This window comes from Mesorhizobium sp. M4B.F.Ca.ET.143.01.1.1 (genome assembly GCF_004792275.1).
GTDB classification, from domain to species: domain Bacteria; phylum Pseudomonadota; class Alphaproteobacteria; order Rhizobiales; family Rhizobiaceae; genus Mesorhizobium; species Mesorhizobium abyssinicae.
The window spans coordinates 57,672-115,342 of the sequence record NZ_SRSR01000001.1 but is presented as its reverse complement, the minus strand read 5'-3'; the positions used below and the strand labels follow the sequence as shown (position 1 = coordinate 115,342).

Genomic DNA, 57,671 nt, shown 5'->3' with positions numbered 1-57,671 from the left:
AGACGCTGGAGATCGGCCCGGCCGACTGGGACCGCGTCCTCGACGTCAATCTGCGCGGCGTCCTCTACCTCAGCCAGGCCTTCATCCCGCACATGCGCGACAATGGCGGCGGTTCGATCATCTGCATGTCGTCGGTTTCCGCGCAACGCGGCGGGGGCATCTTTGGCGGCCCGCACTATTCCGCCGCCAAGGCTGGCGTGCTCGGGCTGGCCAAGGCGATGGCGCGCGAGTTCGGCCCTGACGGCATCCGCGTCAATTGCCTGACCCCCGGCCTGATCCAGACCGACATCACCGGCGACAAGCTGACCGATAGTATGCGCGCCGACATCGTCAAGGGAATCCCGCTGAGCAGGCTTGGCGACGCGCGCGACGTGGCGGGGGCCTATCTGTTCCTGGCATCGGACCTAGCCAGCTACATCACCGGCGCGGTGATCGATGTGAATGGCGGGATGCTGATCCATGGTTGATGCGGCATCTGAAACCGAGATGCCTCGAGCCGGCAGCAATGTGGGCCTTGCTGAACGTGCCTATCGCATCCGCCGGCATGCCGTGCGCATGGGGGAAGTCCAGGGCCAGGGCTATGTCGGGCAGGCGTTGGGAGTGGCCGACGTGCTTGCCGTCGCCTACTTCCATGCCTTGCGCTACCGACCGGAGGACACTCTGTGGGAGGAACGCGACCGTTTCCTGCTGTCCATCGGCCATTATGCGATAGCGCTTTACGCGGCATTGATTGAAGCGGGCGTGCTGCCTGAAGAAGAGCTCGCAACCTACGGCACCGATGACAGCCGCATGCCGATGTCTGGCATGGCGGCGTACACGCCCGGCATGGAAATCACCGGCGGATCACTCGGCCACGGCCTCGGCATTGCGGTTGGCATGTGCCTGGGGCTGAAACGCAAGCGGAGCGACAGCCTCGTCTACAATCTCTTGTCCGACGGTGAGCTCGGAGAGGGCTCGACTTGGGAGGCGGCAATGTCGGCGGCCCACCATAGGCTCGACAATCTCATCGCCATCGTCGATTTCAACAACCAGCAGGCCGACGGTCCGTCGACGGCCATGCTGTCCTCCGAGCCGGTGACCGACAAATTCGAGGCGTTCGGCTGGCATGCGCAGCGCGTGGACGGCAACGATATCGACGCGGTGCGCGAAGCATTCGACTGCGCTCGCTCACTCAAGGAGCCGCGACCCCGTATGATCATCTGCGACACACGCATGGCGAAGGGCGTGCCTTTCCTGGAATCCCGCGACGTAACGCATTTCATTCGCGTCGAGCCGCATGAATGGGCGCTGGCGCTCGAAGCTCTGGAACAGGGACGTCCGCTGTGAGGTTGTCAAAATTCGAGCCGCGCTTCGCCGTGAACGAAAGAGAGCGCAAGACCACATCCGCGATGATCGCCTCGATCGCGCCGGATGGCGTTTTGACGCGCAACGCCCCATTCGGTCATACATTGGCCCGCCTGGCGCGTAGCAGATCGGAGATTGTCGGGCTGACGGCCGACCTCGGTAAATACACCGATCTCCATGTTTTCGCGCAGGAGCATCCGGACCGCTTTTATCAGATGGGCATGGCGGAGCAGGTGCTGATGAGTGCGGCTGCCGGCCTGGCGCGGGAAGGCTTCAAGCCCTTCGCGACGACCTATGCCGTCTTCGCCTCGCGTCGCGCCTATGATTTCATTTGCATGGCGATCGCCGAGGAGAATCTCGACGTCAAGATCGTCTGCGCGCTGCCGGGCTTGACCACGGGATATGGCCCCAGCCACCAGGCGACGGAGGACATCGCCATCTTTCGCGGCATGCCGAACCTGACCATCATAGATCCATGCGACGCACTCGACATCGAGCAGGCCACCGAAGCTATCGCGGACCATAAGGGACCCGTCTATATGCGGTTGCTGCGCGGCAAGGTTCCGGTCGTGCTCGACGATTACGACTACAGGTTCCAGATCGGAAAGGCGCGGCTGCTGCGCGAAGGCGAGGACGTGCTCTTCATTTCCAGCGGTCTGATGACTATGCGTGTCCTGGAGGCGGCAAAGGCGATGGAGGCAGACCGGATCGGCTGTGCGGTCCTGCACGTACCGACAATCAAGCCGCTCGATGCCGAGGCAATACTGTCCGTCGCGCGCAAGCCCGGGAGGTTGGTCGTCGTTGCTGAAAACCACACGATCATCGGTGGGCTCGGCGAAGGCGTTGCGGCTCTCCTCATGCGCGAAGGCGTGCACCCGGTCTTCCGGCAGATAGGCTTGCCGGACGAATTCCTCGATGCCGGTGCACTGCCGACCCTTCACGATCGATATGGGATATCAACGGCAGAGATCGTGGGGCGTGTCCGGGTGTGGTTGCAATAAATCCACCGCTTGACGGCCATAACCGCGTCTCGCGTCGGCGACTGTGGCGGATCAAGCCTTCTCCCGACGCACCGAGCGTGCTGAAACTGCGATGGCGATGAACGCCAGCAGGATGATTAGGAAGCTGCCGGTCAACGACCCGACATGGGCGATCAGGCCGAGCAAACCCGGCCCCAGCAGCAATCCGGCATATCCCATCGTTGTCACGATAGACATTGCGCGAGCGGCCGATGTGCCTCCCGCGCGTCCAGCGGCTGCAAAAAGGGTCGGCACGACGTTGGCAAGGCCAAGACCGCACACCGCGAGCGCAACCAGAACAACGGGAAGATTGCCGCCCATCAGGATCAGTACGAGCACTGAACCCGCGCAGATCATTGTGCAATAGCTCAACATCGTCATCTGACCGATGCTGTTTGCGATGAAGTCACCAAACAGGCGGCCTGTTGCCATCATGGTTGCAAATGCCGCGAAGCCATAGGCGCCTGTGCTTTCTGCGCCGCCGGATCGCGTCACGATGTATATGGCGCTCCAATCCATCATCCCGCCCTCGGCGAGCATCCCCAGGAATGCGAGGCCGCCAAGCAGGTAGAGATGGTTCGTCAAAGCGCTGTCGAACTTGCCGTCCGTCGCCTCTGTCGCGTCCGCAGGGCCGTCTAACCGGGCTGCATTGTTCCACCCCGTGCAAGCGACAAGTGCGACTGCCGCCACACCGGCCCCCGTGACGCCAAGGCATACGCTCAAAGCGCCACCGTGGGACAGTATTTGACCGACCACAAACGCGCCGGCCAAGCTCCCGAAACTGAACACGGCATGAAACGACGACATCACCTGCCGGCGCATGCGACGCTCCAATGCCGAGGCATCGATATTCATCGAAACGTCGAGCGTTCCAAACCCGGCCCCCGCAAGGAACACAATCGCCGCCAGCGGCCAGGCGTCCCCGACATAGGGCAGGGCCGTCAGGGTTGCCCCAAACGTGATCGATCCCACCAGGCTTAGTACGCTGCTCGGGACAATCGCTATCAAGCGGGCGATATTGGTCATCATCAAAATGGCGCCGAGAGCAAAGCAGATCAGGACTAGCCCGAGTTGCCCTTTGTCCAGATTCATTTGAATGCTGAGGACCGGAAGGGAGGAGGCCCAGGCCCCGATCCCGATGCCGCCGCCGAGGAAGAACAGACTGCAAAAGAAGCGGCTGCGTCGGATGCCTTGGGAAATCGTCGAGACATCGTTCACTATCGTAGGCCTCTGGTCTGCATGTCATCATCACCGGCGTGCTGGCCAGCGAGCGCGTGAGGCTGGTCCTCGGGGCGGAGCCGCGTTCCTACTTGCCCTGTTGGATAAAGTTCGCGGTCCTCTCGCCGATCATGATGCACACAGCATTGGGGTTGCCGGATATCAGCGTTGGCATGACCGAAGCATCCGCCACGCGGAGTCCTTCGATACCGTGGACGCGAAGCTCGGAATCAACGACGGCCATGCCGTCCTTGCCCATCCGGCAGGTGCCGGCGGGATGCAGCGCCGGATGCGCGACCTCCTGGCAGAACTTTCTCACCTGGAGTGGCGTCGCTGTGCCCGCGGACGGGATCTGCCTTGAGGCAATGTAGCGGCGGATGGCGGGCTGCTCCATGATCTCGAACGCGCCCATCGTGCCTTCAGCCACGGCATCGAGATCGTAGGTGTCGGAAAAATATCGCGGTGCAACGCGTGGATTATCGTAGGGATCGGCGCTTCTCAGCGTCACTTCCCCTCGAGACCGCGGCCTGATCTGCCCAAGATTGATGGTGCAGCCATTCCCACCCGGGACGGCGTCGACGCCTTCCTCGATGCCGGCTCCCACGACCATGAAGTATTGCACATCCGGGATGGCCTCGCTTGTATTGCCCCACCAGAACGCTCCCCCTTCGATGAGGTTCGACGAAGCGGGACCATCCCTGAACAGGAGGTAGTTCAGACCGGCAGCGGCCTTCCAGTGCGGCTTCTTGTATTTGTCGTAGCTGTGGGGTCCGTTCAACTGATAGACGAGAGATATCTCGATATGGTCCTGGAGGTTCTGCCCGACGCCCGGCAGGTCAGCAACAACAGGAATGCCATGTTCGCGCAGAGCGCCGGCGGGCCCAATTCCCGACAACATCAGCAATTTCGGCGAGGCAATCGCACCCGCCGACAGGATCACTTCGCGACTGGCCATAACCACCCATTTGCGGCCTTTTGCTACGTACTCCACACCGACGGCACGCCCCTTCTCGACGATTATTCGCGTGACAGTGGAACCTGTTCGAATCTGTAAGTTGGATCTGTGCCGGGCGGGCTTGATGAAGGCCGTTGCGGCGCTGCTTCGCCGATTATTTTTGGCGGTGATCTGGTAAAGACCGCAGCCGGCCTGGTCGCCCGAATTGAAGTCCGGATTATAGGGCAGCCCGGCCTGCTGACACGCCTGCAGCCAGGCACGTGTGAGGGGGTGGATGTGGTCGATGTCGGAAACGCCTAGCGGTCCGCCCACCGCGTGAGCCTGATTGCAGAAACGGTTGTTGTCTTCGGAACGCAGAAAGAAGGGCAGTACATCGGCGTAGTTCCAGCCATCCGCACCGAGCGCTTCCCACCGCGCATAGTCGGACGGAGCGCCGCGGATATAGATCATCGCGTTGACTGAACTGCCGCCGCCCAGCACCCGGGCCTGCACCATGGTCGGCTGCTCGCTTCGCGATTGGCTTGAGGTCGGTTCCCAGGCAATTCGTTTCAGGAGCGATCCTTGAGCAGTCTTGTAGTAGGCACCCGGTATATGGATGTAAGGATTGAAGTCGCGCGGCCCCTCCTCCAACAGGAAGACCGAGGCATCGGGATTTTCCGAAAGCCGCGAGGCAATCACGCAGCCAGTCGAGCCGCCGCCAATGACGATGTAGTCACATTTGGTTTGCATCACTTCTTCCTGCGGACGTATGCCCCAGAGAGCCGAGCCATGCGATGTCATCGGTCATATCCTAAAAAGCGGCCCCGGTTTCAGGGCCAGGGCGCCGCCGTCAATGTTCGATTCACTGCGGCGAACCTCGACAATGCCGAGGCATCGGCCGCTAGTAGGCAAACATCGGGCATCGCTGACAAGTTCGCAGGATGGCGAACTTAGACGCAACATGACGCGCCGGGAGAGGCGTCGCTCCTTGGCTCAGGCATGGACGCCCGGCAGGTTTGGCCGTCCGGGGCGATGGTTGGAAAGCAGATGGCGCCAGTGCCAGTATCGCGGGTATGAAGGCCTTCGCAGGGCGACGCATAATGGGCGTCAGGTCACGACAAGAATCGTCACAACGCGCACTTCTTCCAACTGCCGCATTGTGGTCTGGTATGGCGAAAGTCACCCTCAGGATGGACCAAAACCGTGCCCAACCAAACGAGAGATCTTTCGTTTGCCGATGACTTCATCTTGGCCAAACTCGTGGAGGATGTCCGCGACTATGCCGTTGAAGACGCGGTCGTTGTGAACATCAGCCCCAGCGCCATGATCACCGGGGACGAGCATCCGGCAATCGTGCCCGCCTGGAAGTCGACATGGCTGAAGGGCGGACAAATCAAGTCCGCGGACCGAGCGGCTATCCTCAAAGTGCGAAAAGCTACCAATCTTGGCGGCTGCATGTTTCGCGGTTGGGACTGGCTCGGCAATCGCATCAAGAGCTTTCCGCGCGATACGCCGCTGTTCATTTCGTCGCAGGATGAGATCGGTACGGTGTCGACCGACCCGCTGGTCTTCACCAATGAACGTGCCGCCCCAGGATCGCCGCAGACGTTTACCCTCAAGCTGAACCTGTGGTGGTCGCCGGGCGATACGGACTGCTTCATCCACAACGAGCACCCTTTCCTGGAAACGCATACCCAGATCCACGGCAGCGGACGCATGCAGAAGTTTCGACTGCGCGACGAAGCCACGATTTACGAAGACGTGGTTATGCCTGTCGGATATTCGCACGACCCATTTTGCCGGGTTACCGGCAAGAACCAGTGGACCTACCCCTGGCATCGCTACTACGCGGATACCGACTCGGTCTGGCTGGCCATAGAACTTCATCCCTGACAGCTGACAAAGGCCGTGCTTACTCACCAGCCTTCCAATTCCGTCGCGACCCTGGATCAGCCATGTCTCCGTCGGCCATTCCAGGCTGGATCCTGCATAGGGGCCGACCGCCACTGCGTTGGATCGTGCCCAGGCTGGTGGCAGGCTCTCGGGCTTAAGCGTGGATATGATCAGAGCGGCGCACCGCTTGGCACGCAACTGTAAGTGAAAGGAAGCACTGATGAAACTCGACAGCTTACTCGTTGAGGGCACGGACAATGGCGACGCGACAGTCAAGGGCGATCTGGTGCGGTTGCGTGCCAACGGAAAGACCGATTGGTTCTTCGCACCAGGGGGCAAAAGCCGGATGGCAAATGTCACGCGACTGGTGGGCGAGGTCGAAGACAAGCATTTTGCATTGTCTGCAAAGGTATCCGTCGAATTCGCCTCCCCCTTTGACGGTGGCGCCCTCTTCATCGAGTGCGACGGCGACAACTGGGCGAAGATCGCCTTCGAGTTCTCTGCCGCGCGCAAGCCGACCATCCTCAGCGTGGTTACGCGCACGACGTCCGACGATTCTGACGGTCCAGCCTATCCCGGCGACCATGTGTGGTTGCGCATCTACAGCGATGGGGAAGCAATCGCCCTCCATTTTTCGGCCGACGGCAAATATTGGAACTTCCTGCGCTGGTTCACCCTGCCTGGCATTGCAAGGCGACCCGTCCATATCGGCATGGGGGTTCAATCGCCCACGGGCGAGGGGACGACCGCTGTCTTCTCGGACATCAAACTTTCCGTCGGCAAGATCGATGATCTGCGCAACGGACAATAGTCGAGCCGGCACTCATTGACGATGCCCGGCCGTCATCTGCAACGGCCCGGTTCCTACTTCGATCGGTTCTCGAATAGTGCGCGTCATCATCGCGGCGGCGGTTGCTTGTCGGCTGGTTGATAACACCAGCGGACCCGCACAGCCGGCCGCCGCGACTTCCTGTAGGAGCAAGTGCGGGCGCGGGGCTTCGTTCATATCCTGGCGCGAACGGCATCGCGTCGGCGACATCGCGGGCGGTGGCCCGGACCGTGACGTCGTCTCGTTTTCCCTCGCCTGCTTCCAGTTTGGCATTCTGGTGCAGAGCCCCGCAAAGCGGATCCAGGCCAACGGAAGCCGGCAATCGTCCGCGTTCACGCCTTGCAATGAACAAAAGACCGGCGATCCGCCTCGATAGCCGACCATCCGAGGCCTTCAACAACCTGGCTGCGAAAATGTCGTTCGAGCCCGCTGCGCAAAACGCTCTTGACAAGCGAGGCGCTTCACGGGATGTTCATTCAGTAATAGTGACTTTCACTGAATGAAATAAGGATTGGCAATGACGACTGTGCTTCAAAAGGACGAGATCAAGGGGATCATCCCCCCGCTCGTTTCGACCTTCAAACCCGATGGTGATCTGGACCTTGACCTGTTCAAGGGCGAACTGAAGTTCATGGAGAGCGCGGGCATCAGGCTCGCCGTGGTCGGCGGCAGCACCGGTTCAGGGGACGAACTCTCCGCCGAAGAACTCGGCATCCTGGTGGAGACCGCAACAACCTGTAGCAAGCTGCGCGTCATCGCCGGGATAATCACGACCACCACTCGCGACGCGATAAAGCGTGGTCAAATCGCCAAGCAGAACGGCGCCTGCGCTCTCATGCTTGGACCGCCCATCTACAATACCCCGTCCGGGGATGGGCTGGACAAGTTCATCCAGGATGTCGGGGCGGCGACCTCGCTTCCCATCATCTACTACAATCATTTCTTCAACCCGCCGGCCGTCATGCAGCGCATTGCCAAGCTGCCCGAGGTCATCTGTGTGAAGGAAGTGGCGCTGGAGCCCGTGACGGAGCTGGTCCAGACCGTCGGAGACCGGGTTGTCATCGCCGCTGGTGCCGACAGCGTGAATATTGCGAGCTTCCTGTTCGGGGCAAAGGCCTCGATTTCCGGCATCAACAGCGTCATCCCGAAGCAATATGTGGAGATCCATGCCGCGCATGCAGCGGGCGACTACGCGCTCGGCCGCAGACTCACGGACAAGATCGCACCGCTCGCCCGCGAAATGACCAAGGGCGTGAATTTCCCCGCCCGCATCAAGTTCGCGATCAATGCCCTGGGCCGCAAGGTGGGTGAACCGCGCCTGCCGAATGGCAACCTGGCCAAGGAGGATCAGGACAACATCATCAAGGCGCTCAAGCATGCCGGACTGCTTGCCTGAGCCGGGATCGGCTGGGGCTGCCCGTCCGGTGGTCGATTAAACCAGCAAACAAAACAATCAAAACAGAGGGAATGTGGACATGAACAAGGACATCAATCGCCCCAACGCTGATCCGACGCTTATCGGGCGCCGCGATCTATTGAAAACAGGCTTGATGATGGGCACGGGCATGGTGCTTGCGGGGGTTGGGCTTCGCCCGGCCCTTGCCGATGAACCGAAACGGGGAGGGACGCTCCGGGTCGGCCTTGGAGCAGCCGGCGCGAAGTCGTCGCTCAACCCTTTCATCTCGACCGGCGATATGGATTTCGCGGTCGCCCAGTCGATCTTCGATCGGCTCACCGACTTCGACAAGGACGGCAATCTCTACAACAAGCTGGCCGATGACTTCACCCACAACAGTGAAGGCAACATCTGGAAGATCAAGCTCAAGAAAGGTGTGGTGTGGCACGACGGCGCGCCCTTCACCGCCAAGGACGTAGCCTACACCATCCAGTACATCCTCAATTCCGACAACAAAGCCGATGCCTACCCCAACCTGGCTCCGCTCCTGGAGTCAAAAGGCGTGCGCGCATTGGATGCCAGCACCGTCGAAATCGAGCTGAAGCAGCCGTATGCCCTGCTGCCGCAAGTGCTGGGCAGCAAAGTGATGTTCCTCATCAAGGACGGGACGACCGACTTCGACAAGCCGATCGGCACCGGACCCTTCAAGTTCGTGTCATGGTCCCGCGGCCAGCGAGTGACACTTGCACGCAGCGACAATTATCGCACGGCAGGGCAACCCTATCTGGATGGGGTCGAGTTCATCGCGATAAACGACCCGACCGCCCGCATGAATGCGCTGGTGGCCGGCCAGGTCGACGCTGTGGCCCAGCTTGACGGGAGCCTGGCGCGGCTCATCGAAGCCAATCCCGCGCTTGTGCTCCTGCGCTCCAAGAGCGGCGCCACCACCGATCAGTTCATGATGACAAACCTGAAGCCATTTACCGACGTGAAGGTCCGGCAGGCCTTCAGGCTGATGATCGATCGCCAGCAACTGCTCGACAACGCGCTGTCCGGCTATGGCAGGATCGGCAACGATCTGCACTGCATCACGGATCCGGACTATGCGTCCGAAATCCCGCAACGCACATATGATCCGGATCAGGCAAAATCGCTGCTCAAGCAGGCGGGCTACGACAACAGCCAGTCAATCACGCTCTACACTTCAGATGCCGCTCCAGGCATGCAGGCGTCTGCCACCCTCATCGCCAATCAGGCGAAGAAAATTGGCGTGAACATCGAGCTCATGGTTGTCCCGCCCGATAGCTACTATTCCGGCCCGAACTTCAAGAAGACCCAGATGGGAAGTTCGGACTGGGGCCAGCACACCCTCGAATCCCAATTCGGCCAGGGCTATGCGCGCGGCGCTTACTGGAACGAACCGGATTGGACCAGCGACGCGTTCGACAAGTGGGTCAGCAAGGCAAGAACCACATTCGACGCCCCCAAACGCCGCGAATATTACGTTGAGGCGCAGAAGGTGCTCTGGAACGAAGGGGCCTACATCATCTGGGGCTTCCGCGATCTCCTCGACGCCTCCAGCGCCAAGGTCAAGAACATCGTTCCTTCGACCCAGAGAAACCTCGGCTACTATCAATTCGAAGGTGTCTATCTCGCGTAAGCAGCAAGGCCGCCGTGGCGCCGATCGGGCCACGGCGGCTTCCTCTCATATGAAGAGTGATAGCCCTTGAACAAGCCATTGCTTCAGCTTCTGCTGACAAGAATAGTCCTGGCTTTCGTCACGCTATTTGCTGTCTCGGTCGTTGTCTTCACCGCGACTCAATATCTGCCGGGAGATCCCGCCCGCGCGGCACTCGGCGCCAAGGCCGACCCCTCCGCTGTCGAGGCGCTCAGGCGCGAGTTCGGCATGGATCGGCCTGCGGTCGTGCAATATTTCAGCTGGATCGAAGGCGCCCTCACTGGCGACTTTGGACGATCAATCCCATCGGGCCGGCCGGTCTGGGAAGCGATCGGGCCTAGAGCCGTCAACACCATGGTGCTGACGGTCACCTCGCTGCTCCTGCTGATACCGCTATCGTTCGTCCTCGGCATTGTCGCGGCGATCTACAAAGACAGGTTGGCGGATCACCTGATATCCGTTCCGACCATCGTCACGGTTGCCTTGCCTGAGTTCGTCATTGGCACAGTGTTGATCGTGCTTTTCGCGGTCTATTTGCGCTGGTTGCCGCCGGTCTCGCTGATCAACGACAGCCTGCCTCTTTCGTCCCAATCCAGCCTCTTCATCTTGCCGGTGCTGACGCTGCTTGGAACGACACTGGCGCAGGTGGTGCGCATGGTTCGGGCAGTGGCCCTCGAAGTGCTGAGCGCCGAGTACATCTACATGGTGCGGCTACGCGGGATTAGTCCAGCGCGGGTGTTGATATGGCACGTCCTTCCCAACACCATCACGCCGACCATTCAGACGATCGCGTTGAACGCGGCCTGGCTGGCAGGTGGGGTCGTGGTCACAGAATCCGTCTTCCAACTGCCTGGAATCGGCAGCGCGCTTTCAGATGCGGTGATCAACCGTGACATGCCGACAGTGCTCGCCATCACGCTGATTATCACCGCCACCTACGTGCTGATCAACTTGGTGTCGGAAGCGCTTATCCTTCTCCTGAACCCAAGGCTGCGCGTAGCGAGCGGCAAGAACTGAGCCGGGGAGATCGGTCCATGTCCACCTCTGTCCTGCGCCTTACGCTGGCGAAGCCCGCCGCCCGCATCGCCCTGGTCCTGGTCCTGATTATCGTCGCCCTTGCAACGCTTGGACCCTATTTCAGCCCCTACGCTTTTGATGAAATTGTCGGCGCTCCGTTCGCGCCCATAACTCAAGAGCATTGGCTCGGAACCGATTTCCTCGGTCGCGACACTTTCAGCCGTTTCCTCTATGGCGGCAGGACGGTTCTGGTTGTCGCGCTGAGCGCGACGGTCGCGGCCTATATCGTGGCCGTGCCCCTCGGCATCTATTCCGGGCTGCGGCGAGGGCCTCTCGATGTCGTGCTGATCGCAATATCCGATGTCATCTACGCCTTGCCGCCGGCCATCTTCCTCCTGGTGCTTCTCGCCTCGACCGGCCCCAGCCTCCCAACAGTCATAGTCGGCATCGTCATCCTGCATTCTCCCCGCATCTTCCGCATCGTGCGTTTGATCACGATGGATATTTCCAAGAACGAGTACGTGGAGGCGGCTTTCGCCCGCGGAGAGAGCTGGACGGCGATCTGTTTCCTCGACATCCTTCCCAACGTGCTGACGCCGGTCACAGCCGACTTCGGTGTGCGGCTTTGCGGATCGATCATTCTTTACGCCTCCCTCAGCTATCTGGGTCTGGGCCTGCCGCCGCCGGCGGCCGACTGGGGCCTGATGATCAGCGAAAACCGAATCGGCATCACCATCTCGCCATGGATCGCCATCGCACCGGCGCTTGCGATTGCCGTCTTCTCCGTTGCCGTCAACGTTCTGACCGACAGCTTTGCGCGCTCGGTTGGTCGCTCGAAAGAGATTTGAAATGGCCGAAGCAATTCCGCTCGTCGTGCAATCGCTTTTCATGCACGATCTCAGCGGCCGCGAAATCGTCAGCGACGTATCCATTGCCGTCAAACGCGGCGAAGTCCTGGCCATCATCGGCGAGTCGGGATCGGGCAAGACCTCTGTCGCGCTGAGCTTGCTTGGCTTTGCGCGACCGGGAATGCGCATTTCGTCGGGCAAGATAACGATTGGCGGTACCGACATCCTCTCGCTTTCGGGGCGCGAGAGGCGCGCCTTTCAGGGCGGCAAGGTCTCACTGGTTCCACAGAATCCGACCACCAGCTTCAGCCCGCGAATGTCCATCGGCAAGCAAATGGCCGAGCTTCTTGCCGCGCATGGTCACTCGGGGCCTGGCCTGAAGCAGTTGCTGGCCGAGGCTCTGCGCAACGTAGACCTCCCCAATGATGAACGGTTTTTGAAACGCTATCCCTTCGAGTTGAGCGGCGGACAACTTCAACGCATCGCCATTGCGATGGCCTTTATGACGTCTCCGCAGGTGATCGTGATGGACGAGCCAACGACGGGCCTGGACGTCTCGACCCAGCAGACGATCCTTGAACTCATCGCCAGGCTGGTCAAGTCCAGCAACGCCAGCGTGGTCTACGTAACCCATGACCTTGCGGTTGTGAACGTCGTCGCCGACCGGGTGGCGGTCATGCTTTCTGGCAGGATTGTCGAGCAGGGCGGCCGCAAGCAGGTGTTTGCTGAGCCGCGCGACGATTATACACGCATGCTGCTCGACGCCATACCGCGACTGGTGGCCGAGAGCCCAGGTCCTGCGGCAGATGATACGACCGACAGCGCCCTTGAATTCCAGAACGTCCTCGAGGTGAAGAACCTGCGCGCCTCGCATGGCAACGTTGAGGTCGTCCACGGTATCTCATTCTCGGTCGGCAGAGGCGAATGCGTAGGGCTGGTCGGCGGCAGCGGCAGCGGCAAGACCACGACAGGCCGGTGCGTGACGGGTTTGCATGGCAATGCCACCGGCACCTTGTTGTTCGAAGGCCATTCGATGCCCTTCGCCGTGTCGAGCCGCTCCAAAGCTGATCTGGGTGCCATGCAGATCGTGTTTCAGAACCCTGACCGCTCACTCAACCCCAAGGAATCGATTGCTCAAAGCATTGCCCGCGCCGTTAGCCTGACCGGGATGACAGACAAGACGAGGATCGGCGCGGAGGTCCGGTCGCTGCTCGACCGCGTTCGACTGCCGCAAAGAGTAATCGACCTCTATCCCGCGGATCTGTCCGGAGGCGAGCGTCAGCGCGTCGCGGTGGCCCGGGCGCTGGCGTTGAAACCGAAGCTCCTGGTTTGTGATGAGATTACCTCGGCTCTCGACGTGTCTGTGCAGGCTGCGGTCGTCGAGCTTCTGCTCGATCTGAAAAAGGATGGCCTTGCGATGTTGTTCATAACGCACAACCTGCCGCTGGTCTCGGAAATTGCACAGTCCATCATAATCATGAAGGACGGAAACATCGTTGAGGCCGGGCGAACGAGCGAAGTCCTCCATTCGCCGCAGCATCGTTACACGAGGATGTTGTTGGAAGCCGCGCCGCGCCTTAATTGACGGCAACCTCTTCTTGGAGCACCAAGAGGGCGATTGTCATGGAGATTCGCCGGAGCGATCTTGCCCACCGACCTTGCCACCGCTGAGCAGAAGCGTGCCCGTTTCGACGCCGTCGATCGGGCGGTTGCCGTTCTGCGCGTTCTCGAACGGGCGGACCAGCCGATGTCGCTGTCGATGATTGCCCGCGAGGTCGGGCTAGGCCAGCCAACCACGTCGCGCTATGTCTCCAGTCTTGTCGGTCATGGCCTTATCGCTAAGGTAAACGGCAACCGCTATGTCCTGGGCATCGGGCTCTATATTCTGGGGCAGAAATCCCTCCATAGAAGGGATGTACGAACCGTAGCCCGTCCCTATCTCGAAACCCTGCACGAGCAGTTTAACGAAACGGTCAGCTTCGCTCTCTGGCTGCGCGATGAGCTCGTTGTCGTGGACTGTATCGAGGCCATGCAAACCTTGCGTCAGGGGGCGTCAGTCGGCGTGACGAATCCGTGGCACGCCAGCTCCTTGGGAAAGTCCATACTCGCCTGGCTGGATGCGCATGAAGTCAACAGGCTCATCAAGGCGTCGGGGTTACCCCGCTACACCCAAAATACCCTTATCACCCTGGACCAGCTGCGTGGCGAATTCCCGCTTATACGGGAGCGGGGCTATGCGGTCGACAACGAAGAGTCGGCGATAGGTGGCCGCTGTATCGGGGCCCCTGTTTACGATGAAGCCGGACGCCCGCTCGGTGCGATCAGCATCAGCGGGCCGATCGCGCGCGTCACCGACGAGGATCTTCCCTCGACAGGCAGGCGCGTTGCCGAGATCGCCGACCAGATATCACGCGCTATGGGGTATGAAGGGAAGATGCCCGCCTGAGCTTCGGGAGCGAGTGATCGGCGGAGCTACCTGCTTGGCTGTCATTTCGACAGCCGGGTTCTGCAGGTTACGGCCGAAGTGCGATCGTTCGGCGCTTTGTAGATGCCGCGGCCACCGCCTCGGCGGCCCGCAGGGCGGCGATGTTATCCGACCCTCGCGCCAGCCAGGACATCTTTCGGTCCCCTGCGCTGACGAAATCCTCGACAGTCGCGACGTGGGAGTCGCCGTCACGAACAGGAACGAGCTCATTCTTGGCTCCATGCCGTCGCATGAGCGTGCCCGAAGCCTTACCGTTCAGCGTGCCATGAGCGATCAGAGTGCCGCGATCGCCGGCGACCACGACCATGCTTTCCATGTCGATGATCGCGAAACTCTCGAACGATTGAAATAAGCTGCCATCGTCGAGCTTGAATGCATAAGAAATCTGGTTGGGAGCACCGCCTTCATTCGCACCGAGGGCGGAAACTTCCTGAGGCTCTGCGCCCGTGAGGAATCTAGCCAGGTCGATGTCGTCGACGGACATGTCGAGATAGATGTCGCTGTCGCCGTCGAGATCGTCTTTCCTGCGCTTGGCTGTTGGCTTGTATGGTCCCTCGCGCGTGATAAGGATCGACTGCACCTTGCCGATTTCGCCGTCGACGATCAACCTGCGCATCGTCTGGTGGATCGCCGAAGCCCGGAACGGGTGATGCACGGCAAGAACGATGCCGGCTGTATCGCACACGCGCACCAGGGCGGCTGCCATCTTGCTGCTTTCGGAGATGGGACCGTCGCAAAGGACGTTCTTGCCAGCCTGCGCCGCGGCTGTGATGTAATGCGCCCGCCGCTGTATTCGGGCACTGACATAGATGAACTCGACGTCAGGGTCGCCAAGGGCACTTGACAAGTTGGTTGTCCACTGTGGGATATCCAAGTCCTGGGCGAAATGCGCGGCATCCAGTTTGCGTCGACTGACCACCCACAAGGGAGTATGCCCTTGCGCCCTGATCCCGGCGACCATCTGCTCCGTGGCGATGGTGCCGGTACCCATAACCGACCACCCCGTCTTGCCGTGAGTTGCCATGCCGGGAGCTCCTTATTCGGTCCAAGTATGGGCGAATTCGCGTCGCGGAGCCAACTTCGCATCTGATTGAGTTCTGAATTAAAGTGGCGTACACAGAGCGTCTATTCGCGTCACTGGGGAAGGCCGCCAGATTGAACCACCTCGCAGGGGAGAATGCTGCGCTTGCGGCGAATTTGAGAACCCTTTGCGACCGTCACGGGTCTGTGGCAGCCGTTTGTCGCAAATTAAACGTCAACCGGCAACAATTTAACAAATATTTGTCCGGCGCCCATGTGCCATCGAGCGCCAATCTGCGCACGATCGCGAATTTCTTCGGACTGAGCGTTCCGATCCTTTTCTCCAACCCGGAGGAATTTCGGACGTTGATCGACGGTAATTTTTTTCATGCGATGTCCACTGCCCGGCATCTGCCTGAGTTTGTGAATTTTCTTTCCAACATTGTTTTTGATAGCACCGTGCAGGATTCCGAGATCCTGGGCGTTTATGATCGCTACCAGTTTTCCTCGATCTATAAGGGTTTCATTCTAAAATCGGCGTTCTGCCTGTATAGACCAGATAAATTTCTGCAGCATTACTATATTGAGCGGTTTCCGAGCTTCGATAAGCCGGGGAAAACCGAATATGTCTTTAAGTACTATGGCTTTAGTTTCCCTGTGGCGGACAGGCTGTTCACAGCCGATTTCGAAGGGATTCAGAGCAACGAGCTCACCTTCGGCGTCTATGCCCAGGTCAAGCGAAACGCCAAGCGGTTCATGTTCGGCATTGCCAGCGGCATCGCGGCCAATGCCTTTCGTCAACCCTACTCAACGAAGGTCGCTTTGCACTACAAGGGGCCGGGCCTGCTCCAGCGCCGTCACCTCAAGGAGCTTACAGTGATCGACAGAGGTGATCCGAGCATTCCCAGGGAGGTGCTACAGTACCTCGGGGATGGGTCCGATATGATCCAGATGTAGTCTCGAAGCCTTGACGGTACGAGGCGGTCGTCTGACACTATTCGTGAAGCCGGCCTACGCCGTGCCGACAAGCTCATTCAGCGCCAAGCGATGCAGCGCAGGCGTGGCTGAGGCCAAGACCGGCCCTCCCTCTTCGGCGCGGCCACCGTCGATACGTGTGACGACGCCGCCCGCTTTCTCGATGATCGGTATCAGCGCGACAATGTCGTAGGGCTGCAGGGAGGGCTCGAGCGACAGATCGATCCGGCCCGCGGCCAGCATTGCGAAGGCGTAGCATTCGCCGCCATACCGGGTCATCTTTACCGCGCTGTTCAGCCGCTCGAAACCAGCCTTGAGATCACCATGAAAATGCTCGGGCGAGTTGGTGTGAAGAATGGCGTCGGAAAGGTTGTCGATGTTGCGCGTCTTGAGCGCCTTTCGCTCGCCGGCGCGCTGGCGCCATGCGCCCGTTGCGTCGGCCCAAAACCGTTCGCCGATATAGGGCTGGCTGAGCATCCCCATCTCGGCGTGGCCGCGATTGGTTAGACCTATGAGCGTCCCCCAGACCGGAATGCCGCAGATGAAAGGTCGCGTTCCGTCAACGGGATCTAGGACCCATCGCCAGTCGCTGCCGCCGCCCGTCTCGCCGAATTCCTCGCCGAGTACGGCGTGGTCCGGAAACTCTTTCACTATGGCGGCGCGCAACGCGATTTCAGCCTCGCGATCTGCCTCCGTAACCGGATCGAACCTGTATCCGGCCTTCACCTTGGTCTCTACGGCGAGGTCAACCAGATAGCGGGGCAGGGTCTCGGCATCCGCCAAATCGGCCAGATGGTGCAGGAAGGATGAGTCCGGGAGCTTTGACATGGGTTCCATCTCCATTTGGTCGATGCGGCCGCCGCTTGGGTCGAACGCCGGATCGAGACCGAATTTCTGGGCGCGCGACTTTAATCTGTCTAGAACAGCACCGAGCGATCGCATCCGGCAAAAGCATGCGCATTTGCACCGGTGGTTGCTCAGGCAGCCTGCAAGGACCGATCAGAATCCGCGGCCAGACGGCGCACCGCGCTCGCCGAACGGGCAACGACGTCTCGTTCGAGTTTGCCGGCGCGGACACTGGCGATGATACTGTTTGCCACATCATCGACCTGAGGCCCGCCCGCCAACAGGAGAAGGTCGACGCCGGCTTTGAGCGACGCCACCGCGGTTTCCGGAACCGTGCGGCCGCGCAACGTTCCGGGCAGATCGAGATCGTCCGAGACGATCAGGCCACGGAACCTGTGGGCGCCGCGAAGCATCGCGACTACCTTTGCCGAAGTCGACGAAGGCTCGGACGAATCGATTGCATCGACCGGTATGGGCCCGGTCATGATGGCGCACACACCTGCTGCAATGGCCGCGTCGAAGCACTTTAGATTGGGTTTCAGCTGCTCCAGCGAAGCAGTGACCGTCACAGTCGCGCTGTCGTGCGGGTCGGCCGGCACATGGGGATGCCCGGGAAAGTGCTTTGCTGTTGCCGCAACTCCCTGGTTCTGAACGCCTCTAATGAATGCCGACGCGGCGCGACTGACCAGGTCGCTATCCGCGGAAAAGGTGCGGTCACGCAGCCACGGGTTGCTTCCGGTCACCAGATCGACGACGGGCGCCAGGAAGAAGTTGATGCCGCAGGACCTGGCGGCGCGAGCGGCCTCTGCCCCGAAGTGCTCGATCTCGGTCTCCTTCATCTCCAGAACTTCGCGCGGATGAGGAAGCTGGGGTCCGAGGTTGTGGAGGCGGTGGACACCTCCCAGTTCGTAATCGATTGCGACCAGCACGTCGCCAGCAAGCGCCCGCGCACGGTCGTGGTAGTCCAGGAGAAGCTGCGGCGTTTCCGATTGCTGCCTGGCCGGCGACATGCGCCGCGCCACATATTCTTCGCGCGTCGAACCGAGAAGGGAAGCGACGCCGCCGGCAGTGAAGAAAGACGTCGACGCTTGTGTGAACTCAACCTTGTCAAAGGCGGGCAGGAGTACTGCGTAAGCGTCGCGAGAGAGGTCATCCATTTTTTCAGTCCTGATGTGTTTTGGCTCTGAGAGGGCAGAGTCCAATCATTTGGTGGTTGTCTGCTTCAGGAAGGTGGGAACGCAACCCAGGATTTCGACGCTGACGACGTGACGCTGACCTCGGACAGCAGAACACCCCGCAGCCCTTCGTAAACATCGGAAACCGGCACCTGCAGCGCTTCTCGCCAGTTACGTCCTGCCTCGAGCGCCGTCGCATAGTCGCTGTACAAGACGGCGAGCGCTTCGAGGTAGCCTTCGGGAGAGCCGGCCGGCAGGCTGGTCGCCTGTTTCGCGTCGGCCGAGAGGTCGCTGTTTCCGCGACGATAGGTGAGGTCGCCTTGGCCAAGCCGGAAGACACTGAGCGTTTCCGGTGCTTCCTGCCGCCATTCCATGGTGGCCTTGGAGCCGACGATCTTGAAGCGCAGGCCATTGCGATGGCCAGGAGCGGCAAAGGAGGACCACAAAAGGCCGTTGGCGTTGCCCTCGAATTCCAGCTGGATCAAGTCAGTGTCGTCTAACCCGAAGGAGTCGACGGTTCGCATCAGGTTGGCGCTGAGTGCGGTGCACCGGAGACCGGACACAAACTCGAGGATATTGAAAGCGTGCGTGCCGATATCCCCTAGCGCGCCCGTCGGTCCCGCCTTTGCTGGGTCGCCGCGCCATATCCCGCCCTTGCCCAGCTTCGACGGGTCGTTGACCAGCCATTCGAGCAGATACTCCACATGCATGAAGCGAACCTGCCCGATCTCGCCCGCGCGGATGCGAGCGCGCGCGTCTCGGACCATGGGATAGCCGGTGTAGGTGTATGTCACGGCAAAGAACGTGTCATTTGCCGCCGCTATCCGCTGAAGCTCGCGCGCCTGCTGCGACGAGTGGACCAGCGGCTTTTCGCAGATGACAGGAATGCCAGCTTCGAGAAACGCTTTGCATGGTTCGAAATGCAGATGGTTGGGCGTGACGATGATCGCGACTTCAATCGCATCGTCGCGTGCCGCTTCCAAGGCCGCCATGTCATGGAAGCTGAGGTAATTGCGGCCCGCGGCCACCCCAAGCGCCTCGCCGGCTTCAAGACAGGTCTGCCGGTCGGACGAGAAGGCGCCAGCTACCAATTCGAAACGATTGGTGAGCCGCATGGCAGTTCGATGACGGCTTGCAAAGAATGAACCACGCCCCCCTCCCACCATGCCGGCGCGAAAGCGACGTTTGCGGGGGATGTCGTTCGTCAGAAGGCTCATAGGTCCCCATCGCGCATTTCGGTCCATCTTTGGACTTGGTCGGAAGTGTCGCACTCGTCCTATTCGACAGCGGCTGCGATGAGGAACGGTCGACGGTATCCTTCCACTCGCGAGATCGAGCGACAAGTTCGCACGGTTCCAATCTGTGACGCAGAGTGACGCGATGTGCCTAGGTCGCTGTCTGTCGTGCATCAAGTCCAGGCTCCCACTTGAGCGCCGCTCAGCCGCGATGGTATCGGCGCCCCGCAATCAATCACGACAGCCCGGGGTTGGTCTGATGGATAGGATAGTCACGGGGGGGCCTCCACGACCCCCGTTCCCCGTTTCCCGACATCGGAAATGAACGTCCAAATGCGTCAGGAATGGTGACTGTGCGAAATTGCATCGGTGAGCGGCTGGTAGTGAGGCTTATCGACCACATGATCGACGAACAGTGCCCTTGGCTCGACCTGCAGCGACGGTTCATCATGACATTGTGGCCTGGGACGGTTGGGAGTTATATCCGCTAGCCATGAAGACGGAAAAAGAAGCTGCCCATGATCTGTCTGGGAGGTTTGGGTGATGCTTTCGGAAGAGCGCCAGGCGATCATACGCGATCGATTAGCGGAGCAAGGCAAGGTCCTGGCCAACGCGCTGGCGCTCGAATTCCGTGTGTCGGAAGACACCGTACGCCGCGATCTTCGCGATCTTGCCAAAGCCGGGTTTTGCCGCAGGGTCTACGGCGGAGCGCTCGCCAGATCATCAGCGACCGGCACGGGAGGCGGGCGGTTGAAAATCTCCGTCTCCGATCTCGCGGCGCCGGCTGCTACCGCAACCAAGCTCGTGCAGCCCGGCGCGGTGATCCTGATGGATCAAGCAGCCCTAAGCGTCGCATGCGCTGCCGCTTTGCCCCGTGACATGGCCTTGACGGTTGTGACGAATGCTCCGTCAGTCGCGACGGCATTATCAGGGCATCGTCAAGTGCGCGTGGTTCTGTTGGGCGGCCTGTACGACCAGGACAAAGGATGCTCTTTTGGACCTGTCTGCCTCTCGCAGTTGGAGCAGTTCCATGCCGATTTCTTCTTTGCCGCCGATTGTGCCATAGATGCTTCCGTCGGCTTGACCGCATTCGACCTTGCCGAGGCTGAAATCAAACGCGCGATGTGCAGGCGGAGCATCGCTCGGGTAGCTTTTGCGACCGCAGACAGGATGTCGAGGGTCGCGCCCTTTCAAGTTTCGGGACCTGGAGAGATCGACCATTTGGTGGTCGGGCGCCAGCTAACTGCCGAGAGCCTCCAATTGTTTAGCAAGCAGGGCACGGTGATCCACCGCGCATTGGGGGGTCCAAATCGAAACCTCGACGATCGACGACCTAAGGACCTTCAACAAGATCCTGCATGAGGGTTTTGAGATCGCGAGCGACGTCGTAGCTGTTCATCTGATGCTGCTTGTTGCAGAACAGCTCGCAGCTCCACCAGCCATCGTAGCCGGTAGACTTCACGGCAGCTACCCACTCTCGAAGGTCTAGCGCGCCCTTGCCTGTTTCCACGTCGCGCAGCACCGGCTCGTTGGGGACTCCGCCCGCAAACGGCAGAGAGTCGCAGATGTGCACGCCGTAAATCAGATCCTTGTCCAATCGCGAGATTTGTTCGGGGCCATCGCCCGAGGTGTAACAGTGCCAGAAGTCGACGACGAGACGTATGTTGTCGCGCGCTGCTTTCCTGATGGTCCGAAGCTGCCTGTCAAGGGTGTTGAGCGGCGTCCAGGACAACGCTTCATGGTAGATGACCACATTGCGCTGGGCGGCAATGTCGGCGACCGCGGCCAATCCAGACGCCGTGATGTCGATCTGCTCCTCTATCGGCAGGCCAACAACGCCGCGGTAGAGATCGGGTAGCCGGGTAACGCTGGTGGGATCGAGAGCCTCGAGACTGATTGGACCTGTAATGACCTGAATGCCCTTTGATCCAACCGCCGAGGCAAGGTCCGTCAAAGCTTCCGCGTCTTTCAGCAGGTCCTTTCGGGCGTCGCCGTAGCGTTCCACGTCGAGAAGAAATCCAATTCCTGGAATGAAAGTATCGCCGACAACGCGCCGCAGCTCCTGCGGGCTGAAACCAGCGTCCAGGAAAGCGCGAATCTTGGCGCCGGATGCTTCCAGCCCATCGAAGCCGATCTGGTGTGCGATATCGAGATCAAGTGCAAGCGTGCCGTATCGCGCGACGAGTGCATGCAGGACAATCTGGTTGCGCTTCGACATGGGTTCCACCGTCATAAGTGGTTGACATTACCAGCAAGCAAGCCATACGCGTTGTTGAGGCGGAATTGCGCGGTAGTGCGAATTCTTGCGCGATATGCAGCACTTATCGCGTTATATCGCGTCGAAAATCTCCTGGAATCTGGACGCGTGTTGCGCCTGGCTGGAGCCAGTCTCGGCATATTTCGCCCATCGGCGGCTGGAAGCGGTCAACCCCTACTGTCGCAACTCTTCTCTGATAGCGCGTCACATTGCTTCGAATAAACCTACCCTGCGAACTTGTCGCAGGGCCTTCCATGGCTGCTTACTAAGAGCATGAACGAGGAGCATATCTCGCAACCGCCTCGTCAGCCAAAGATAAGAGGGTCGAACAATGAAACTGACCGGTGGGCAGATCGTCGCAAGAGCGCTCAAGGAATATGGCGTCGAATATGTGGCTGGCGTACCTGGACATGGCATCTGGGCCCTGTTCGATGCTTTTCTAGAGGAAGGCTCGCAGCTGCCTTTCATCCAGGTCATGCATGAACAGAGCGCCGTTCACATGGCGGACGGCTATTTCCGCGCCAGCGGCAAGCCCATGGCATGTTCGACGTCGGTCGGACCCGGCGCTACCAACACGATCATTGGGCTTGCGACAGCCTACTGCGACTCGACTTCCTTGTTCTATGTCTCGGGCTCCCCACAGACCTACATGCATGGCCACGGCACCATGCAGGAGATCGAGCGCCAGCAGGACAACGCCTTTGCGCGCATCACCGAGCAGGTGACCAAGCGCGCCTGGCAGGCTCAATCCGTTCAGGTTCTGCCGACCATCATGCATCGCGCCTTCAACGAGATGCTCACCGGCCGTCCGGGCCCCGTGCACGTCGAGGTACCGATGGACGTGCAGGTCGAGGCGGCCGAGGTGAGCATTCATCCGCTGGATAAGCGCCTGCCGATCGGTGTGGCCTACCCGGATCCGAGCGCGATCGAGGCGGCCGTAAAGCTTCTGTTGAACGCCGAACGGCCGGTCATCGTCGCCGGTGGCGGCGCCATCACGGCTAACGCTTCGAACGAATTGACCCGTCTGGCAGAGCGGCTCGGCGCGGCGGTTTCGATCACCTGGAACGGTAAGGGCGCCATCTCGGAAGATCATGAGCTCTTCATCGGCGCAGTCGGCCAGACCGGCACGACATGCGGCAACAAGATCACCGCGTCCGCTGACGTCGTGATCTCGGTAGGCTGCCGCTTTACAGATTGGTCGGCATCTTCCTACGCCAAGGGCGTTTCGTTCTCGATCCCCCCGGGCAAGCTGATCCACATTGATCTTGACCCGCGTGAGATCGGCAAAACCTATCCGACCGAGGTTGGCATCGTGTCCGACGCAAAGGTGGCGTTGGAGGCAATCCTGGCGTTGATCTCGGAGGCAGATGCCAAGAAGGCCCTCGCAAAACGCGAGAAGTTCCTGGCGGACGTCCAGAAGGCGAAGGCCGACTGGATCGCCCAGGTGGCGCCGCGCGAAAACAGCCGCGAAACGCCCTTCACATCGCAGCGGCCACTGGTCGCTTTGCGCAAGGTCCTCGACCGCAATGGTATTGTGGTTGTCGGTTCGGGCAACACCCAGGGTTCGGTGAAGCAAAGCTTCCCGGTCTACGAGCCTCGCACCCACCTGACCTCCGGCTCCTATTCGCCGATGGGCTGGGCGGTGCCGGCGGCTTTGGGCGCCAAGCTCGCATGCCCGGATCGTCAGGTCGTGGCGATCGTTGGCGACGGCGACTTCATGATGTCGCTGCCCGAAATGGGCACTGCCGTGATGAACGGCATCAATGTGGTGTTCCTCGTGTTGAACAACTCAGGTTACATGTCGATCCGCGGTGGCCAGCGCAAGTTCATGGGCCGTCACATCGCTTCCGAATTTACCCATCACTCCGGCAATGGCCAGCCTTACTCTGCCGATATCACGGCCTCCGCCCGCGCATTCGGGCTCGAGGCCTGGAAAGTCGAGAAGGATGAAGATCTCGAAAGCAGCCTGAAGGCAGCTCTGGAATGCGGAGGCCCGGCTCTTGTCGAGGTCATTGTCTCGCGCGACGCGGCGGGACCGTTCGCGACCGGCTGGTGGGATTTTCCGTCGCCGGCCTACTACGAAAAAGAACAGGCCGGATACGCCGAGATGCGCGCCCGCGAGCAGCACCTGTAGCAGGACCGACGTGAGGGCGGGCCGGCCCCGCCCTCAAACTTCGCCACCCATCTCGTTGAGGATGCGGCGCCCACGCGCTCGCGAACGAAGAGCTATTGCAATGATACGCACCGTCAAGTCCGCCCGAGGCAGTGTCGCAGACGATGGTCAGCCGGCAGTTACCGCGACAGTTCAGGCCTTGCTGGCCCAGGTCGAGAAGGGCGGCGACAAGGCGGTGCGCGAATTGTCCGTCCGCTTCGACAAGTTCGACAGGGATGACTATCGCCTGACCAAGGCCGAGATCGACGGGTGCATCAACGCGTTGACCAAGCGCGAACGCGATGATCTCGATTTCGCGCAGGACCAGGTGCGCAGGTTCGCCGAAGCCCAGCGCGCGACCCTTCTCGATCTGGAGATCGAAACGCTGCCGGGAGTCGTTCTAGGCCACAAGAACGTGCCGATCCAGAATGTCGGATGCTATGTCCCGGGCGGCAAATATCCGCTGCTTGCGTCCGCCCACATGACTGTCTTGACCGCCCGAGTGGCTGGTTGCGAGCGCGTCATCACCTGCGCCCCGCCGTTTCAGGGCAAGATCGCCGAGAAGATTGTCGCCGCCCAGGCGCTCGCCGGCGCCGACGAAATCTACTGCCTCGGCGGCGTCCAGGCGATCGCCGCCATGGCCTACGGCACCGAGACGATCGCTCCCGTCGATATCCTGGCCGGCCCTGGAAATGCCTATGTGGCAGAAGCGAAACGGCTGCTGTTCGGCAAGGTCGGCATCGACCTTTTCGCCGGTCCGACCGAGACGCTGGTGATTGCCGACGACAGTGTCGACGGTGAGATCGTGGCCACGGATCTGCTTGGCCAGGCGGAGCATGGCGTCAGCTCTCCTGCTTTGCTGATCACCAACTCGGAAAAACTTACCCGCGACACGCTGGATGAAATCGAGCGTCTGCTCAAAATCCTGCCGACCGCGGCTGTCGCGGCCAAAGCCTGGGAGGATTTCGGCGAGATCATCCTGTGCGATACGATCGACGAGATGGTGGCCGAGGCCGATCGCATCGCCTCCGAGCATGTCCAGGTCATGACGCGTGATCCGGACTACTTCCTTGAGAAGATGAAAAACTATGGCGCGCTGTTTCTCGGTGCCCGCACGAATGTGTCGTTTGGCGACAAGGTCATCGGCACCAACCATACGCTGCCGACCAACAAGGCCGCGCGCTACACTGGCGGGCTCTGGGTCGGCAAATTCCTCAAGACCTGCACCTATCAGCGCATCCTGACCGACGAGGCCTCGGCCCTGATCGGAGAGTACGGCTCGCGTCTCTGCCTGATGGAAGGGTTCGCCGGGCATGCCGAACAAGCCAACATCCGGGTCCGCCGCTACGGAAGAAAGAACGTCGGCTACGCCATGCCGGCCGATCCAAGCTGACTGCAACCGGCCCGATAACAGCGAAAATGCGACCGGGCTTCAACCTCCAAAAGGGGAAGAACGATGACGAATTTTAAGAGAATGCTGCTCGCCGCTGCCCTGGGACTGCCCTTTGCGGGCCAGGCAATGGCACAAACCAAAATTGAAGGCCTGCATGTCTGGACGTCGGCGAGCGAGGTCGGGGCCCTGAAAGTCATCACCGACAAGCTCAAGACCATGGGCTTCGAGTGGCAGGACAGCGCGGTTGGTGGCGCCAATGGCGCCAATGCCCAGCAGGCGTTGCGCACTCGTGTCGCCGCCGGCAATCCGCCTGCGGTGATGCAGTTCCTCGGCTTCGAAGGACTGGGCTGGGCCAAGGAAGGCGTGCTGCGTTCGTTGAATGACCTTTATGCCAAGAACAGCTGGAAAGCCGCCCTTCCTCCGGTCATGCTGCAATTCCTGGAGCAGGATGACAGCTTTTTCTCGACTCCGATCAACATGCATCGTCAGAACTGGGTTTGGGCAAATAAGGCCGTCTTCGACAAGGCTGGGATCGCCATTCCCACAAGCTGGGACGAACTGATTGCCAGTGCCGAAAAGCTGAAAGCGATTGGTGTTACGCCGATAGCGATGAGCGACGAGAGCTGGCAGATCGAAGAGCTGTTCGAATCCATGCTGATCGACGTGAACGGCCCCGATTTTTACAAGAAAGCAGCTATCGATCTTGATGAGACGGCGCTGTCCAGCCCCGAGATGATCAAGACGTTTGAACTTCTGGGCAAGGTGCGTGGATTGCATGATGCCGGTTTCACCGGCCGTGACTGGGCGGCTGCGACCAACTTGGTCGCCAACGGCCAGGCAGGCATGCAGATCATGGGCGATTGGGCGAAGGGTGAATTCCTCGCCAAGGGCATGAAGCCCGGCGTCGATTTCCTCTGCTTCCCGACGCCGACCGCCACGCCGAATTACAAGTTCGTGTTCGATACCTTCGGCGGCTTCAAGATCGACAATGGCGATATCGCAAAGGGGCAGGACGCGGTCGCGGAAGCCATCATGGACCCCGAGGTTCAGAAGAAGTTCAATCTGATCAAGGGCTCGATCCCGGCTCGTCTCGATGTGCCGATGGACGATTTTGACGACTGCGCCAAGCGCAGCTTTTCGGACCGCGTCGCTGCCATCAAGGACAACGCCATCTACGGATCGCTCACCGACGGCTTTGCTGTCGAGCCGCGTTTCTCTGGCGTGTTCCAAGACGTCGTCGGCAAGTTCTTCGTCACGGATATGAGCGCGGAAGACGCGGTCAAATCCCTGGTCGACGGGATCAACAACGCACGCTGAGGCGTGCGTTCGCTGCCGGGGCAATGCCTCCCATGAGGTCCCGGCAGCGCCTTTCTCGCAGCTCCATTGACCCAACCTGAGGGCAAGCCGATGAGCAGACCCACCCCTTTATCGAACCGTATTGAGCATTGGTTGCCACGGCTTGTGCTGGCGCCCAGCCTCTTGGTTGTGCTGGTTGCGGTCTACCTGTTCATCTGCTGGACGGGTTGGATCTCGCTCTCGTCTTCCATGATCGTGCCGAAATACGATTTTGTCGGCCTCAATCAGTATGTCCGCCTGTGGTCGACGCCGCGCTGGCACACGGCCGTGTTCAATCTGTTCGTCTTTTCAACACTGTTTTTGGCCCTGACCACCGGGCTCGGACTGTTGATGGCAATCCTTCTCGACCAGAAGATCCGCGTCGAAGGCACATTGCGGGCGATCTTTCTCTACCCGATGGCGCTGTCCTTCATCGTCACCGGCACCGCCTGGAAGTGGATTCTAAACCCCGCTCTGGGTGTGCAGAAAGTGATCAATGAGCTCGGCTGGACCAGCTTCGTTTTCGACTGGATCGCACAGCCGACTTTCGCGATCTATTGCGTGGTGATAGCCGCCGTCTGGCAATCGACCGGCTTCGCCATGGCGATCTTCCTGGCCGGCCTGCGCGGCATCGACAATTCGGTCATCAAGGCCGCCCAGATCGAGGGCGCAAGCCTGCCGCGAATCTATCGGACAATCGTCGTGCCGATGCTGCGCCCCGCCTTCCTGAGCGTGATCGTCTTGCTCAGCTATATCGCAATCAAGAGCTTCGATCTCATTCTGGCGCTGACCAACACCGGACCCGGTTCCGCGACCGAAATGCCTTCCACCTTCATGTACTCCGCCACCTTCCGGCGTGACCAGATGGGCGTTGGCGCAGCCAGTGCGATGATGATGCTGATGACCGTCGCTGCGATCATCGTTCCGTATCTCTATTCAGAGCTGAAGGAGTCCCGCGATGGCCACTAATGCCGCGTCCTTGGCCACCAGTTCCACGCCCTTGGCCACCAATGCCAGGTCCTTCCGTCGACAGCATCGTATCGGCCGTGCCGTGATCTACGGCAGCCTGTTTTTCATGGCTGCGTTTTACCTGATGCCGCTCTGGGTGATGATCACCACTTCGGTGAAACATCTCGATGAGATCTATGCCGGCTCCTTTATCGGCCTGCCACAGCAAATCAGCTTCGATGCCTGGCGCACCGCTTGGTCAGAGGCTTGCAACGGAACCGCCTGCAAAGGGCTGAAACCCTACTTCATCAATTCGCTGCTGTTGACGATCCCAGCCGTAATCATGTCGACCGGCATCGGTGCGATCAACGGCTATGTCATCACTAAATGGCGGTTTCCCGGCTCCAACGTGATCTTCGGGCTGCTGTTGTTCGGCTGCTTCCTGCCTTTCCAGGCAGTGATTCTTCCCATGGCGCAAACGTTGGGCATTCTTGGTCTCGCCGGGTCTCTTCCGGGGCTCGTGCTGGTCCACACGGTCTACGGCATCGCGTTCACCACGCTGTTCTTCCGCAACTATTTCGTCAGCATTCCCGATGAACTTGTAAGAGCGGCGAAGATCGACGGTGCCGGTTTCATCAGGATCTTCGTATCGATCATGCTGCCGGCGGCCCTGCCGATCATCGTCGTGTCCTGCATCTGGCAGTTCACCCAGATCTGGAACGACTACCTGTTCGGGGCGTCATTCACCGCTGGCGAAAATGCCCCCATCACCGTAGCGCTCAACAACATCGTCAACGTCTCGATGGGCCGCAAGGAATACAACGTCGACATGGCTGCCGCCATGATCGCCGCGCTTCCGACCCTTTTTGTCTACGTCGTCGCTGGAAGATATTTCGTGCGCGGCCTTACTGCCGGCGCCGTGAAAGGCTGATGCCATGTCAACTCTCGAAATCGATCGTGCTCGCAAACTCTATGGTGAACTCGAAGTTCTGAAGGAGGTCAGCATCTCCATCGGAACCGGTGACTTCCTCGTACTGCTCGGCCCTTCGGGCTGCGGCAAGTCCACGCTGCTCAACATGATCGCGGGGCTGGAAGAGATATCGGGCGGAGAAATCCGCATCGCCGGCAAGGTGGTCAACGACCTCTCGCCGAAAGATCGGGATATTGCGATGGTGTTCCAGTCCTACGCGCTGTACCCCACGATGACCGTGCGCCAGAACATCGAGTTCGGCATGAAGATACGCGGTGTGCCACAGGCCGAGCGGGACAAGGCCGTGAAGACCGCGGCAGACCTGCTCCAGATGACGCATCTTTTGAATAGGAAGCCGTCCCAACTTTCGGGCGGTCAGCGACAGCGTGTGGCGATGGGGCGCGCGATCGTGCGTCAACCCAAGCTGTTCTTGTTCGACGAACCTCTCTCCAACCTGGACGCCAAGTTGCGCGTCGATATGCGCACGGAGATCAAGCGCCTCCACGCACGATTGGGAACCACCATCGTCTATGTCACCCACGACCAGATCGAGGCCATGACGCTCGCCACGCGCGTCGCCGTGATGAAGGACGGCGTGGTCCAGCACCTCGACGATCCGCAGTCGGTCTACGACCGGCCGGCGAACGTATATGTGGCCAAGTTCGTTGGCTCGCCATCGATGAACATCATTCCGGCGAAGCTCGAGGTGAAAGAAGGCCGCGCGGTTGCTGTCATCGACATCCCTGGCGCGGCGCCCACTGAACTCGCCGGAATTCCGGTCTCGTCGCAGGCGGCTGCCAAATACGCCGGGCGCAGGGTCCTTGTCGGGATCCGTCCTGAACTTTTCAGCCTTGCCGGCGCACAGTCTGCGCAAAAGCTGTCGGTAAATATCGACGTTGTCGAACCGACCGGACCCGACACGCTTGCCCTGTTCCAGGCAGGTGGCGTCGAGGTCACGGCGCGCGTGCCACCACGAGCCGTAGCAGCCCGCACGCCCGCGACCCTCGCTGTCGATACTGCCAAGATCGTGCTGTTCGATGCTGAGACCGAACAACGCATAGATTGAGGCGCCGACTTGGACCAGACAGCAGATATCGTCATCATCGGATCGGGGATTGGAGGCGCGTCCCTGGCCTATAGCCTTGCCGATAGCGGCAGGCGTATCGTGATCCTGGAACGTGGCGAGCACCTGCGGGATACCCCCGAAGCGCGCGATGATACGGCCATATTCCTCAAGGGATTTTATCGATCGAGCGAAGAGTGGATTGGCACCGATGGCGAGGCTTTCCTGCCGGGCAATTATTACTATGTCGGCGGCAATTCCAAGTTCTTTGGCGCGGTCTTGTACCGCTACAGAGAGGAAGATTTCTCGCCTCGCCCCCACATGGATGGCGCTTCACCAGGGTGGCCGATCACCTATGACGAACTCGAGCCGTGGTACGAGCGGGCCGAGGCGATCTTCAAGGTGCGCGGCGATGCCTCACAGGACCCGACGGAGCCGCCGCGTGTGAGCCCCTACCGCTTTCCCCCGGTGCAGGACGAGCCCGCCATCGCCGCTGTGCGGGCTCGCCTGAACAAGGCAGGCGTACACCCCTCCAGTCTTCCCCTGGCCATCGACATCGATGAATGGCTTCGCCGCGCCAAGACCGGATGGGATGCTTTTCCCAATACTGGATCCGGCAAGGTCGATGCTGAGGCCGGCCCGCTGGCGGCGGCGCTCGAGCACGGCAATGTCAGCCTCTTGACTGGGGCGAATGTCTTGCGCCTGGAGACCGATCCGGCCGGTCAGCAGGTGATTGCCGCGGTGTTCCTGAAGGATGGCGTTGAGCAACGCATCAGCGCTGGCGTCTTCGCTGTTGCGGCCGGCGCCGTCCAGACCGCTGCGCTGCTGTTGCGGTCTGCCAATGGCGCGCACCCGCGCGGGCTGGCCAATGGCTCCGACCAACTCGGCCGAAATTTCATGAACCACAACACCACCGCCATGCTGACGATCGATCCGCTATCCGCCAACACATCGGTTTACCAGAAGACGCTTGCGTTCAACGACTTCTACAATGCCGATCCGGAGACCGGATTTCCGCTCGGAAACGTCCAGTTACTCGGACACATTACGGGAAATATCCTGAAGGCCAACGCACCACTACTGCCGCGCTGGCTGGCCGGTCTGATAGCCCGCAATTGCTATGGCTGGTTCCTAACCAGCGAGGATCTGCCCAATCCCGACAGCCGCGTCACGGTCAGCAACGGCCGCATCGTCATGCATTGGGTGCGCAGCAACATGCGGGCGCACGAGACCCTCATCCGCAAGACGCGTCACGTCATGCGCAAGGCGGGCTTTCCCATCGTTCTCACCCGAACTTTCGGCAGGAAGACGACTTCGCATCAGTGCGGCACTGCCAGACTAGGGAACGATCCGCAGACGTCGGTCGTGTCGACCGATTGCCGTTCGCACGAAATCTCAAACCTCTACGTGACCGACGCTTCGGTACTTCCTACATCAGCGGCCGTTAACCCCGCACTGACCGTTGCGGCCCTCGCCATCAAGGCTGGCGCCGCCATCAAGCAGAGGTGACGGTGTCACCTCCCGCGGCAGAGAGGACGCCGCTGAAGGCGAGCCCTGGTGGGACGCCGAGAAACTGAGCGTCGTACCCCGCAGAGGCCCGGGTCCAAGGCTTGCGGCAGCCCCGTCAGGCCGATCGGGTCCACAGGCAAGCGATGGGGCGGTGTGTGGTGCCAGATCCTGTCCTGAGAGAGGAAGCAACCATGTTTGTCGAACGCATCGAATCCGACCTGATCGGACCGCTCGCTATCCCTGGCAATGTGCTCTACGGCGTGCACACCCGTCGAGCGGAACAGAACTTTGACATTTCGGGGCTGCGCCTGAGGGATTTCCCCGAGCTCATCCAGTCGATGGCCATGGTGAAAAAGGCCGCTGGCCTGGCGAACATGGAACTCGGACTGCTCTCGCCCGAAAAGACACATGCCATATCGGATGCCTGTGACGAACTCATCGGACTTCGGGGGATCGAAGAGAATTTCCCCGTGGACATGATGCAGGGCGGGGCCGGCACGTCCACGAACATGAACGTCAACGAGGTTGTAACGAACCTGGCCTTGATCAAGCTCGGCGCAGCCGTTGGCGACTATACGAGACTGCACCCCAATGACGACGTAAACCTTTCCCAGTCGACCAACGATGTGTATCCGACCGCAATCCGGCTGACGGTGTTGCGAGCCTGCGAGGGACTGGTATCCGCAAAGGTCGGCTTGCGTGAGGCGTTCCGCGCGAAAGCGCTGCAGCATGCAAATGCCCTGAAGGTCGGCAGAACTCAGCTTCAAGATGCCGTTCCGATGACAGTCGGGCAAGAGTTCGGGGCCTTTGCCGAACTCATAGATGAGGACATCATCCAGCTTCAATCGGCATCGAGATTGTTGCTGGAAATCAACCTCGGCGGTTCGGCAATCGGCACGTCGATCAACGTGCCTCGCGAGTTCCCCAGTATCGTTTGCCGTCATCTGTCGCAAATATCCGGGATTCAGCTTATCGCCGCGCGCAACCTTATCGAGGCAACGTCCGACACCGGAGGTTTTGTCTCCTTTTCAGGTATGCTGAAGCGCATCGCTGTCAAGCTGACCAAGATCTGCAACGATCTGCGCCTCCTTAGCAGCGGACCGCTCGGCGGCCTCGGCGAGATTCGCTTGCCGCCGGTACAGGCCGGCTCTTCCATCATGCCGGGCAAGATCAACCCCGTCATTCCGGAGATGATGAACCAGCTCAGTTTCCAGGTCATTGGGAATGATCTTGCCGTGACGCTCGCCGCGAGCGCCGGGCAGCTCCAACTGAATGCAATGGAACCGGTGATCGTCTTGAACATCCTGCAATCAATGCGGTTGTTGACGAGAGGAATGCGGATTTTCAAAGAGCGCTGCGTGGACGGGATCGAAGTCGACGAGGATCGCTGCAAAGCCCTGCTTGACCAATCTCTTGCTTTGGCCACGCCGTTGGCAAAGCTCATTGGCTATAGCAAAGCGGCGGAGCTGTCGAAGCGCGCTTTGGCAGGGAAGAGAAATTTGCGCCAGGTCGTTGAAGACGAAGGTGTTCTGCTCCCTGAACAGATTGAGCAAATCTTCGGCAACAGCGCCGAGTTCATCGGTCTTTCAGATGCTCCTTAGGATTTATGGTCGTAAGATATATTCCGTTCCGTAGAGATTGTGATGCGTTGTTGTAGCGCAAGATCGGAAGCGCTTCCGAAGGAATAAGAAGTTGTACGCTTCAAGTGGCTCCGGGTGTGCGTGAGACGAGGTCGGGCTTTTCTAAAGTCATCCACCATCTGGTGGACGAATGAAGCAGTGACGTCGACGAAGCGCCGCATCTCCGCTTCGGCCGGGGTTGCTTGGGGAACCGGCTGTCGGGGTAGATGAAGGCCAAATACTGGCCTTGAAGCTACCTGACGCGCGGCGGCTGTGCGGTTTGTCGTTCGCCAACTGACGGCCGCATTTCCGGCTGTAACTGCACCTGAAGGCTGAAGGGTGGACGTAAGTATAAAGTATGGTGCCCTCAGCCAATCGAAACGGGATCAACTTGACGCGCTGTGGAGCAAGTGACGCCAAGCGACGCCAAGCGACGCGCAAACTGAAATGGGCAAAGATACTCCCGGCCGCGAACGGCGGCCTGAGCGACAAGGTTATAGTCGCAATCTTGAAGGTCTGGGGGTCGACGATTTATCGGACCCGGCGGGGCCTTGTGGAAGCGAACCTGGAGAAGCGCTCGTCGAGGAGACGCCTCGCGTGCCGTCACAGTGCCGCCCCTGCGCGCATGTCTTGACGCTAATGTCGATTTTCCTAGCGCCAATCAGAGCAAAGGACGCGCAGCTACGCAAGACATGCTTCACCTCGCTTCAACAAACCTGTGTCTGCGAAATTGTGTGACGCGTCAATCTGGAAGAACCTACTGGAAGAACAAAGTGCGCGGTCAACAGGGTTCGACCAGCCGCCGGGGACATGCATTACAACTGAGACTTTGATGATCGTGGCCCAGCCGACTCCGCGGCTGAAAATTGAGCCACGTACTCAAAAGTGCGAGCGGACGACGGACCGTCACCCGCCGGGATAGGCAAAAGATGAGCCTGGCACGAACAAGGACTAGTGCAATCCTGGCGGGCCCCACGGTCGCCTACATGTTGGCTTTCTTCGTCGTTCCCAGCCTTATCCTTCTCGTCTACAGCTTCTGGTCATCCGCCTCCTACCGCATCGTTCCGGATTTCCAGTGGGGCAACTATGCAGACTCGCTGATGTCGCCGGTGTTCTGGAAAGTCACCTTCAACGCCATCCGCATCGGCCTGTTGACTGCTACGGTCAGCCTGATCCTCGCGATTCCGGTCGGCTACTACCTTGTTTACATCAGCCGCTCGCAAGTCATCCTCTACCTAATCCTGATCACGTGGTTCTCGAGCTACCTCGTGCGCATCTATGCCTGGCGCACGTTGCTCGGCACCAACGGCGTGCTCAACACGGTCTTGCTACAGCTCGGCCTTATCGACCATCCACTCGAGGCGTTACTGTTCAACTCCTTTGCAGTTACGATCACGCTGGTTCACGTTTATCTTCCATTCTGCATTCTGCTGGTGGTGGCCTCGCTCAGCGAGATCAAACGCGACCTGATCGATGCCGCGCGCGATCTCGGCACCACGTCGTTCGGCGCATTTCATAGGGTCATCGCGCCGAACGCGGCCAACGGTCTCATTGGCGCCTTCATGCTCACCTTCATTCTCGTCTCGGGCGACTACGTGACGCCGCAGATGCTCGGCGGCGCATCTGGCCAAACCACCGGACTGCTCATCGCGGACCAGTTCCGCAAGACCGGTAATTGGCCGCTGGGAGCGGCGCAGGCGTTCATCATGTTCGCTGTCTCGGTGCTTCTTTACACGATCCTGCTGGGGCTCGGCCGCGTCAGCGGACTGATCGTCAAACGCCGGCGACCAACCGCCTCCGCGGAGGCTTAAATGCTGATCAAGCTCGTCGTGTGGACCATCCTAGCCTTCTTGCTGGCGCCGCTCGTCATCATCGTGCTGTTCAGCTTCCACGATTCGCCGTCGCTTTCCTTTCCGTTCGCCGGCTTCAGCCTGCGCTGGTACGAGGAATTGCTGGGCAATCCGCAACTGAGCGCCGCGGTGCTGAAAAGCCTTGGCATCGCGCTGCTGACCGCTGTCATCACCCTGCTGCTCGGCGCGACGGCTTCTTTGGCTTGGCTGCGTTCCGGTCGCTTCGGCCGCAACCTGATCGAGGCAGTGACGGTCACGCCGATCGCGCTGCCCGGCCTGTTCGTCGGCGTGTCGCTGCTGGTCCTCTTCGCCCAGGCTGGGGTGCAGCTTTCAACTGTGACCATCGTCATCTCGCATGTCGTCATCGCCATCCCGATCATGATTGTGGCCATGAAGGCGCGACTTACCCTGTTCGACATGTCGCTGGAGGAAGCGGCTCGCGACCTGGGCGCCAGCCAGTTGCAGACCTTCTCGCGCGTCACGCTGCCGCTGATCGCGCCGACGCTCATTTCCTCGGCAATCCTCGCCTTCGCCGTCTCTTTCGACGAGTTCGTCGTGACGTCTTTCGTGGCAGGCACCGAGACGACGCTGCCCATGTACATCTGGTCGATGATGCGGCGCACCGTGACACCCCTCATCAACGCCATCTCCACACTGGCTCTCGCCTTCTCAGTCGTCATTCTGGTAGGCGCGTGGGCGATCGGCAGGTGGCGTCGCAGTTCATCCATCTCAGGCCGCGAAACGTCGTGAGGAGCCCAGCATGACCCCTCCCAATCCCATCATAGAGATCAAACGCGGCAAGAAAGTCTTTGGCAGCTTCATCGCGCTGTCCGACATCGATCTCGCGATCGAGGAGGGCGAGATTCTCACCCTGCTCGGGCCGAGCGGCTGCGGCAAGACCACGCTGATGCGCCTCATCGCGGGCTTCGACAGCCTGACCGAAGGCTCGCTACGCATCGGCGGCGTGGATGTCGCCGGCGTGCCGCCGGAGCGACGGCCCGTCAACATGGTATTCCAGCGCTACGCGCTCTTCCCGCATCTGGACGTCTTCGAGAACGTCGCTTTCGGCCTAAAGGTCAAGGGCCTTCCCAAGAACGAGATCAAGGAACGCGTTCAGCGGATGCTACACATCGTGCAGCTGGACAGCTTCGCCAACCGCTATATCGATCAGATCAGCGGTGGGCAGAGCCAGCGTGTCGCGTTGGCGCGGGCGCTTGTGAATGGACCGAAAGTCCTGCTCCTCGACGAGCCGCTAGCAGCTCTCGACCTCAAAATCCGCCAGCACATGCTTTCTGAGATGAAGCGCATCCACGCGGAAACCGGTGCCACCTTTGTCTACGTAACACACGACCAGGACGAAGCCATGATCCTGTCGGACCGCGTTGTGCTCATGGAGAAAGGACGGTTCGTTCAGGTCGACCGCCCCGAGGACATGTATGCGAAGCCTAAGTCGCTGTTTGCTGCGAAATTCCTCGGCGAGACCAACCTGTTCGAGGCCAAGGTTACACACGTCAACGGCGTCGGTACAACGGCGGTAACGCCCTCCGGAATCCGCTTCCTCGCAAGCCACGCGCCGAATGCGTCAAGGGACGACAAAGTTGCAGTTTCCCTTCGTCCGGAATCGCTGAGTTTCCAGGAGGGCGACGCAGCGCGGCAGTCGGTCGAGGGGACAGTCGACGACATTGCCTTCATCGGCAGCCGCTCCTTCTATACCGTGCGGCTGGACGACCAGTCCTTCGTCCGCATCCAGGTGCAACGCGACGGCCGCAACCTCCTGCCAGCGTTGCATGCGCGGACCAAGGTTTTCTGGGACGCCCACAATGTGGTGATGTTGCCAAACCATTGACCCAGCCGCCGCCAGTAAGGCAGGGCCGCCCACCATTCGCAGGATGGCGCACGGCTTGCGTCGTCAAGCGGCGGCAATTTCGATCATGCGAAATTGTGGAAGCGTCTGCGAAGCGGGAAACTTTCCAAGCCAAGAAACACGAAAAGGGGAACGAAGATGAGACGAATTTGGTCAACAGGCGAGATCCTGCAGGCGAGGGTAGGCCGCCGCTCCTTCCTTCAGGGCGCCACGGCTCTGGCCGGCGGCGCAATGCTTGGTCCGCTTCTGCCCTTCCCGGCGCGCGCCGCAAGCGGCGACCTGCAGATTATGGCTTGGGAAGGCTGGGAGCTGACAGATGAACTCGCCGACTGGCGTGCCAAGAACGGCATCAACGTCCAGGTCAGCGCCATGGGCAATCAGGACGACGTGACGACAAAGTTCAGCGTGCCGAACCCGCCGCCCTTCGACGCCGCCGAGTATAACCAAGGCTACGCCGACCTCTACCTCGACGTTTTGAAGATCGCCAAGCCGCTCGATAAGGTCAAGCTGTCGAACTACAACAAGGACAATCTCTTCGACGTCTTCTACGACAAGCCGACCTGGTTCCGAAACGGCCAGCTCTACGGCGTGCCCTATGCATGGGGACTCAACGCTTTGGTCTATAATCCGGCGCTGATGGAAAAGCCTACCTCCTACGAGGACCTGCTCAAGCCCGAGTTGAAGGGCAAGATCGCCTTCGTCGATGATACGCTCGCCACTTGGCCTATCGCTGCCCGTATGGCCGGCCTCGGTGACAAGTTCCCGAATGTCACGCCCGACGAGATGAAGGCCATCTTTGAAAACCTCAAGAAGTACCGCGACCAGTCGCGAATCATCAGCCTGACCTACGGAGACCTCGTTTCGCTGTTCGTTTCGGGCGAAGTGGCCGCGCTCTTCTGTGGTTGGACCGGCATCCCGGTCGAAACTGCCAAGCAGGGTGTCAAAACCGAATACACGATCCCGAAGGAAGGCGCCGGTACCTGGTGTGATGCCTGGTTCATGCCGCCGTCGGTCGACAACGAGGATGCCGCTTACGCCTTCATCGACATGGCGATTTCGCCGGAAATCCAGGCCAAAGTCGTCACCCGCAACGCCGCCGGCGTGGTATCGCCGAAGGCGGTTGACCTTTTGCCACCGGAGACCAAGGCGCTGTTCGACTATTCAGACGTCGAAGGCATCTTCAAGTCGTCACCGCTGCTTGGCATTCCACCGCTTGAGTCGACCCAGTTCGCCACTTACGCCGACTGGGTCGCAGCGTGGAATGAATTCAAGGCCGCCGGCTGACCGGCGCCTCGCTCTTTCCTCTTATGCCCGCATAGTGAGGCGGCCTCGTCCTGCGCCGCCTCGCTGTCTCTTAACGGATAGCAGATGCCCGACTACATCGTGATCGGGGGCGGCTCGGCCGGATGCGTCGTCGCCTCACGCCTTTCCGAAGACCCCGCTACATCCGTGCTACTTCTCGAAGAAGGCCCGGAAGACCGACACATCGCGATCCATCTGCCTGCAACGGTCTACAAGACGGCGACCGGCAATTTGCTGCAACGCTTCGAGCAGGAAGTCACAGCCGGAAACCCGAAAGCCCGTCCGCCGACCATGGTGCAGGCGCGAGTGCTGGGCGGCGGCTCATCGGTCAATGCCATGCTCTATGTGCGCGGCATCCCCTCCGACTATGACGGCTGGGCAGCCAACGGCGCCGAAGGATGGTCCTACGCAGATGTGCTGCCGTTCTTCTTGAAGGCGGAAGATAACGACACGCTGGCAGGCCCAGCGCATGCGCGCGGCGGACCTCAACACGTGTCCAGTCCCGAGCATGTCAGCCCGTTGACCAGGACTTGGCTGCAGGCCTGCCAACAGGCCGGTATTCCCTATGTCGCTGACTTCAACGGTGGCGAGCAGGCGGGCTCGGGCCTCTACCAGCTCACGCTGCGCAACGGCCGCCGTGCCAGCGCCGCCGTATGCTACCTGAGACCGGCGCGCAGGCGGCGCAATCTCTCCGTACAGACCAGCAGCCGCGCCCTGCGCATCCTCTTTGACGGCAAACGGGCTGTCGGCGTTGAGTATATGCGCGGCGGCGTCCGCATCGTGGCGAAGGCCGAACGCGAGGTGATCGTGTCGGCAGGCGCCATCAATTCGCCCCGGCTGCTGCAACTCTCAGGGATTGGCCCGGCCGCGCATCTGGCCCAGCTGGGCATTCCGGTGGTTCATGACCTGCCCGGCGTTGGCCGGGGCCTCCAGGATCACATGGATGTCTATCTGATCTATGAGCTGAACGGCCCGCACGGTTACGACAAGTACAAAAAGCTGCATTGGAAGGCTTGGGCGGGGCTGCAATATGCGCTTTTCCGCAAAGGTCCGGTCTGCTCGAACATCATCGAAGGCGGCGCCTTCTGGCGGGTCAATTCAGACGATCCGCACCCCGACATCCAGTTCGCCTTCCTCGCCGGCTCGGGGGTCGAGGACGGCGTCGCGCCAGTAGAGAGCGGCTATGGCTGCACACTCAACGCCTGCCAGATCCGGCCGCGCTCACGCGGCTTCGTCGAACTGCGCTCGGCCGACCCGGTCGATCCTCCGCGCATCCAGCCGAACTATCTGTCGGACCCCTATGATCTCGACACCATGGCCCAAGGCGTGCGCCTCGGCCAGAAGATCATGAGCCAGTCGCTGCTGGAGCCCCTAATCAGGCGCGAGACGCACCCTGGCCGGCAAATGCGATCGATGGACGACTACCGCCACTACGTCAAGGAAATGGCGCAAGGCGCATTGCATCCGACCGGCACGTGCAGGATCGGCAAGGACGCCAGGGCTGTCGTCGACGGCCAATTGCGTGTCCACGGCGTTTCGGGGCTGCGCGTCGCCGACGCTTCCGTCATGCCAACCGTGCCGTCCGGCAACACCAATGCGCCAGCGATCATGGTCGGCGAGCGCGCCGCCGATTTCCTCCGCCGCAGCCGCAACGATCTTTGATGATCCTGGCTAACGCGTGTGATGCGCGTCAGGCCGACGCGGTGCAAGCCTGACCCTCTTTTGCCAAACCGCACAACACGGTTCCGCAGACCGCAGTGACGCTCCTCCAGTTTCTGACTGAATGGACACCCGCGCTGACAAGGAGGAGGCGCACTTTCCGAAAGGAGTGCGCCAAAAGAGCCGCTAGCACGGGGCGCGTAATCGACCGGCTACGACCTGACCAAGCTCTTCATCGGGTCCGAAGGCACTCTCGGCGTAATCACACAACTCACCATCCGCGTTCATGGCGTCCCAGAAGAGACCGTCGCGGTGTGCGGCTATCCTTCGCTGAAGGCTGCGGTCGCCACGGTGCCTCAAATTATTCAACTTGCATTGCCGATTGCGCGAGCGGAGCTGATGGACGAGCCCGCCATGCCGGCATGCGTCGACTACTTCAAGCTCGATTATGAATACGGCCTACCTTGTTTTTCGAATTCGCTGGCGCGCCCCAAGCTGTTGCCGAACAGATAGCCACTGTCGGGGCGAAATCCGCCGAAATGGGCGGAGGCGAGTTTCGCTGGGCCAGAGGAGAGCGGGGCGGCCCTGTGGCGCGCGCGCCATCGCATGCACAGTGCGTTGTTGGCCAGCCGGCCCGGCGCGAAGGTAATGCCCACGGATGCTTGCTTCGGCAACAGCGCCGAGTTTGCGGGTCTCTCGAACGCCGTCTCGGCTTGAAGGGCAAACGGCCCCGCGTGAGGCACTCGCAGCCACAAAGCCGGGTTGGCAAGCACGATATCAATGAAAGTGGGGAGTGACGTACTGAGTGGACTTCAAAATCCAAGCAGACGGGTAGCATCTGTCAGGTCGGGAAGGGACAGGACTCCTTCCGGGAAATTCGTTGGTGACGGGCCGTTGCGGATTCCGAGGAACGGGATTCCCAGTTCGATCGCCGCCGAACACTCGGTGATGGAATCACCGACAGCCACCACCGTTTCCCGGGCAAGGCCCAAGGCAAGGATCCCGGTGAAGGCCTCATGCTTTCTGGTAGGCGCACCGATGACGATTTCGAAATAGGGGTTCAGGTCGCGTTGTCGGACGATCTCGACCAACTCTCCATGCGGCGTACCCGAGACGACAAAAAGCCGGGAGGGACCGCGAGCGGCGTCCAGCAGCGATCTGGCCCCGGGGATGAAAGGTGCGGAAAGTACCTTCTTGAAAACGATATCCGTGAACCTTTGTGACAGGAAAGAAAGTCTCTCCTCGGTCGGTTCCTGGCCGAGCATCGTTTTGTCAAAATGTTTGAACTTTTCTCGACGAGATACGCCTCCATGCTTGCGCTGATAATCCAGGATGAAAGCAGCCCATTCTTCGCCTTTCTCGGAATAGATCTCCGCAAAAGCCTGAGCCTTGATCTCGGCTGAATCCAAGATGACGCCGTCGAAATCGAAGATTATCGCCGAAGGGCGGGCCGGGAGAACTGTCTTAGGGGGCACGCCTTGCCTCTTCATTGCGATGTTTCCCATGGCAGCAGCGGCAATGGTCTACACGGCGCTGGCGAGGCGCAGTTGCTTCAGGCCTCGCGGGGGGCAAGCCGATTTTCTCACGATCAATTGAGAGTCCAGCCGCACAAAGCGAGGAGACTCTCCTGTGGAAAGCGACATGTGGAGCATCTCGGCGCTCAGGCGTCCCATTTCCTCGGCGGGCACGGCAATCGTCGTCAGCGGAGGGTCCAACTGTGCGGCATACTCTGCGTCGTCGAAGCCCACGACGGAGATGTCCTGTGGAATGCGAATCCCAAGCCGGCGGCTTTCGCTTAGGGCGCCGAAGGCAACCACGTCGGTATTGCAGACCAGTGCGGTTGTGTCGGGATATTTGACCAGCAGGGCGCGCATCGCTTCGGCGCCGTCGCGGATGGTAAAGTCGCGAATAATGATGTTCTCCTCGCCCTCCAGTTGTCTCGCCCCTATGAAATCCTTGTAGGCGGCAATTCTGGTGCGCTGACGATCGCTGCCCTTCGGGCTGCCAGCAATCATGGCAAAATTTCTGTGGCCAAGATCCGCGAGGTATTCCATCGCGCTCTGGGTGGCGGCGTAGTTGTCAAAGCCGATACAGGGCACGATCTCTTCGGGGATATACGAGTAGGTCGTGACGACCGGTATATGCGGCTCCTTCAGGTAGCGCACCAGTGCCGGATCCTCTATCGCCCCAACCAGCAGCAGCGCTTCGGCGCCGCGATCGACCAGCGTCTTGACCTTCTCGAACACGTTGGCGTGCTCGAAACCTGTCGTGGCGACAATCGTGATGTAGCCATGCTGAGCGAACGTATCCTGGAAGTGATTGATCATCTTTGCAAAGATAGCGTAGTCGAGGGTGGGAATGGCGGCCCCGACAATGTGTGTCTTACGCGACCGAAGCGCCTTGGCGGCAGGATTGGCGGCGTAACCGAGGCGTTGCGAAATCGCCAGCACACGCCGGCGCACATCCTCGCTGACGAGATCGGGCAGGTTGAAGGCTCTCGACACTGTCGCGACAGATACGCCCGCCTCCCGGGCGACATCGAACACGCCAGCTCGTTTCTTGAGCTTTGACTGTTTCGTCTTTTTACCGGGCATACGCCGCCACCGTGATCGTTGGTTTCACCGACCTTCAGCCTTTGTCTTCGACTTCGCCCGGCTTGACAAGTCATAAAGCGCTTCAGGTGAAATCGTTTTCATATTTCAAGATTGGCGCTTGACAAGGGGGTCATGAAAATGAAAACGTTTACACGATTTGGGAACGCTAAGGCGTACTCGGTTCGCCTTGCATCAAAACAGGAGGAGCAACAAGTGACCGACCCGATCAGACTGCCCTTTTCCCGTCGCGACTTTTTGAAGGCTTCCGCCGGTCTTGCCGCGGCGATGGCGGCGTATCGCGCCTCGTCGGCCTATGCGGAGGAGGTGACGCTCAACATCCTCAACAGCAACTCGGTGTGGGCCGGGGCCCTGACTGACCAGGTGGCGAAGGCCTACACGGGCGCAAAGATCACCGGCGAGTCCAATCCCTATGAGTCGCACTATGAAAAGATGCTGATCGAGCTCTCGCAGGGCTCCGAGACGTTCGACATCATCACCACCGACAGCCTCTGGGTTCGCCAGCCGCAGCGCAATAAGTGGGCGCCGACGATGGAAGACATCAAGGCTGCGACGCCGGGCCTTCCCGACATCAACTACGGGAACGTCACCGAAGGATCGCTCCAGTACTCGATCTATCAGGGCAAGCACTACGGCCTGCCGCTCGCCATGACAATTCCAGTATTCATCTATCGCCGGGACCTGTTCGAGAAGGCTGGCATCGACAAGGTGCCTGTCACCTGGGACGAGTATGTCGCGGCCGCCAAGAAGCTGCACAGTTCGGATGTGGCCGGAAACACGCTGTGTCTGGGAGGGCAGGACGCCCACATGTCCGGCGACTGGATGACCCGTGTCATGGGTATGACGAAGCTTGCGCCCACGGATGACGGTTGTTTCAACGATGCCAACGAACCCGTCTTCAATTCGGAACGGCAGGGCGAGCATGCCATCGAGCGGCTGAAGGAGGTCTTGCAGTATTGCCCGCAGGGCGTGTCCGGCTTCGACTATCCGGAAGGCCAGTCGGCGATCGGCCAAGGCACGGCAGCCATGATCATATCCTGGTCGGACGCGCTCTCCGGAATTGAGAGTGGACCGCACGCCGGCAAGTTCGGTTACGCCGTGGCGCCCACGGAGAAGTTCCAGCAGTCGATGATTGGCGGCTGGACCGTGGTGTTGAATGCCTCGAGCAAGAAACAGGCCGAAGGCTACAAGTTCCTGGCCTGGCTTGCCGATGGTGGCTACAAATATTTCTCGGAAGCTGGCGAAACGTCGATTTGCTACAAGCCGGATCTGGACAATCCCGAGATGATCAAGAAGATCCCCGGACTTCACGTCTTTGAGGATTTCAAGACCCGCGGCACGCAACCGATCGCTATCCCGCCGTACCGCCTCACCAACGCGGTGGAAGTGCAGCGGGCGATCTACGAGGAGGTCCTCGCGGGCGTGACCGGGCGAAAGACGCCCAAGACCGCCATGGTCGATGCCGTTGATCGAGTGGCAAAGCTCATCAAGGGCTGAAGTCGCCGCACCGGTGCGTCGGGATATCCGACCGTCGTTGAACAGGAACGCGCCGCGGGCCTATGCCCGCGTGCGCCCTGGAGAGCAGGGAACCATGACAGCCAGCATAGAGAGTTTGCCAATCGCAAGCGACCGCGCGCAGCGCGCCGGAGAGCGCTACACGGGCATGATCCTGCTTGCGCCGACCATGATCATCATGACTGTCGTCGGTCTGTTTCCACTCCTCCACTCACTGTACATGAGCATCACCGGCTATAGGCCGGCGGATCCGGACAAGTTCCAGGGATTTGTCGGTCTCGGCAACTATGCGGATGCGCTCGCGGACGCCCAGTTCATGCATTCAATCCTGCTGACGCTGCTGTTCACGGTGCTCTCGGTCGGACTGTCCCTTACCTTCGCGATTCTGCTCGCCCTGCTTTTCAACCTCAGGCTCAGGGGTTTCACCGTTCTCAGGACCATCATCATCGTGCCGATGCTGATCACGCCGATCGCGGTCGGCATCACCTGGCGCATCATGATGATGCCCGATCTCGGCGTGCTCAACTACGTGCTCAGCCTCGCGGGCATCCCGCCCCAGCCTTGGGCCGGCGAGAAAGCCAGCGCCATGGCTTCGATGGTGCTTGTCGATGTCTGGCAGTGGACGCCGTTTATGTTCCTCATCATCTTTGCCGGCCTGTCAGCGCTGCCGAAGAGTCCCTTCGAGGCCGCGGCGATCGACGGCGCATCCCCCATTCAGACATTCTTCATGGTTACTCTGCCGATGCTCAGGCCGGTGATTGTCATCGCCAGCCTGCTGCGGATCGTCGACGCCATCCGAACCTACGACACCGTCTACATCATCACCCGAGGCGGCCCCGACTTCGCCACCGATCTGCTCAGCGTCTATCTGGCGCGCGTGAATTTCCGTTTCTTCAATCTCGGATACGGCGCCGCGCTGTCCTGGATCACGCTGCTGATCATCCTGACCGTGGTTCTGATCTTCGTGAAGTATACCGGCTTCATGCGCATGGTGAACGAAAAGGAGGCACGCTGATGTCGAGTTCGACTGCGCCACGTGGATCGCTCTTCAGCGGTATCGGCTACTATCTGCTGGCCCTGATCTCGACCGCCTTCTTCGCCTTTCCGATCGTCTGGATGACGCTGTCTTCGCTGAAGTCGGATGTCGACATATCGGCCTATCCGCCGAAATGGATATTTTCACCGACACTGGAGAGCTTTCGCAAGCTTTTCACCGAACTCAACGCGATGGATGCGTTGATCAACAGCGCCTTCATCGTCTGCCTGGCCACGCTGTTTGCAATGATCGCAGGCACGCTCGCCGCCTACGGACTGGCCCGATTTGACGTGAAGAACAAGAACTTCATCGCCTTCGAAGTCCTGTCGATCCGCATGTTGCCGCCCATGGTCAGCGTTATCCCGCTGTTCATCATCGCCAAGCAACTTGGCATCTTCGACACGCCGTGGCTGTTGATCGCCGTCTATACGCTGAATGGTCTGCCGTTCGTGGTCTGGGTGATGCGCGTCTTTATCCAGGAGATTCCACAGTCGATCGAAGAGGCCGCGCTCATCGACGGCTGCAGCCGCTTCGAGTGCTTCTGGCGCGTAACCTTGCCTCTGCTTTTGCCGGGTCTCGCGGCGACCATGGTGATCATCTTCATGTTCGCCTGGAACGAATTCCTGCTCGCCAGCATCCTGACCTCGTCGGAAGCGCGCACCTTGCCCGTCATCGCGGCCAGCTCGATCAAGGCCAAGGCTATCTCGTGGGGATTGGGATCGGCCGCGGGCGTGCTGATGTCGTTGCCGGTCGTCGTGCTCGTGCTGTTGATGCAAAAATACCTGGTCAGGGGTTTGACCCTCGGCGCCGTGAAGGGATGAGGAAGAGATAATGGGTATCGAAGTCAAATCCGTATACAAGCGCTTTGGCGCCTTTACCGCCGTCAACGGCGTCTCGGTCGACATCAAGGACGGCGAGTTCTTCGTCATGCTTGGCCCCTCCGGCTGCGGCAAGACCACGACCTTGCGGATGATCGCCGGACTGGAACTCCCCAGCGGCGGCCAGATAAAGATCAATGGCCGCGACGTCACCTACGAGGAACCTCGCCATCGCGACATCGCGATGGCGTTCCAGGACTACGGACTTTATCCGCACCTGTCGGTATTCCAAAACATCGAGTTCCCGCTGAAGGTGCGCAAGATTGCCGAGGGCGAGCGCAAAAAGAAGGTGCAGGCGACCGCGGAGAAACTGGGAATTGCCGAGTATCTGGACCGCAAACCGGGGCAGATCTCCGGCGGGCAGAGGCAGCGCGTCTCCCTGGCGCGGGCCCTGGTCCGTAACCCGCGTGTCTTCCTGATGGACGAGCCTCTCTCGAATCTCGATGCCAAGCTGCGAGCCACGATGCGCACCGAGATCAAGAAACTCGTGACGAGCCTCGGCATCACCACTGTCTACGTGACCCACGATCAGATCGAAGCCATGTCGATGGCTGACAGGATCGCCGTCATGCGCCGCGGCGACATGGTGCAGGTCGCAACCCCGCTCGAAATCTATGACAGGCCGAGGACCGAATTCGTCGCCGACTTTATCGGGTCGCCTCCTATGAACCTGTTTCCTGCCCACTTTGACGGCAAGAAGGGAATCGCCGCTACCGTGCAGCCATTTGCCGACAGTCTGTCCGGCGAGGTCGCCGACAGGGCAAGCAGCTTTGCCGATGCCCAGGGACAATTCTATGTCGGCGTACGCCCCGAGCATCTCATGATCGTGCGCGACGGCGTTGAAGGCGCAGCCTCTGCAAATGTCGACTTCGTGGAGCCCCTGGGGCAGACAACCAATGTCTACGTCGACTGCGGTGGTCACAAATTCATCGTCGTGACGGATCGCACCGAAGCCAAGATCGGCGACGTTGTCGGTGTAGCCGTAACCCCCGGCAAGAGCCGGCTCGTCGCGCGCAACTGACCGGGGACGTGAGCTGATGAACGTGCGCGAATACGAGAACTGGATCGATGGCGCCTGGGCGAAGACCGATCGCAAGGTGGAACGCAAGTCACCGGCCCATGGCGAGCTGCTGGCGAGGTTCGCGCAAAGCGACGAGAACGCCGTCAACGCCGCGATCGAAGCTGCCCGAAGGGCTTTCGATGACCGATCCATATGGTCAGCCATCCCTGGCGCCGAGAGGGCAAAGGCTCTCGGGCGCTGGGTGGATCTGCTGATCCGTGAGATCGACAGGCTTGCCTTGATTGAGGCCGAAGAGGTCGGCAAGCCGATCCGCTTCGCCAAGGCCGAGGTCGAATGGTCGATAGAGCTTGCGCGCTATGCTGCAGCGCTCGCCTGGCAAATCCCCGGAGATCTGGTTTCCAATATCGGGGACGCAAATCTGGGCCTTGTGACCCGTGAACCGCGCGGCGTGATCGGAATGATAACGCCGTGGAACTTTCCCCTGGTTACGCTGTTCCAAAAGCTGCCATTCGCGCTCGCTGCTGGCTGTACGGTTGTGATCAAGCCGTCCGAGCTGACCTCAGGGTCGACGCTGGAAATCGCCAGGCTCGCGAAAGACGCGGGCCTTCCCGACGGCGTTATCAATGTCGTCACCGGCTCCGGCCGCACCGTCGGCGAGATGCTGACAGGGCATCGTAAGGTCGACATGATCTCGTTCACCGGCTCGACTGCGGTTGGAATCAGGATCGCACAGCGCGCTGCCGAACAAGTCAAACGCGTTGGCCTCGAATTGGGCGGCAAGGCGGCAAATATCGTCTTTGCCGATGCCGATATCGACGCCGCGCTGGATGGCATCCTGCTTGGCTACGTTCTCAATCAAGGCGAGGAATGCGTTCAAGGCACGAGGCTGCTGGTCGAGGACAGCGTCGCGGACAGCTTCCTGGAAAAGCTGGTCGAGCGCTCGAAGAAGATCCGGCTCGGCCTGCCGACGGATGAAAAGGCGGATGTCGGAGCGCTGATCCATGAAAAGCACATGGAACAGGTGCTGTCCTACATCCAGAGTGGCGTAGACGAGGGCGCTACACTTTTGCTCGGCGGCAGCCGTGTCACGGAGAACGGCCTGGGCAACGGCTTCTATGTCGCCCCCACGATCTTTTCCGACGTCACCCCGGATATGACGATCTTCCGCGAAGAGATTTTCGGGCCGGTTCTGGCTGTCACCCGTTTCGCCAGCGTGGATCAGGCGATCGCCTTTGCCAACGATACGAATTATGGACTCGGCAATGGTGTCTGGACGAAGGACATAGACAAGGCGATCCGCGTTTCACGCGAACTCCGCAGCGGGACGGTGTATGTGAACACCTTTCTCGAGACCGCTGTTCAGCTTCCGTTCGGAGGGTTCAAGGAGAGCGGAATCGGTCGTGAAAACGGCCTGGACGGATTGCTCGAGTTCACCGAGGTAAAGTCGACCTTTATCAAGCTAGGGCAGCGCCCGCACGCCTTGCCGCACACCGTGGCGAACTGACACGTAAGGAGTGACCCTCGGTGGTAGACAAGAAGACGTTCGATTACATCGTCATCGGCTCCGGCTCGGCAGGTTCGGTAATCGCTTCTCGCCTCGCCGAAGACCCTTCCACGACTGTTCTTCTTTTGGAAGCAGGGCCATCGGATCAGCATATCTACATCCGCATGCCGGCGGCCCTCGGCTTCCCGTTGATGAACGACCGCTTTAACTGGTTCTACAATTCGGAGCCGGAACCACATCTGCAGGGACGGATCGTTCATGAGGCGAGGGGGCGGGTGCTTGGCGGCTCGTCCTCCATCAATGGCATGAATTGGGTCCGCGGCAATCCCTGGGACTATGACAATTGGGCAGGCATCGGAGCAGGCGGGTGGTCGTATGCGGAATGCCTGCCTTATTTCAAGAAAGCCGAGACATTCGACAAGGGAGCGAACGCTTATCGCGGCGGGGCAGGGCCGATGCAGATCGAAACCTGCAAGGCGGAAAATCCCCTCTATCACGCCTTCCTCAACGCCGGGGTGGAGAGCGGGCTGAAGCATGTTGCCGATCACAATGCGTATCAGCAGGAAGGTGTTCACATCACCCAGCGCAACGTCCATGACGGCATTCGCTGGAGCACCTCGCAGGGCTATATCCATGCGCAGCCCCGCAAACCCAATCTCACCGTGCTGACCGGCGCAAGGGTCACGGGCATCGAGACAAGCAACAAGCGCGTCGTGCGGGTTGCGGTTACCACCAAATCCGGTGCTCAGCAGTTCGAGCCGGAGCGTGAGACCATTTTGTGCGGCGGTGCCCTCAACTCGCCGCAGCTCCTGCTTCTTTCAGGCATCGGTCCGGCCGAGGATCTCAAAAACGCCGGCATAGCCGTTAAGCATCATCTGCCGGGCGTCGGCCGCGGGCTGAAGGATCACGTCGCCGCGCCGGTGATGTATCGCGCGACCAAAGACGTTTCGGCCGCGAAGGACCTGTCCACCTTTGGCAAGGCCAAGATTGGCCTGCAGTGGCTGCTGTTCAAGAAGGGGCTCGGCGCGACCAATTTCTTCGAGGTGGGCACGTTCATGCGCACGCGCGACGAAGAGGCCATACCCAATGTGCAGTTCGAGTTCGTCCCGATGCTTGGTGAATTCCAGCATGGCAACGTCAAGCTCGAGAACGGTTTTCAGTACTTCCTCAGCCTCATGCGCCCCAAAAGCGAGGGACGCGTCTTGGTGGAGACGGCGGATCCGACGGCTGCGCCAAAGTTCGTGTTCAACTACCTGCAGCATCCCGACGACATGGTGCAGGCGGTCCAGGCCGTTAAGGCAATTCGCAGCGTAGTCCGCCAGCAGGCCTGGGACGAATTCCGGGGCGTGGAGGAAATGCCTGGATACTCGGTCGCGACCGACGATGACATCGCCAATTGGCTGCGCGGCATTGCCGGCACAAACTACCACCCATGCTGCACCTGCCGAATGGGCGACGGCGACGACGCGGTCGTCGACAAGGACGCAAAAGTGCACGGCATTGAAGGTCTCAGAGTTGTTGATGCCTCGATCATGCCCGAGATCGTCAGCGGTAATCTCAATGCCCCGGTTATCATGATGGCGGAAAAGGTCGCGGACGCCATCCGAGGCCGCGTCGCTTTGCCTGCGGATCTACAGCCGTATCACACCGCTTGAAGACAGTCAGGGATGCAATGTCGAGGACGCTTGATATCTATCGTGAAAACGATTACATAAATCAAAAACTCGTGTGGCGAAATATTGCAGCAGAAAGATTTCAATGAAAGAGAGTGTATAGGCGAATTAATATTTGAAACGTCAGCTGACGCCATCGTTTCTGGCCAAGGTATTCGTTGAAAACTCGAACAAATCCGATCTCGAAAAGGAGCATGGACGTGAGTGAACTAAAAGGAATCTGTGTGCCGATCTGCACGCCATTCAAGGACAATGGCGCGGCCCTCGATGAGGGCGCGCTGGGCGCAAACATCGATACGCTGATCGATGCGGGCATTCATATCATCGCGGTCAACGGCGGAACGGGCGAATTCCCGTTCCTGACTGAAAGCGAGAAGCGGCGCATAGCGGAGGTTGCCGGCAAGCGCATCAACGGTCGCGCCAAGCTGATCGTCCAGACATCGGCCTTGCGCACTGAAGACGCCATCGAAAATTCGAAGCATGCTCGCGACGCCGGCGCCGACACATTGCTCATCCTGCCGCCCTTCTTCGAGGGGCCGGGCGAGCCAGGCGTTCGCTACCACTACGAACAGGTATCCAGCGCCGTGAACACTCCGATCATGGTCTACAATATTCCTCAGTACACCGGTTTCGACATCACGCCTGACGTCTACAAGCGCTTCAGCGAGATCGATACCGTCAAGTACATCAAGGACAGCACCTCCAACATGATGCGCATCGACCAGCTGTCGGCACAGGGTGCGAAGGTGTTCAACGGCTGCGACTATCTGAACTTCTACAGCCTGCTGAGCGGCGCGCCGGGTGTTTTCACTGGTTCCGGCAACGCGGTTCCGGAGCAGCTCGTGCGGCTCTACGATCTGGTTCAGAGCAAGAACCTGGCCGAAGCGACCGCGCTGTGGCTCAAGCTGCGTCCCCTGTCGCTGCTGCTCTGGACCGCCCCCTTCAATCCAGTCGCCAAGGCAGCAAGCACCAAGACGGGGCGCCCTGTCGGCGAGTGCCGCCTCCCGGTTATCCCCTTGACCGCTGAGGAGGTTAAACTGGTTGACAAGGCGCTTGCAGCGGCAGCTGCCTGACGCGATCCGGTCGTCCCCGGGGCTTCGTTGCCCTGGGTATCCGGCTGCTGCAACTGGTCCTGGACATTCGTTCTTCCTCGTCCAGCATCGGATTGCACGATTTCATGGCCGGCCTGGCAGAAAGGATTGAGGAATGCGGTTGTCGCGGATGATCAACGTCGTGGGCGCTCACGCCGAGGGCGAGCCGAACGACGTCATTACAGGCGGTGTCATCGATGTTCCCGGCAAGACCATGTTCGAGAAGGCACGATGGCTGGAGACCAAAGGCGATGACCTTAGAGCCTTTCTCCTGCATGAACCTCGCGGCAAGGTCACGCTCTGCACCAACCTGGTTCTGCCCTCGTCTCACCCTGACGCTCAGATGGGTTACGTCATCATCGAACCGACCTCCTATCCGCCGATGTCGGGCACGAACACCATATGCACGGTGACCGTGCTCCTGGAGACCGGGATCATTCCGATGCAGGAGCCTGTCACCAACCTGACGCTTGAGGCGCCAGCCGGCCTGATCGAGGTCGAAGCGCGGTGCCGGGACGGAAAGTGCGAAAGCGTCAAGTTCAGGAACCAGCCGTCCTTTGTCATGCACCGAGACCGGATGATCGAGGTCGAAGGCATAGGATCGCTTCGCGTCGACGTTTCCTACGGGGGGATGATCTACGTGATCGTCGACGCCCAGGACTGCGGCTTCGAGATCGAGCCGTCCGAAGCGCGCGATCTTTCGGATGTCGGCGAAAAAATCAAGCGGGCGGCGGCCGAGCAACTGCCATCCGTGCACCCCGAAAACCCAGAGATACACACAATCAACCAGACGCTTTTCGCCGGTCCGCTCGCGGTAAGCGACGGGATCAAGACATCCAGGAACGGGGTCATCGTCTCGCCAGGCAGACTGGACCGCTCGCCTTGCGGGACCGGCACCTGTGCACGACTGGCGCTGCTCCATGCACGCGGTGAAGTCGCTGCCGGCGAACAATTCATCCATGAGTCGATCATCGGCACAAAATTCGTCGGCGAGATATTCGAGAGCACCCGGATCGGAGGTCTCGACGCCGTGTCTGTCGCCATCACCGGACGGGCCTGGATCACAGGCTTCCATCAGTTCGTGCTCGACCCGAGCGATCCGTTTCCGAGGGGCTACACACTTTCCGATACCTGGCCCGGTGCCTGACCAATATCCATCAATGCCATTTGCAGGAGTTCAAGATGAACGTGCACGCAGACTTCCACGCCCAAGCCGAAAAGCTGAAATTCGAAACACGGGCCTTTATTGACGGTGCCTATGTGGCGGCAAAATCGGGGGAGACGTTCGAAACCGTCAATCCTGCCACCGGCAGGCTCCTTGCCAATGTCGCCGCCGGCGGCGCTGCGGACGTCGACCTTGCGGTCAGGGCCGCACGCCGCAGTTTCGAGGCCGGCAGTTGGTCGGGCATGCCGCCGCGGGAGCGCAAGAAAGTCCTGCTGCGCTTTGCCGATCTGATCGAAAAGCACAGCGCCGAACTCGCGCTCATCGAAACGCTCGATTGCGGCAAGCCGATCAACGATTCCCTCAGTGTCGACTTGCCCGACTCCGTCGAGACGCTCCGCTGGCATGCGGAGGCGACGGACAAGATCTATGATCAGATGTCGCCGGCGCCGCGTGACGTCGTGTCGATGATCGTGCGCGAGCCGATCGGCATCGTCGGTGGCGTCATTCCCTGGAACTTCCCTCTGTTCGTCGCGATGTGGAAGTTGGCGCCCGCCCTGGCGGGAGGAAATTCCCTCGTCCTGAAGCCGGCCGAACAGACGTCTTTGTCGCTGATCAGGCTGGCGGCACTGGCATCCGAGGCAGGCATTCCGGACGGCGTCTTCAACGTCGTCCCGGGTCTGGGGCCGACTGCCGGCCAGGCGATCGGCCTGCACAGGGATATCGACTGCGTGAGCTTCACGGGCTCTGGCGAGGTCGGTCGGCTTTTCCTGAAATATTCTGCCGATTCCAACATGAAGAGGATCATCCTCGAGTGCGGCGGCAAGAGCCCGGCAATCGTCATGAGCGACGTCAAGAACTTCGCCCCTATCGTCGAGAATGTCGCGACGGGTATTCTTTTTTGCCAGGGCGAGAACTGCTCGGCCGGTTCCCGCCTCATCGTCCACGAGAGCATCAAGGACCGCCTCCTTGATGAGCTGAAGCCGGTGTTCGAGTCCTGGACGGTCGGCGACCCGCTCGAGCGCTCGACGCGCATCGGTGCGATGATCGAGGAGGATCATCTCGCCAAGGTCTTGTCCTACATCGAAACGGGACGCAATGAAGGCGCCAAGGTAGCATTGGGGGGAAATCGTGTGCTGGCCGAAACAGGTGGCAGCTTCGTTGAGCCGACGATCTTTGATGGTGTTTCCAACACCATGAAGATTGCCCGTGAAGAGATCTTCGGGCCTGTCCTGTCGGTGATCTCGTTCAAGGACGAGGCCGAAGCGGTTCGCATTGCGAACGACACCAACTACGGCCTTGCCGCTTCCCTCTACACCGACGATCTCAACACGGCGCATCGCGTCGCCAAGTCGATCCGCGCCGGCACCGTCTCGGTGAACTGCTATTCAGAAGGCGACTTCGCCGTGCCCTTCGGCGGGTACAAGGAATCGGGCTTCGGCGGCAAGGACAAGGGCCTCGCTGCGCACGACCAATACACCGAAACCAAGGCGGTGTGGATCCAACTGCGCTGATGGCATCCGGTGGCCGGCCCTCTCGGCCCGGCCATCGGCCCTTCGCGGGAGATCGGCGCGCCCGCAGGCTTGCGGGCGCCCTGTTGGATTTGAGGGAAGTCAATGACATCTGTTGCAGTGCTTAGGGAAGAACAGCTGAGCGCCCTGCGATTGACGGCGGCCGGCAGACCGCGGCGAACCGCCAATCCGTTCTCCGGCGTCGGCCCTATCACCGATCTCACCCTGGACGAAGTCGGCGCGCGGCCGCTGCGTTTCGAGTTCGAAGCTTGGCTCTACTTGGGTTTCGCGAAGACGAACCAGATGGCGTTCGGGCTAGGCGGTGGCCACAGGATATTCCAGCAGGGCGCCTTCTGATGGCCAGGCAGGCCTCACTCCCCAAGCTTAGTGTTGCTTCCCAACGGGACGGGGATCTGCTGCCCACCTTCGAATTTTTCCGCAAACTCACGGACGCGGCTGCTGCGGAGGTGATGCCGAGGTTTCGCAAGAGGTTGGCCGTCGAAGCCGAGGTCAAACCCGGCCTGCAATACGATCCGGTCATGGAAGCCGACCGAAATGCTGAAAGGGCTATCTGCGACATCATATCGGCCGAGTATCCGATGCACGCGATATTGGGCGAGGAGCTCAGCCCGTCGGGATCCGGGCCGCTCAAATGGGTGATTGACCCGATCAACGGGATGAAACCCTACCTATGCGGGCTTCCGGTCTGGGGAACTCTGATAGGCTTCACCGTCGATGGCCGCTCCGCAATGGGAATGATGAACCAGCCCCATACCGGGGAATGCTTCTGGTCCGATGGTACGAAATCGATCTGCCATTCGGCCCATGGCGAGACCGTTTTGAGGGCGAGCGGCACTCAACGTCTTTCCGACGCGATATGCCACACGAATTCTCCAGAACCCTTCGCGCGCCGTCCGGGGCGAGGATTTGCCCGGCTCGCGTCGTCGGTCAAATTCACTCGCTACGGTGGCGAATGCTACGCGTTCGCCATGCTCGCCGCCGGCCAGATCGACCTTTGCGTCGAGCTCGCCCTGACAGCCTATGACGTCGTTGCGCTTATTCCGCTCATTGAGGCCGCCGGTGGTGTCGTCACTCGCTTCGACGGCGGTCGCCCGGAGCGGGGCGGCAACGTCCTGGCCTCGGCAAACGCCGTCCTGCACGAGGCTGCGCTGCGGATGCTCAACGACATCTGAACCCTTGCCGAGGGTATCTTGAATGGACAGCAAGAACGAGATCGAGCGAAAGGACGAGGATAACGCTGCCGAGCGACGAGCCCGTTTCTGGGGCTGGTTTTGGATGGCGGTCGCAACAGCGGCCATGTACCTTCTGGTCTGGGTAACCCGTTGAAGCGAAGAGTCGTCACCCACCGTCAACGCCGCAATCCAATCACGCATTCGCGCTTTGCGTCTGTCAAAGGGCCTGTAATTGCTTCCATGTCTCTGCCTCGATGGCGATGCCGCGCTCGGCCGCCAATTTGCGGGCGGCGAGCCTACGTTCACCTGGAAGGCGCGTCTGCCCGGCTTCGGCCATCGCCTCGACCAATTCCTCGATCCGCCCTGTGAACATTCTCAGGGAGCCATTTCCTTTCGTCGGGTCGATCAGGATGATGGTTTGACCGGTATGAGCGGAGTCGGCCCCGGGATAGGCCGACGAATTGACCTGATGGGAGAAGTTGCTGCCTGTCAGCGCTCCGCCAAGGATGTCGATCATCATGGCGATGGAGGATCCCTTGTGTCCGCCGAAAGCCAGCAGCGCACCCCCGTCAAGTATAGCCTGCGGGCTGCTGGTTGGCAGGCCCGAGGCGTCCAGGCCCGTTCCTTCGGGGAGCAGCTTGTTTTCAAGCGCCGCAACCTTCACTTCGCCATGAGCCATTGCTGCCGTCGCCTGATCGAACAGGAGAACCTGGCCATCTGCGCGCGGCACGGCGAAGGCCATCGGATTGGTTCCGTAGAGCCGCTTGTGACCGCCGTGAGGGACGACATAAGTGACACTGTTGACGACACTGAGGGCGATCAGTCCCGCCTCCGCGAATGGCTCGACATCCAGCCAGAGCGGACCGTTATGATGGGCATTGCCGATGGCGAGCACACAGGCGCCGGCCGATCGCGTCTTGTCGATGGCCTGCGGCATGGCCGCTTCCAGCGCCGGTCTGGCATAGCCATTGCCGGCGTCGGCACGAAGGAAAGCGGTTCCAGCGTCCTGGATTTGCGGAACGGCGCGGCCGTCGACGAAGCCGCTCTTGAGATTGCTCACATAGCCCGCCATCCGGAACAAGCCATGGCTTCGCGAGCCGTCGCGTTCGGCGCTCGCGCAATTCGTCGCCAGGGCTCGGGCGACGCTGTCGGACGTCCCGTGGCGCAGCATGATAGCTTCCAGCATGGCGATGAGCTCGGGCAGGCTGAGATAAATGGCTGGCTCATGCGACAAGGATGCGGTCATGACAAATCACGCGCTTCAACAGAGCGACGCGCCTCCCTGCGTGGCTCGCCTATCGGGGCCGCCAACGGCTGCATTGCAATGTCCGTTGGCGGCAGAGTGCCTCGCGTAGGTTGGGGGCGGGCCTGTGCTTCAGCACTCAACGCCATGGCGCGCGCTATTCGTTGACGTAACGCCGCGCACAGCCATGGCCGAGTGAAATCAAGATTTCATGCTCGATCGTTCCGCAGGCCTTCGCCAGATCGTGGTCACGAACATGGGGTCCGAGGATTTCGGCCGGACTGCCTGGTACCAGCGCCCAGTCAGGAACCCCCGAAACGTCGACGGTCAGGAGATCCATGGAAACGCGTCCGACAACCTGGGCGGCAAAACCCGCAACGGAGACGGCAGCGCGGCTTGAGCCGGCCCGGGAATAGCCGTTCGCGTATCCGATCGCGACCGTCGCGATCTTGGCTTGCTCGGTCAGGCGGTAGGTCGAGCTGTAGCCGACAGGGGCACCGCGCTTCATCGTCTTGACCTGAATGATCGGCGCGACTACGCGAGCTGGCTGCAACATGGGATTTGGGCGCCCTGTCAGCGGGTTGATCCCGAATGTCGCCTTGCCGGGCCGGACCATGTCGAACGCGTAGTCCGCGCCCAGATAGGTGCCAGCCGAATTGGCAAGCGACATTTTCGCGATGGGAAGCCCGCTCACCGCGCTCAGGAATGCCCCGCGCTGGAATTCGCACCTGTCGAAATCGAGGTCATCGGCTGCCGAAAGGTGCGACATGTAGAGGATAGGCGGGATCCGCGACAGGAGCGGCAAGTTCTGGCGAAGCCACGCGACGTCATCGGCCAGCAGTCCGAGCCGGTTCATTCCCGTGTCGAAATGGATGATCGAGGCGAGAGGACGCTCCACCCCGACCGCAACCTTTTCCCATTCCTCGATCTGATTGCGACTGTTCAGGACGGGTACTAGGTTCGCGCCGACAAATGCCTCCCTTTCTTCGGGCAGGAAGCCGCCGAGCACGCAAATCTCTGCTTCTTGAAGAGCGACTCGCAGCGTCACGCCGTCATTGGCCGTTGCCACGAAAAACGTCCTGGCGCCCGCTTGCCTCAGCGCCAGCGCGCTCGGGATCATGCCATGGCCGTAGGCGTCGCCCTTCACGACGGCAGCGCAATCGGCCCCGCCCGCCATGGCGTTCAGTCGCCTGTAATTTCCCCGCACTGCCTCTAGGTCGACGATCATCTCAGCCTGATGGATCAGACTGAGATTTCCTCCGGCGGAGGACAAGGGATGACTTACGGTCATGATCGGCACCCGTGTTTCCAAAGAAGCTGCGTCAGTAAACGTTTACATAATTAACTCAAGGGCTATCCTGCTTTTTTGGCCAAATCCGGAAAGGCGTACCGCGGGTCG

Annotated in this window: 50 protein-coding genes (1 of these 50 only partly in view); 39 read left to right on the top strand and 11 right to left on the bottom strand. The window is 60.3% G+C overall.

Features of this window, described 5'->3' with window-relative positions:
• The 3 genes from EN786_RS00490 to EN786_RS00480 form a co-directional block, all read left to right on the top strand.
• On the top strand, positions 1 to 467 hold the 3' portion of the coding sequence (locus tag EN786_RS00490; protein ID WP_127308834.1) for an SDR family NAD(P)-dependent oxidoreductase. It extends 286 nt beyond the left edge of the window; the window shows 467 of its 753 coding nt (coding positions 287–753); the start codon falls outside the window, past its left edge; it ends in the stop codon at positions 465 to 467.
• Entirely contained in the window at positions 460 to 1,326 is an 867-nt protein-coding gene (locus EN786_RS00485; protein WP_127308835.1) for a transketolase, read from the top strand. The genes EN786_RS00490 and EN786_RS00485 overlap by 8 nt, the downstream gene beginning before the upstream one ends.
• A 62-nt stretch (positions 1,327 to 1,388) precedes the next feature.
• On the top strand, positions 1,389 to 2,345 hold the full coding sequence (locus EN786_RS00480; protein WP_245478092.1) for a transketolase family protein: 957 nt from the start codon (positions 1,389 to 1,391) through the stop codon (positions 2,343 to 2,345).
• Positions 2,346 to 2,396: 51 nt separating this feature from the next.
• Here EN786_RS00480 and EN786_RS00475 read toward each other — a convergent pair whose 3' ends face one another.
• Together EN786_RS00475 and EN786_RS00470 are read right to left on the bottom strand one after the other, a co-directional pair.
• Positions 2,397 to 3,581, bottom strand: coding sequence for an MFS transporter (locus tag EN786_RS00475; RefSeq protein ID WP_187331427.1), 1,185 nt, complete (start codon positions 3,579 to 3,581; stop codon positions 2,397 to 2,399).
• Between the two features lie 88 nt (positions 3,582 to 3,669).
• Positions 3,670 to 5,265 (bottom strand): GMC family oxidoreductase N-terminal domain-containing protein, encoded by a 1,596-nt coding sequence (locus EN786_RS00470; protein ID WP_245478098.1) that lies wholly within the window; start codon positions 5,263 to 5,265, stop codon positions 3,670 to 3,672.
• 498 nt (positions 5,266 to 5,763) lie between these two features.
• Here EN786_RS00470 and EN786_RS00465 point away from each other — a divergent pair, with 498 nt between their 5' ends.
• The 8 genes from EN786_RS00465 (at position 5,764) to EN786_RS00430 (ending at position 14,622) form a co-directional block, all read left to right on the top strand.
• Entirely contained in the window at positions 5,764 to 6,408 is a 645-nt protein-coding gene (locus tag EN786_RS00465; protein WP_245478093.1) for a hypothetical protein, read from the top strand.
• A 220-nt stretch (positions 6,409 to 6,628) separates the two neighbouring features.
• Entirely contained in the window at positions 6,629 to 7,219 is a 591-nt protein-coding gene (locus tag EN786_RS00460; RefSeq protein ID WP_127308840.1) for a DUF1349 domain-containing protein, read from the top strand.
• Between the two features lie 535 nt (positions 7,220 to 7,754).
• Positions 7,755 to 8,633, top strand: a complete 879-nt coding sequence (locus EN786_RS00455) for a dihydrodipicolinate synthase family protein (protein ID WP_127308841.1) — start codon at positions 7,755 to 7,757, stop codon at positions 8,631 to 8,633.
• Between the two features lie 79 nt (positions 8,634 to 8,712).
• Complete coding sequence (locus EN786_RS00450) at positions 8,713 to 10,293, top strand: ABC transporter substrate-binding protein (protein ID WP_245478094.1); 1,581 nt, start codon at positions 8,713 to 8,715, stop codon at positions 10,291 to 10,293.
• Between the two features lie 66 nt (positions 10,294 to 10,359).
• A complete protein-coding gene (locus EN786_RS00445; RefSeq protein WP_127308842.1) occupies positions 10,360 to 11,328 on the top strand; it encodes an ABC transporter permease in 969 nt (322 codons plus the stop codon).
• Positions 11,329 to 11,345: 17 nt separating this feature from the next.
• Positions 11,346 to 12,176: an ABC transporter permease gene (locus EN786_RS00440; protein ID WP_127308843.1), complete on the top strand. Its 831-nt coding sequence runs from the start codon at positions 11,346 to 11,348 to the stop codon at positions 12,174 to 12,176.
• A gap of 1 nt (position 12,177) precedes the next feature.
• Complete coding sequence (locus tag EN786_RS00435) at positions 12,178 to 13,761, top strand: ABC transporter ATP-binding protein (RefSeq protein WP_245478095.1); 1,584 nt, start codon at positions 12,178 to 12,180, stop codon at positions 13,759 to 13,761.
• Between the two features lie 60 nt (positions 13,762 to 13,821).
• Entirely contained in the window at positions 13,822 to 14,622 is an 801-nt protein-coding gene (locus EN786_RS00430; RefSeq protein ID WP_245478096.1) for an IclR family transcriptional regulator, read from the top strand.
• A 67-nt stretch (positions 14,623 to 14,689) separates the two neighbouring features.
• Here the strand turns inward: EN786_RS00430 and EN786_RS00425 are convergent, their stop codons facing one another.
• A complete protein-coding gene (locus tag EN786_RS00425) occupies positions 14,690 to 15,685 on the bottom strand; it encodes a Gfo/Idh/MocA family oxidoreductase (protein ID WP_127308844.1) in 996 nt (331 codons plus the stop codon).
• 131 nt (positions 15,686 to 15,816) lie between these two features.
• Here EN786_RS00425 and EN786_RS00420 point away from each other — a divergent pair, with 131 nt between their 5' ends.
• Positions 15,817 to 16,638, top strand: coding sequence for a helix-turn-helix transcriptional regulator (locus EN786_RS00420; protein WP_127308845.1), 822 nt, complete (start codon positions 15,817 to 15,819; stop codon positions 16,636 to 16,638).
• 54 nt (positions 16,639 to 16,692) lie between these two features.
• On the opposite strand, the gene hisN is transcribed toward EN786_RS00420, so the two are convergent.
• From hisN to EN786_RS00405, 3 genes are all read right to left on the bottom strand, one after another.
• Positions 16,693 to 17,484, bottom strand: a complete 792-nt coding sequence (gene hisN, locus EN786_RS00415; protein WP_127308846.1) for a histidinol-phosphatase — start codon at positions 17,482 to 17,484, stop codon at positions 16,693 to 16,695.
• 149 nt (positions 17,485 to 17,633) lie between these two features.
• The gene (locus EN786_RS00410) at positions 17,634 to 18,659 is read right to left on the bottom strand and encodes a glycoside hydrolase family 3 N-terminal domain-containing protein (RefSeq protein WP_127308847.1); all 1,026 of its coding nucleotides are present in this window, start codon (positions 18,657 to 18,659) and stop codon (positions 17,634 to 17,636) included.
• 65 nt (positions 18,660 to 18,724) lie between these two features.
• Positions 18,725 to 19,894 carry a Gfo/Idh/MocA family oxidoreductase gene (locus EN786_RS00405; RefSeq protein WP_135907902.1) on the bottom strand — a complete coding sequence of 390 codons (1,170 nt, stop codon included), beginning with the start codon at positions 19,892 to 19,894 and terminating at the stop codon, positions 18,725 to 18,727.
• Between the two features lie 561 nt (positions 19,895 to 20,455).
• Between EN786_RS00405 and EN786_RS00400 the strand changes: the two genes are divergently transcribed.
• Positions 20,456 to 21,274: a DeoR/GlpR family DNA-binding transcription regulator gene (locus EN786_RS00400; RefSeq protein WP_127308979.1), complete on the top strand. Its 819-nt coding sequence runs from the start codon at positions 20,456 to 20,458 to the stop codon at positions 21,272 to 21,274.
• On the opposite strand, the gene EN786_RS00395 is transcribed toward EN786_RS00400, so the two are convergent.
• Positions 21,246 to 22,130, bottom strand: coding sequence for a sugar phosphate isomerase/epimerase family protein (locus EN786_RS00395; protein ID WP_127308980.1), 885 nt, complete (start codon positions 22,128 to 22,130; stop codon positions 21,246 to 21,248). The genes EN786_RS00400 and EN786_RS00395 overlap by 29 nt on opposite strands.
• A 370-nt stretch (positions 22,131 to 22,500) precedes the next feature.
• Between EN786_RS00395 and EN786_RS00390 the strand changes: the two genes are divergently transcribed.
• The 14 genes from EN786_RS00390 (at position 22,501) to EN786_RS00325 (ending at position 40,346) form a co-directional block, all read left to right on the top strand.
• Positions 22,501 to 24,303 (top strand): thiamine pyrophosphate-binding protein, encoded by a 1,803-nt coding sequence (locus EN786_RS00390; RefSeq protein ID WP_127308981.1) that lies wholly within the window; start codon positions 22,501 to 22,503, stop codon positions 24,301 to 24,303.
• 100 nt (positions 24,304 to 24,403) lie between these two features.
• The gene (gene hisD, locus EN786_RS00385; RefSeq protein WP_127308982.1) at positions 24,404 to 25,714 is read left to right on the top strand and encodes a histidinol dehydrogenase; all 1,311 of its coding nucleotides are present in this window, start codon (positions 24,404 to 24,406) and stop codon (positions 25,712 to 25,714) included.
• A gap of 63 nt (positions 25,715 to 25,777) precedes the next feature.
• Positions 25,778 to 27,031, top strand: coding sequence for an ABC transporter substrate-binding protein (locus tag EN786_RS00380; RefSeq protein WP_127308983.1), 1,254 nt, complete (start codon positions 25,778 to 25,780; stop codon positions 27,029 to 27,031).
• 90 nt (positions 27,032 to 27,121) lie between these two features.
• Complete coding sequence (locus EN786_RS00375; RefSeq protein WP_127308984.1) at positions 27,122 to 28,018, top strand: sugar ABC transporter permease; 897 nt, start codon at positions 27,122 to 27,124, stop codon at positions 28,016 to 28,018.
• On the top strand, positions 28,008 to 28,928 hold the full coding sequence (locus tag EN786_RS00370; protein ID WP_245478121.1) for a carbohydrate ABC transporter permease: 921 nt from the start codon (positions 28,008 to 28,010) through the stop codon (positions 28,926 to 28,928). The genes EN786_RS00375 and EN786_RS00370 overlap by 11 nt, the downstream gene beginning before the upstream one ends.
• A 4-nt stretch (positions 28,929 to 28,932) precedes the next feature.
• Complete coding sequence (gene ugpC / locus EN786_RS00365; protein ID WP_127308985.1) at positions 28,933 to 30,033, top strand: sn-glycerol-3-phosphate ABC transporter ATP-binding protein UgpC; 1,101 nt, start codon at positions 28,933 to 28,935, stop codon at positions 30,031 to 30,033.
• A gap of 9 nt (positions 30,034 to 30,042) precedes the next feature.
• On the top strand, positions 30,043 to 31,539 hold the full coding sequence (locus EN786_RS00360) for a GMC family oxidoreductase (protein ID WP_127308986.1): 1,497 nt from the start codon (positions 30,043 to 30,045) through the stop codon (positions 31,537 to 31,539).
• Between the two features lie 191 nt (positions 31,540 to 31,730).
• Positions 31,731 to 33,140, top strand: a complete 1,410-nt coding sequence (locus EN786_RS00355) for an aspartate ammonia-lyase (protein ID WP_127308987.1) — start codon at positions 31,731 to 31,733, stop codon at positions 33,138 to 33,140.
• Positions 33,141 to 34,087: 947 nt separating this feature from the next.
• Positions 34,088 to 34,969 (top strand): ABC transporter permease, encoded by an 882-nt coding sequence (locus tag EN786_RS00350; RefSeq protein WP_127308988.1) that lies wholly within the window; start codon positions 34,088 to 34,090, stop codon positions 34,967 to 34,969.
• On the top strand, positions 34,970 to 35,758 hold the full coding sequence (locus EN786_RS00345; RefSeq protein WP_127308989.1) for an ABC transporter permease: 789 nt from the start codon (positions 34,970 to 34,972) through the stop codon (positions 35,756 to 35,758).
• Positions 35,759 to 35,768: 10 nt separating this feature from the next.
• Entirely contained in the window at positions 35,769 to 36,854 is a 1,086-nt protein-coding gene (locus tag EN786_RS00340; RefSeq protein ID WP_127308990.1) for an ABC transporter ATP-binding protein, read from the top strand.
• Between the two features lie 156 nt (positions 36,855 to 37,010).
• Positions 37,011 to 38,156, top strand: coding sequence for an extracellular solute-binding protein (locus EN786_RS00335; RefSeq protein WP_127308991.1), 1,146 nt, complete (start codon positions 37,011 to 37,013; stop codon positions 38,154 to 38,156).
• A gap of 84 nt (positions 38,157 to 38,240) precedes the next feature.
• Positions 38,241 to 39,836 carry a GMC family oxidoreductase N-terminal domain-containing protein gene (locus EN786_RS00330; RefSeq protein ID WP_127308992.1) on the top strand — a complete coding sequence of 532 codons (1,596 nt, stop codon included), beginning with the start codon at positions 38,241 to 38,243 and terminating at the stop codon, positions 39,834 to 39,836.
• 216 nt (positions 39,837 to 40,052) lie between these two features.
• On the top strand, positions 40,053 to 40,346 hold the full coding sequence (locus EN786_RS00325; protein ID WP_127308993.1) for an FAD-linked oxidase C-terminal domain-containing protein: 294 nt from the start codon (positions 40,053 to 40,055) through the stop codon (positions 40,344 to 40,346).
• 299 nt (positions 40,347 to 40,645) lie between these two features.
• Here the strand turns inward: EN786_RS00325 and EN786_RS00320 are convergent, their stop codons facing one another.
• The gene (locus EN786_RS00320; protein ID WP_187331425.1) at positions 40,646 to 41,323 is read right to left on the bottom strand and encodes an HAD hydrolase-like protein; all 678 of its coding nucleotides are present in this window, start codon (positions 41,321 to 41,323) and stop codon (positions 40,646 to 40,648) included.
• Positions 41,324 to 41,356: 33 nt separating this feature from the next.
• Positions 41,357 to 42,427 (bottom strand): LacI family DNA-binding transcriptional regulator, encoded by a 1,071-nt coding sequence (locus tag EN786_RS00315; RefSeq protein ID WP_127308995.1) that lies wholly within the window; start codon positions 42,425 to 42,427, stop codon positions 41,357 to 41,359.
• Between the two features lie 111 nt (positions 42,428 to 42,538).
• On the opposite strand from EN786_RS00315, the gene EN786_RS00310 reads away from it, so the two are divergent.
• From EN786_RS00310 to EN786_RS39235, 12 genes are all read left to right on the top strand, one after another.
• Positions 42,539 to 43,942 (top strand): extracellular solute-binding protein, encoded by a 1,404-nt coding sequence (locus EN786_RS00310; RefSeq protein ID WP_127308996.1) that lies wholly within the window; start codon positions 42,539 to 42,541, stop codon positions 43,940 to 43,942.
• A 94-nt stretch (positions 43,943 to 44,036) separates the two neighbouring features.
• On the top strand, positions 44,037 to 44,975 hold the full coding sequence (locus EN786_RS00305) for a sugar ABC transporter permease (RefSeq protein ID WP_189340221.1): 939 nt from the start codon (positions 44,037 to 44,039) through the stop codon (positions 44,973 to 44,975).
• A complete protein-coding gene (locus tag EN786_RS00300) occupies positions 44,975 to 45,817 on the top strand; it encodes a carbohydrate ABC transporter permease (protein ID WP_127308998.1) in 843 nt (280 codons plus the stop codon). Before EN786_RS00305 ends, EN786_RS00300 begins: the two co-directional genes overlap by 1 nt.
• A 10-nt stretch (positions 45,818 to 45,827) precedes the next feature.
• Positions 45,828 to 46,895: an ABC transporter ATP-binding protein gene (locus EN786_RS00295; protein ID WP_127308999.1), complete on the top strand. Its 1,068-nt coding sequence runs from the start codon at positions 45,828 to 45,830 to the stop codon at positions 46,893 to 46,895.
• 16 nt (positions 46,896 to 46,911) lie between these two features.
• On the top strand, positions 46,912 to 48,399 hold the full coding sequence (locus EN786_RS00290) for an aldehyde dehydrogenase family protein (protein ID WP_127309000.1): 1,488 nt from the start codon (positions 46,912 to 46,914) through the stop codon (positions 48,397 to 48,399).
• Between the two features lie 20 nt (positions 48,400 to 48,419).
• Positions 48,420 to 50,054: a choline dehydrogenase gene (locus EN786_RS00285; protein WP_135907900.1), complete on the top strand. Its 1,635-nt coding sequence runs from the start codon at positions 48,420 to 48,422 to the stop codon at positions 50,052 to 50,054.
• Positions 50,055 to 50,266: 212 nt separating this feature from the next.
• The gene (locus EN786_RS00280) at positions 50,267 to 51,145 is read left to right on the top strand and encodes a dihydrodipicolinate synthase family protein (RefSeq protein ID WP_127309002.1); all 879 of its coding nucleotides are present in this window, start codon (positions 50,267 to 50,269) and stop codon (positions 51,143 to 51,145) included.
• Positions 51,146 to 51,278: 133 nt separating this feature from the next.
• A complete protein-coding gene (locus tag EN786_RS00275; RefSeq protein ID WP_127309003.1) occupies positions 51,279 to 52,310 on the top strand; it encodes a proline racemase family protein in 1,032 nt (343 codons plus the stop codon).
• A gap of 35 nt (positions 52,311 to 52,345) precedes the next feature.
• On the top strand, positions 52,346 to 53,839 hold the full coding sequence (locus tag EN786_RS00270) for an aldehyde dehydrogenase (protein WP_127309004.1): 1,494 nt from the start codon (positions 52,346 to 52,348) through the stop codon (positions 53,837 to 53,839).
• 102 nt (positions 53,840 to 53,941) lie between these two features.
• Positions 53,942 to 54,193 (top strand): hypothetical protein, encoded by a 252-nt coding sequence (locus EN786_RS00265; protein ID WP_127309005.1) that lies wholly within the window; start codon positions 53,942 to 53,944, stop codon positions 54,191 to 54,193.
• Positions 54,193 to 55,029 (top strand): inositol monophosphatase family protein, encoded by an 837-nt coding sequence (locus tag EN786_RS00260; RefSeq protein ID WP_127309006.1) that lies wholly within the window; start codon positions 54,193 to 54,195, stop codon positions 55,027 to 55,029. Before EN786_RS00265 ends, EN786_RS00260 begins: the two co-directional genes overlap by 1 nt.
• Before the next feature lie 22 nt (positions 55,030 to 55,051).
• Positions 55,052 to 55,183: a hypothetical protein gene (locus EN786_RS39235; protein WP_281015743.1), complete on the top strand. Its 132-nt coding sequence runs from the start codon at positions 55,052 to 55,054 to the stop codon at positions 55,181 to 55,183.
• 63 nt (positions 55,184 to 55,246) lie between these two features.
• Here the strand turns inward: EN786_RS39235 and EN786_RS00255 are convergent, their stop codons facing one another.
• Both EN786_RS00255 and alr read right to left on the bottom strand, forming a co-directional pair.
• The gene (locus EN786_RS00255) at positions 55,247 to 56,275 is read right to left on the bottom strand and encodes an Ldh family oxidoreductase (RefSeq protein WP_135907898.1); all 1,029 of its coding nucleotides are present in this window, start codon (positions 56,273 to 56,275) and stop codon (positions 55,247 to 55,249) included.
• Between the two features lie 154 nt (positions 56,276 to 56,429).
• Positions 56,430 to 57,563 (bottom strand): alanine racemase, encoded by a 1,134-nt coding sequence (gene alr / locus EN786_RS00250; protein ID WP_245493427.1) that lies wholly within the window; start codon positions 57,561 to 57,563, stop codon positions 56,430 to 56,432.
• Positions 57,564 to 57,671: the final 108 nt, after the last annotated feature.

Bases quoted from the DNA above. Each gene is read 5' to 3' on its own strand.
- EN786_RS00425 (WP_127308844.1), bottom strand. From the start codon at position 15,685: ATGGCAACTCACGGCAAGACGGGGTGGTCGGTTATGGGTACCGGCACC.
- alr (WP_245493427.1), bottom strand. From the start codon at position 57,563: ATGACCGTAAGTCATCCCTTGTCCTCCGCCGGAGGAAATCTCAGTCTG.
- EN786_RS00315 (WP_127308995.1), bottom strand. From the start codon at position 42,427: ATGCCCGGTAAAAAGACGAAACAGTCAAAGCTCAAGAAACGAGCTGGC.
- EN786_RS00455 (WP_127308841.1), top strand. From the start codon at position 7,755: ATGACGACTGTGCTTCAAAAGGACGAGATCAAGGGGATCATCCCCCCG.
- EN786_RS00295 (WP_127308999.1), top strand. From the start codon at position 45,828: ATGGGTATCGAAGTCAAATCCGTATACAAGCGCTTTGGCGCCTTTACC.
- EN786_RS00450 (WP_245478094.1), top strand. From the start codon at position 8,713: ATGAACAAGGACATCAATCGCCCCAACGCTGATCCGACGCTTATCGGG.
- EN786_RS00270 (WP_127309004.1), top strand. From the start codon at position 52,346: ATGAACGTGCACGCAGACTTCCACGCCCAAGCCGAAAAGCTGAAATTC.
- EN786_RS00410 (WP_127308847.1), bottom strand. From the start codon at position 18,659: ATGGATGACCTCTCTCGCGACGCTTACGCAGTACTCCTGCCCGCCTTT.
- EN786_RS00470 (WP_245478098.1), bottom strand. From the start codon at position 5,265: ATGCAAACCAAATGTGACTACATCGTCATTGGCGGCGGCTCGACTGGC.
- EN786_RS00405 (WP_135907902.1), bottom strand. From the start codon at position 19,894: ATGAGCCTTCTGACGAACGACATCCCCCGCAAACGTCGCTTTCGCGCC.
- EN786_RS00265 (WP_127309005.1), top strand. From the start codon at position 53,942: ATGACATCTGTTGCAGTGCTTAGGGAAGAACAGCTGAGCGCCCTGCGA.
- EN786_RS00435 (WP_245478095.1), top strand. From the start codon at position 12,178: ATGGCCGAAGCAATTCCGCTCGTCGTGCAATCGCTTTTCATGCACGAT.
- EN786_RS00335 (WP_127308991.1), top strand. From the start codon at position 37,011: ATGAGACGAATTTGGTCAACAGGCGAGATCCTGCAGGCGAGGGTAGGC.
- EN786_RS00485 (WP_127308835.1), top strand. From the start codon at position 460: ATGGTTGATGCGGCATCTGAAACCGAGATGCCTCGAGCCGGCAGCAAT.
- EN786_RS00400 (WP_127308979.1), top strand. From the start codon at position 20,456: ATGCTTTCGGAAGAGCGCCAGGCGATCATACGCGATCGATTAGCGGAG.
- EN786_RS00355 (WP_127308987.1), top strand. From the start codon at position 31,731: ATGTTTGTCGAACGCATCGAATCCGACCTGATCGGACCGCTCGCTATC.
- EN786_RS00255 (WP_135907898.1), bottom strand. From the start codon at position 56,275: ATGACCGCATCCTTGTCGCATGAGCCAGCCATTTATCTCAGCCTGCCC.
- EN786_RS00370 (WP_245478121.1), top strand. From the start codon at position 28,008: ATGGCCACTAATGCCGCGTCCTTGGCCACCAGTTCCACGCCCTTGGCC.
- EN786_RS00290 (WP_127309000.1), top strand. From the start codon at position 46,912: ATGAACGTGCGCGAATACGAGAACTGGATCGATGGCGCCTGGGCGAAG.
- EN786_RS00375 (WP_127308984.1), top strand. From the start codon at position 27,122: ATGAGCAGACCCACCCCTTTATCGAACCGTATTGAGCATTGGTTGCCA.
- EN786_RS00300 (WP_127308998.1), top strand. From the start codon at position 44,975: ATGTCGAGTTCGACTGCGCCACGTGGATCGCTCTTCAGCGGTATCGGC.
- EN786_RS00390 (WP_127308981.1), top strand. From the start codon at position 22,501: ATGAAACTGACCGGTGGGCAGATCGTCGCAAGAGCGCTCAAGGAATAT.
- EN786_RS00480 (WP_245478092.1), top strand. From the start codon at position 1,389: ATGATCGCCTCGATCGCGCCGGATGGCGTTTTGACGCGCAACGCCCCA.
- ugpC (WP_127308985.1), top strand. From the start codon at position 28,933: ATGTCAACTCTCGAAATCGATCGTGCTCGCAAACTCTATGGTGAACTC.
- EN786_RS00275 (WP_127309003.1), top strand. From the start codon at position 51,279: ATGCGGTTGTCGCGGATGATCAACGTCGTGGGCGCTCACGCCGAGGGC.
- EN786_RS00280 (WP_127309002.1), top strand. From the start codon at position 50,267: ATGGACGTGAGTGAACTAAAAGGAATCTGTGTGCCGATCTGCACGCCA.
- EN786_RS00350 (WP_127308988.1), top strand. From the start codon at position 34,088: ATGAGCCTGGCACGAACAAGGACTAGTGCAATCCTGGCGGGCCCCACG.
- EN786_RS00340 (WP_127308990.1), top strand. From the start codon at position 35,769: ATGACCCCTCCCAATCCCATCATAGAGATCAAACGCGGCAAGAAAGTC.
- EN786_RS39235 (WP_281015743.1), top strand. From the start codon at position 55,052: ATGGACAGCAAGAACGAGATCGAGCGAAAGGACGAGGATAACGCTGCC.
- EN786_RS00260 (WP_127309006.1), top strand. From the start codon at position 54,193: ATGGCCAGGCAGGCCTCACTCCCCAAGCTTAGTGTTGCTTCCCAACGG.
- hisN (WP_127308846.1), bottom strand. From the start codon at position 17,484: ATGTCAAAGCTCCCGGACTCATCCTTCCTGCACCATCTGGCCGATTTG.
- EN786_RS00380 (WP_127308983.1), top strand. From the start codon at position 25,778: ATGACGAATTTTAAGAGAATGCTGCTCGCCGCTGCCCTGGGACTGCCC.
- EN786_RS00320 (WP_187331425.1), bottom strand. From the start codon at position 41,323: ATGAAGAGGCAAGGCGTGCCCCCTAAGACAGTTCTCCCGGCCCGCCCT.
- EN786_RS00460 (WP_127308840.1), top strand. From the start codon at position 6,629: ATGAAACTCGACAGCTTACTCGTTGAGGGCACGGACAATGGCGACGCG.
- EN786_RS00330 (WP_127308992.1), top strand. From the start codon at position 38,241: ATGCCCGACTACATCGTGATCGGGGGCGGCTCGGCCGGATGCGTCGTC.
- EN786_RS00345 (WP_127308989.1), top strand. From the start codon at position 34,970: ATGCTGATCAAGCTCGTCGTGTGGACCATCCTAGCCTTCTTGCTGGCG.
- hisD (WP_127308982.1), top strand. From the start codon at position 24,404: ATGATACGCACCGTCAAGTCCGCCCGAGGCAGTGTCGCAGACGATGGT.
- EN786_RS00440 (WP_127308843.1), top strand. From the start codon at position 11,346: ATGTCCACCTCTGTCCTGCGCCTTACGCTGGCGAAGCCCGCCGCCCGC.
- EN786_RS00395 (WP_127308980.1), bottom strand. From the start codon at position 22,130: ATGTCGAAGCGCAACCAGATTGTCCTGCATGCACTCGTCGCGCGATAC.
- EN786_RS00305 (WP_189340221.1), top strand. From the start codon at position 44,037: ATGACAGCCAGCATAGAGAGTTTGCCAATCGCAAGCGACCGCGCGCAG.